Origin of the sequence: Maridesulfovibrio sp., from assembly GCF_963666665.1 — a bacterium.
Taxonomy (GTDB): Bacteria; Desulfobacterota; Desulfovibrionia; order Desulfovibrionales; family Desulfovibrionaceae; genus Maridesulfovibrio.
This window is the reverse complement of sequence record NZ_OY762999.1, coordinates 1,055,172-1,112,842: the sequence shown is the minus strand read 5'-3', so window position 1 is coordinate 1,112,842 and position 57,671 is coordinate 1,055,172. Positions and strand designations below refer to the sequence as shown.

Below are 57,671 nucleotides of genomic sequence, written 5' to 3'. Positions count from 1 at the left end.
AAATATGGACGCAAAAAACGTTAAAGAGGTTGAAGGTATCAAAGTTCAGCAAATCGGCTACAAAGGCGAAAACCACGAGGTAAAAGGCGTAACTATCCGCTGGCTCTCCAAATCCGGTCAGGATGAAAACGGACAGCCCGAATACGGCCTGCGTCACTTCACAGTTGAACCGGGCGGAGAGATTCCGGCTCACAGCCATTTCTATCTTCAGACTGTTTACGTGGAAAAAGGACAGTTCGAATGCTTCGCTTACGACCCGAAAACAGATGAAATTGTCGAAAGCAAAATCTGCGGCCCCGGAGACTTCGTATTTTCAGATTGTATGGAGCCGCACGGCATGCGCAACATCAGCGACACTGAGGAAGCTACTTTCCTCTGCTGCATCGGCTGTGTTTACGAAAAATAATCAATCATCTTCCTACAAAAACTGCAATTTTAAATAAGAAAAGGCCCGCTCAGTATCATGACGGGCCTTTTCTATTAAATGTCGGTGTTGATCCAAATTGCCGGTTTGAATCAGGAGTTAGAGTGTCAATTCTGGAAAATTGCTTGCCTTAACTATACATCACGATGCTTTTTTTGCAAACTGAATTCTGTAATTAATTATATCGTCTACGGTCAGGACGGGAATATCGTGTTTCTGTCCGAATTCCACAATCTCCGGCAGTCTAGCCATCGTTCCGTCAGGATTTGTCAGCTCACAGAGAACTCCACAGGGATTAAGACCTGCAAGACTCATCATGTCCACGGTGGCTTCAGTGTGTCCTTCTCTTTCCAGAACACCACCCGCCCGCGCACGCAGGGGGAATACATGGCCGGGCCTGTGCAAATCAGCAGGCTGGGCACCATCAGCAATAGCAGCCTTTACCGTGGTGACACGGTCAGCAGCAGAAACACCGGTGGTAACACCCTCAGCGGCTTCGATAGTTACGGTGAATCCAGTCTGATAACGGCTGGAATTAGACTCAACCATCATGGGCAAGCCAAGCTGCTGGGTCTTTTCCTCAGTCAGGCACAGGCAGACGATCCCGCTGCATTCGCGGATCATCATAGCCATCTGCTCATCACTAAGTTTTTCCGCAGAAAAGATAAGATCGCCTTCATTCTCGCGACTTTCATTATCAGTTACAAGAATTCCACGACCTTCACGCAATGCCTGAAGACCTTTCTCTACCCTCTCAACAGGGGTACCATACTGGGATAATAGATTCTGATTCATGGTAAATCTCCATATTTCAGTTACCAGAATCAGGGCGATAGAATAGACAGCTATTCACAAGGGAACAGCGCGCATGTGTAGGGAAGACCACGTGCGTTATGACTGTCTCATTCTCTTTCATCCGGACTTTAACCGTCGGCTCCGGAGTCTCACCGGATCTGCTGACCCTTTTCACCGATTGAAAAGGCGCTCGCGGGCTGTCTTTAAATCTTAAAGAATCACCGCCGGTGGGGAATTTCACCCCGCCCTGAGAATTAAGATGACTTTTTTCTACTGAGAAACCCACCTGTTAGTCAAGAGTATATGATAATTATTTACCCTACTCACTAGTTCTAAATAATACCTTACTAAACGTGTACACAAATACTATTTTAATATATTATTTATTACAATGCATCTCGCAGGTGCATTCATACAAAGCATGAAGGGGAACTATTATGAAACTAAAGAGTAAACTCACTATTTTTCAAATAGCAACAATGATTATCTCTATCGCGTCACTCTGTTCCATCTTCATCTACCAATTAAACAAGTACTCTGAGCATGAAATAAATACATACCGTGACAAAATCTTTGATCAAAAGAGAATGAAACTCACAGAGCTTGTTAATATGGCTGATAAGACAGTTACTGCGTACTTCAATAAATCAAAAAATATTGAATTACTAAAAAGAGAAAAAGCTGATTCTCTAAAAAAAAATCATCGAATCAGTTACTAGCCAATTAAAAAACTACAATGATACCCATTCAAAGAAATTCTCCAAGACCGAACTTACCGAGAAACTAAAGAATCTCATAAGATCAATCCGCTATGACAAAAACAACTATATCTGGATCAACGATATGGAAGCAAGCATGGTCATGCATCCTGTTTCCACACATCTTGATGGGAAAAACCTATCCAATATGCAGGACAGCAAAGGTAAGTATCTATTTAAGGAGATGGTAAATATTTGCCGAAAAGGCGGAGAAGGCATGGTCGACTATTGGTGGAAAAAACCGGACACCCAAAAAGACACTCAGAAAGTATCCTATGTAAAACTAATCCCTGAACTAGGCTGGGTTATTGGAACAGGAGCATGGGTTGATGACATTACAGCTGAGATGCAACGCAATGCCCTTGCCCAGCTGGCACAAATGCGCATGCAAGACGGCAACTATTTCTGGGTAAATGACCTTGATGCCAAAATGGTCATGCACCCAATAAACCCTGATCTCAACGGAAAGGATTTATCCGGCTTCAAAGACAAAAAAGGAAAAGCCCTTTTCAAAGAAATGGTCGCAGTGGCCAAGGCCAAAGGTAAAGGGACTGTAAATTACTGGTGGGGAAAACCGGACAAACCCGGAGTGTACCCCAAACTTTCTTTTGTGAAACTATTTCAACCATGGGGTTGGATCATTGGCATGGGCGTATACACTGACGACATTGATCAGGATCTGGCACTGAAAAAAGAAGAATTGCGCCAGACCATCCGCTCCATGATCTACATGGTTGTCATAGCAGCAGTCGTCATAGGCTTGCTGTTGACCGTAGCTGCCACGGCTTTTGCAAACAGGATAACCGCCTTGATAGGTGCGGAACCTGCTGAGCTTTCCGAGATCGCAGAACAAATGTCACAAGGTAATCTAAACCTCAGATTAAAGACAAACAATACCCGAGGAGCATTCAAATCCATTGTAAATATGATCTCCAAAATAAAAAAAGTTGTTAACGATGTTCAACGATCTACTGAAAATGTATCGGCAGGCAGTGAGCAGCTTTCAGCTTCGGCGCAAGCCCTGTCACAAGGGGCTGTTGAACAGACAAATGCAGTTACAGATTTAAGCTCCGCTATCGCACATATGAGCGGAAGTATTCGTGAAACAGCAGAAAACGCACGTAAAACAGAAAAGATAACCTCCATCGCCGCCAAGACAACCCGAGATGGTAGTCAGGCTGTTCAAAAGAACCTGATAGCAATGACTGACATTGCCAACAAAATCATCATAGTCGAAGAAATTGCGAGACAAACCAACCTGCTCGCCCTCAACGCTGCAATCGAAGCAGCAAGAGCAGGTGAACACGGCAAGGGATTCGCTGTTGTGGCTGCCGAAGTTCGTAAACTTGCAGAAAGAAGCAGGATTGCGGCTACGGAAATCAGCGACCTTTCTTCAAACAGCCTAAGCATAGCAAAAGAAACGGAAAACAATCTGAAAGAGCTCATGCCTGAAATCCAAAAAACGACCGAACTCATAAAGGAAATAGCCGAATCCTGCGATAAACAAGATAGTGAAATAACAAGCATCAAACAATCATCCGACCAACTTGAGATGGTGATCCAGCAAAATGCTTCATCATCAGAGCAGGTAGCGGCAACATCTGAAGAGCTTTCAGCGCAGGCCGAACAACTTCATTCAGCCATACTCTTCTTCAAACTAAATTAAAAAAGCAAAATAAAAACCCCGCTCCATTTGGAACGGGGTTTTAAATCCTCTAAGTCCGAAAGCTATTCTATTTGAAACTGTCTTCAAAAAGCTTTCCAATGGCTTTTCTACCGTTATCCTCAAGAAAGCGGGTACCGGTAGCAGTAAAGTGACGATGGGTAATTTTAGGATCAGCACAAGCAGACCATTTTTCCTTTTCCCAACAGAACCAGCAGTTTTTATCCTGCGAAAACACATGGAGAGGCTTGTTGCAGATTTTTGCGAACTCGGCACCCCAACCGGTTCCGCCTTTTACAGTACCGTCTTCAAGGATATTACCGATGATGAAAATCTCATGGCCGCTGTTAACCTGCCAGCAGATGGACTGCAGAACCTTGCGAAAAATAGGAGCGCGGGTAAAGCTGCGGTTCATCAGCTTAGAGACATAAGTCAGGCTGACATCCTTGCTTTCAAGCTCTTTTTCAGTGAGAACACGCAGACCGCGCTGACGGGCATTCTGATGACCTTCAAAACTGTAGTTAACTTCCTGCAGGCCGTACTTTTCAGCATTCACTCCGAACTCGCTTTCTGTGCCGGATGCACCGCCACTATATAAAATGAACTCTTTAGGATTACTCATTTCTTCCTCCAGTGTTGGCTTGTCTAGATTCGTGAAAAGGACTGATACATAAAAATGTTCAAGTCCACAATCAGGATTTTCGGTTGAACTACAATTTACACCTGACTTGTTGCATACGATAAAATTTAGAACTTATCTACATAAAACAATGATTTTCACGGATTAAGAAACCCTCAATTCACCCAAAAGCAATATTTTTGATTAAAAATGATGTAGAGAAATAAATTTCCTTTAATGCTATGTTCAAACAATATAATTCAGCAATCTTCAATTCAGTAAAGAAGTAAATGCATTAAATTTTAATGTATAAATACAAAATTCAATCTTGTTATAAAATTCACAGAGTCAAAATAAAGGATTATACACCTACAAAAACAAGACAAAAATACTGCTCATCACATAGTCCTGATTACATGATTTTTTATCTCAGCAACGCGGTCTGGACAAAGGATAAAAATAGTGTATTATGCATTTGTTGATTCGGGCTGGAAAATCTCAAGACGAAAGTAGCTACGGCCAAACCGTACAGGAGGTTTTTATGAATAAAAACAGTACCATAGAAGAGACTTCAGAAGCTTTGAAAAAGTTGGAAAAGAACAATCCTCACAAGTATCGTTCTGTTAGCAAGCACATTGCTGCCATGGTCAAATCTCTGGATGAACAGGAAAAAAGTAGCTCTTCCAACTCTAAAACGGAAGACGATCAGGACTAAGTCCTGCACTTCAATCTCTGACTCTATCTCACAAGTTGTCAACAAATCCGCACACACACTAACGCGTCTGACTAGTTTGAATCAAGCCAGGCGGAAATGCTGTTGACAAAATCGCCGGATAAGCAATCGATCCAATCTTGGTCTGTCCCCATTCCTTCCACACCGGAATGGGTATCATCAATCATGACAATTTGATGGGGGGCAGACTGGAATCCGGTCAACATAACCGGCAAAACACTCTTCCAGTCGTCGTTGACTCCCCTAAAGCCGATAAAAGTCGGTAGACCGTCAGCAAAAACAGACGCCAGCCTTTCTGGAAATAGGCATTCGTCAGGATGATCTATTGTCAGGATGACAAACTTAAAAAGCCCTGCAGGCAAATCCATGCGGGGCATTTTCTTTACCCCGTAACCTCTGAACCATACACCTATACGATCAGGATCAACTTTTGAATGGCTGCGCAACTCATTGAAAGCCTTATCTAAACTCACGCCATCAAGACTATCGACGCGCAGCACAACAACATCACGTCCGCAAAGATGTCTGGCTACTTCAGTAAACTGCTCACTGGGAATATCCATACCGAAACTACCAAGCACCACCGCCGGAAAAACTCCCTTTGCAGCCGGAACAAACAAATCATGTCGATTATTCTCCTTCCCGGCAGTTAAAGCATCCACTCTCCCTTTTACGGGGTATTCAGCAGCCTCGCCTTCCGGCAGCCACATAAACCTATGTATCCAATGCTCATCTCCGGGCAGAAAGACAACCGAACCTTGTACAGGTTCATCTTCATCAAATGAAGGACCGTAAGTGTATATAAAGTTCCCGTGCTCATATTTTTTAAGCTTGCGAATCAAGCCACTCTTGCGGTCATGCAGAATCAATCTTCCATGCTCCGTGCGGGCATCAATAATGACCACCTGTCGTCCGGTAGACGTTTCATAATGCCCGCGAAAATCATCCTCATCAAATGAATACGCTGCTAAGGCAGAAAGCGACCTAGCCTCAGATCCGCGCTTAAGCACCATGGTTGAGTTACCCACAGCGATACCCTTCCCCTGCCGCAGAATCACGGCATTAGGGTTATCTGAAGTTCCGGTTTCAATATGAGGATATGACTTATGCGTACTAGGAGCAGGCTCGGGCACTGACTTCGGTGCAGGCTTCGGTGTAGACTTGCTACTCGTAGGAACAGTTTTGCGCTCTGCCCGTTCAACTATTCTTTCGGAAGCACGCCTCTGCAGTCGATCAGGGCGAATGCTCTCTTTAAATTGCTTAGGCTTAGTTTTTACCTTTTCCTTAAGCACCGGCTCCACTTTCTGCGCCGGTTCATGCACTGCAACCGCCTTCTTCTCAGCAAGAGAAACAAGCTCGATGCCAAAACCATCGCTACCCTGATCGTGAGTCAACTCCACAAAATTAAACATGAAAATCACGATAAGAATATGCATAAAAATGGAAAGCAAAGCGGCAAGGTATCGCAAATCTCCTCCAGAGGCTTATAAAGCACACTATTCCTGAATAAATATTTTTTCAACCACTGAACTATTTTTTTATTTCATTACAAGGTGATAGATTCTGATTTTTTCTACAACTGAACATGTAACCAAACAATATAAAAATAATAACTTAAATTAATGATTGACACTTACAAGGATTCCACATAAATCCTTCTTCACTTGAGTCGGGATGTAGCGCAGCCTGGGAGCGCACTTGAATGGGGTTCAAGGGGTCGGAGGTTCAAATCCTCTCATCCCGACCACAAGAAGGAACCCCGAAAAGCCACTGAGAAATCAGTGGCTTTTTTCTTTTGCAAAAGCAAAAGAAAAAAGCCGTGGATTCGTCCACGGCTTTTTTGCGTTCAAATATACTGCACCACCCTACTCAGGCACATCAATCCTGCGCACGGTAATCTGATAATTTTCAGGAATACCATCTCCTGCGTGATTGAACATAGGATCAAGTACAAGATATGCCTCCTGCGCACCGTCAGCACGCTTTTTGATCATTATATCCTTTGGCTCGATCTCAACTTCAGTATGAAAAGTCACAATTCTGCGCATGGAGACAACCGCCTTCAACCCTTCAATACGTTTGCCGTCCGCCTTAACAAGAACCACATCGTCTTTAGCCATTCCGGGTAAAATCATTATATTTTCCTCATTATTTATAGATATAAAACCCGCGCTATCATAGACTTGTGGGTTGGAAAGTCAAATTGCTCTTAAGTGCAAGTAACAGCAATCCAAAAAGAATCCTTTGCCCAAAAGACTTGTTCATAATAGAATTAAATACTGCCCTTCAATCAGTCACACCACAAACAAGGAGAAAGCCATGCCCCCCAGAGCATTACTTCCTTTATTAATCCTGATCGCAACCATCTTCAGCGCCGGCTGCAGCACAGCTTATAAAGCAGCGCTGGACGAACGCAGCTTGAGCCAACAAACTTCCGATGCATCCATATCAGCCGCCATAATGAAAGCCTACCTGGACGATGATGAAGTATCAGTAATGGGCATTGAGCCCTATACCTTCGTGGGGCATGTATATCTGGTCGGTGAATATGAGAACTATGCCCAAAAATCGAAAGCCATATCTATCGCCCGAAGCACTGAAGGAGTAACAGACATTACCACCTACCTGCTTCCCAAAAAAGAAGATCCAACCTGTGGCACAACCGAAAACCTTTCCATTTTAGCCGCTGTGAAGTCAGCCTTAATCGGAGACGGAGACATCTGGTCCACAAACATTGAAGTAAAGGTCGTACAATGTCAGGTCGTACTGCTGGGACTGGTAAAGACTCAAGCCGAAATCGACAAGTCCATAGCCCACGCAAAGGCTGTGGAAGGAGTCCGCAAGGTAAAGTCATACCTGCGAATTTCAAACAAGCCGTAAAAAAGCCTACCTGCAAATCTTTCCGACACGAAAAAGCCCCTTGCAACATCGTTGCAAGGGGCTTTGTAAATTCAAGCTGGCGGAGAGGAGAGGATTTGAACCTCCGATAGCGTTAACTATACACGCTTTCCAGGCGTGCTCCTTAAGCCGGACTCGGACACCTCTCCGCTTGGGTGAAAAAGGGTTTAGCTAAATCGAACATGCTTGGCAAGCACTTTTTTCAATTATTTTGAATTAAATATAAATTTTGCTGAGTTAGGATTTTTATACTAATTTCAACTATGCACGAAAAAGCCCCTCGCAACATCGTTACAAGGGGCTTTGTAAATTCAAGCTGGCGGAGAGGAGAGGATTTGAACCTCCGTTAGTGTTACCTAAACACGCTTTCCAGGCGTGCTCCTTAAGCCGGACTCGGACACCTCTCCGCTTGGGAAGACGTGTTTATCTAAATCAAAAGTGCTTGGCAAGTACTTTTTCTAATTATTTAAAATTAAATCCTAATTTTAATCGATTATAAATAATCCAGCTTAATTCCAGACTTTTTCACAATGAAAATCCACTCTATTATTCTCTATAACAACCCCGCAAATCGACATATAAACGCCGCGCTATAGAATTATCATCTACAATAAGCTAACATACCCCAAAACCCATAGGAGTATGTAATGAAGCACACCAATAAATTTATACTTTTGTTTATCACCACCATTCTTTTCTCTGCATCCCCACTGTTCGCAACTGACATGTCACAAGGTCTTCAATGTCCACCAGGCTGGAATGACAACATAGCCGCAAGAGGCAACGATCTGATAAAACAATGCATCTCTCCCGCTCAGGATGCTGCTATCGAACTATACGCAGCCCCCGGACAGCAAGTCCCTCTAGGAGCCCTTCTTGATATCTGGGCCAGAGAAATGACCCAGCGCGGTCTCCCCTTCCAGAACAAAGTATCCGAGGTCCCCGGCCAGGTTTCTGGCTATCCAGCCGTAACCCGTACATATTCCAGCCAGACTCGTGACGGCAACCAGTTTGATTCACACATGGTCGCTTCCAGATACAATGGAATAAATTATGTTTTTCAAGGTTTTGCATTAAAAGGCCATAGTCAGGCATGGCATCAGCTCAGGAATTCCATGAACACATGGTACTATCCCGGCGCAGGCCAACAAAATCACAATCAGCAGCAAGGCGGGCTTCCTCTGGGCGCAGGAAATTCAGCAAACACCCCCTATGGAAACCAGCAGGCAAGCTCAAGCAACAATCCCTACGCAAACACACCTTACAGCACTCAGCAGCATACAACCGGAAATTCTCTCCCCACAATATCAGGAACATTCATAACAGATCAAAAAGATTACTGGGGCGGCCAGCACTACTACCGCATATACCGTTTCAATGGTGACGGCACACTTACAACCGGAACCAAGAATGCGGCAAACGGCAAAATTCAAATGGACAACAAAAGTAAACGCTACAAGATTTCAAAATCAAGCAATAATATTGTTTTAAGCAGCGGTGGTTCCTGCACAGACGGCTATGTAACCGACACCGAGAACAATCAAATAAGAAGATTTAAAAGTGGATGCTACAGCCCCGGTGGGAAAGCAATGTACTTCAAAAAAATACCGGATAATTCTTTGAGTATGGGCCAATCCGGAGCTTCTGCCAGCCCGTACCCGAAAATAGCAGGAACCTTCATCGCCGACAAAAAAGATTACTGGGGCGGCAGCTATCATTACCGCATGTACCTATTTAATGGAGATGGCACATTCATATCCGGCAATAAAAGCGCAACAACAGGAAAAGTAAAGATGCACTCACAAAAACAACGCTACCGAATATCCAAATCAGGTAAGAGCTACGTTGTTACAAGTGGCGGATCCTGTACAGAGGGATACGTAACAGATATTGACCGTAACAATATCATCCGGTTCAAAAGTGGATGTTACACGTCAGGAGGCAAGGCCATGTATTTTGATCTTGTGCAGTAAGAAACTAGGGAAGAACACGAAAAAGCCCCTTGCAACATCGTTGCAAGGGGCTTTGTAAATTCAAGCTGGCGGAGAGGAGAGGATTTGAACCTCCGTTAGTGTTACCTAAACACGCTTTCCAGGCGTGCTCCTTAAGCCGGACTCGGACACCTCTCCGCTTGGGTGAAAAAGGGTTTAGCTAAATCAGACTTGCTTGGCAAGCACTTTTTTCAACTTTTCCCAATTATTCTAACTTAAATTAAAAATGAACCTATTTAGTCAGCTTCAGACTTCCGATAAACTCATCAAGAGACTCGGCTTTTATCCTTTCCAGTACCTTGGGCAGCTCTTCAGCCACCTTGAAGGCAGTATCCGGACTGAGGAAGTTTCCGGTACCGATCTGCACAGCTCTGGCTCCAACAAGCAGGAATTCAGCAGCGTCTTCAGCAGTGGTGATACCGCCAAGTCCCATAACCGGAATTTTTACTGCATTTACTGCCTGATAGACACATCTAAGCGCTACAGGTTTCACAGCCGGACCGGACAAACCGCCGATTACGTTGGCAAGACGCGGAGTTCTGCGCTCAATATCAACAGCCATACCGGACAAGGTATTAATCAATGAAAGCGCATCAGCCCCGCCGTCTTCAGCTGCTTTAGCGCAGACAGTGATATCGGTGACATTGGGAGAAAGCTTGATGATAACCGGTTTGTTACCGGCGTTCTTCTTTACAGCCTCAGCAACCTTGGTGATCTGCTTGGGATCCTGACCGAATGCAATGCCGCCCTCTTTTACGTTGGGACAGGAAACATTGACCTCAAGGGCTGCAACACCTTCTTCTCCGGCAAGAACGCCAGCTAATTCGCCGAACTCTTGAGCATCGGTGGCGTAAAGGTTTGCCAGAACTGGCAGGGTCTTCCAAGGTAGCTTAGGCAGCTTGTTATTAATGAATTCCTCTACACCGGGATTCTGAATGCCGATGGCATTAAGCATACCGCAAGGAGTTTCCGCAATACGGGGCATAGGATTCCCTTCCCTCGGCTTGAGAGAAAGTCCTTTAACCACGATTCCGCCCAGAGATTCAAGATCGCCGAAACGCTGAAACTCGAGGCCGAAACCGAAAGTACCGGATGCGGTGAGGATGGGGTTTTTAAGCTTCAGTCCGGCAAAATCAATTGATACATCCATTTCTTAATCCTCCAGACTGAGATTATTGGCTTTGAAAACAGGACCGGTGGTACAAACCTGAGTATGGTGATCGTCGCTATCCTTACAGACACAACCGAGGCATGCACCAACACCGCAAGCCATGCGGTTTTCAAGTGAAAGTTCCGCATCTGCGCCGTATTTGTTGGCAGCGTTCCAGATGGTTTTCAGGAACGGATGAGGTCCGCAAGCCACGATAAGGCCGTCTTTCTCTGCGTATTCCTTAACCAACTCCTCCACCCTTGCGATAATGGTAGAGATATCTGCGGGCTTGGTTTCACGGATATCTTCAACATCGACCTTGCCTGCCAAACCCTTGTAAGGGTAATTTTCCAGCGGCGGACGGTGTGCGAAGAATAATTTCAGATTTTCAGGCTGCGGATGGGTATCGACATATCCGCAAAAGGGGGCTAAACCCATCCCTCCGGCGAGCATGAGTATGGGGCGGTTCTGCGGTTTACTGAAGAAGTTACCCAACGGCCCCCAGATATTTACTTCATCGCCCTCTTTAAGTTCCAGCAGACGCGCTGTTCCACGACCGACAACCTGAAAAAGGATGGTCAGACTGGTCTCATCTGCGTTACAAATGGAAAAAGGACGTCCCCAAACGAGGTCCAAAGGCCATGAAACGGGCCTGATCATGACGAACTGTCCGGCCCGCCAACCCGGCTTCCAGTCCGGATATTCGAGTTTGAGTTCGACTATTTCCTCACCGGGTGAGGATAATCCGAGGGGCTTGTTGCTAATGACTTTAACAGCCCTGCAATTGTTTGCACTCATGATTTAATCCTGTAGATTTTTGCTGACCGCACTTTGCGGCATAAGCGTGATACATTATGAATGAACATAAACCAGAAATTCTTGCTCCGGCAGGCGATAAATCCTCTTTCCTTGCAGCCATAGCCGCAGGTGCGGACGCCGTATATGCCGGACTTAAACATTTTTCCGCTCGCATGGAAGCTTATAATTTCGCTACTAGTGAGCTTGCAGCCCTTGCCGAACTGGGCCGTGAGAACGGAGTTCGCACCCACATTCCCATGAATACCCTCATCAAGCCTGATGATGTCAACTCCGCTGCACGACTTGTGGAGCGAGTCTCCCGTACGGTCAAACCGGATGCCCTGATCATTCAGGACATTGCCATGGTCGAGATCGCCCGTCAGGCCGGATTTGAAGGGGAACTGCATCTTTCCACCCTCGCCAACGTCAGCCACCCTGCGGCACTCAAGACCGCAGAAGAACTGGGCGTAGACCGCGTTGTTGTGCCCCGCGAACTGAACCTTGATGAAATCAGAATGATGGCCGATGCCTGCCCTGATTCCATGACCCTTGAGATGTTCGTCCACGGCGCTCTCTGCTATTCCGTTTCCGGACGCTGCTACTGGAGCTCCTTTTTCGGAGGCAAGAGCAGCCTGCGCGGACGTTGCGTACAGCCCTGCCGCAGACTTTACGGCGGAGCCAAACGCAAAGATGCACCCAAACGCCTTTTCTCCTGCCTCGACCTCAGCCTCGATGTGCTGACCAAGCCGACCCTTGCTATTCCCAAGGTAAGCTCATGGAAAATCGAAGGCCGTAAAAAAGGCCCCCACTACGTCTACTACACAGTAGCAGCTTACAAAATGCTGCGCGACAACCCCAATGACGCCAAGGCCAAAAAGGATGCCGTAGAACTGCTCGAACTCGCTCTGGGCAGACCGTCTTCACACTCTGTGTTCCTGCCACAGCGTCCGTATACCCCGCTTGATCCGTCCAACGAAACCGGTTCCGGTTTCCTCATCGGTCTTATCAAGCAGGAGAAAGACGGAAAGCCTTACTTTAACTGTAGACAGGAACTCCTTGCCGGAGATTTCCTGCGTATCGGTTATCAGGACCAGCCCGGGCACCAGACCATGAAGATCCGCAAATTCATCCCCAAAAGGGGCAAGGTCTCCATTCCGGTCAAAGGCAAAACACGCCTGAAATCCGGCACCCGTGTATTCCTCATTGACCGCCGCGAAGAAGGGCTGACCAAAGCTCTAAAAAAACTTGAGTCAAAACTTTCAAAGATCAAAGTTGCGGAAAACGTAGCCAGCGAGATGGTCATTGACCTGCCGCAGCCATGTCCGCATCCGGAAAGAACAGCGCGCCACACTCTGCAGCGCAATCCGCCCAAAGGAAAAACCAAATTCGGCACCGATGTCTGGCTTTCCATGAACGCCCTTAAGCGCACCCCGCGTCCGGCTGTTTCCAAAATCTGGTGGCATCTGCCCCCGGTGGTCTGGCCTAACGAGGAAAAGGAAGTCCAGAAAATTATCGACATCTGCCTGAGCGGTGGTGGACGCGATTTCGTACTCAACGCTCCCTGGCAGAAAGCCTTTTTCCCGAAAGATGCAAAAGTCCGCTTTCACGCCGGTCCCTTCTGCAACGTATCCAACCCGGTGACCATCGAAATGCTGGCCGATATGGGCTTTTCATCCGCATACGTCAGCCCGGAACTGGCCCGCGATGACTTCCTCGCCCTGCCGCAGAACAGCCCGCTTCCGCTGGGATTTGTCCTTTCCGGTATGTGGCCGCTCGGCCTTTCAAGAATCATGGCCGACGATACAGAGCTGATGAGCCCCATCTACAGCCAGAAAAAAGAAATCTGCTGGGCCCGCCAATACGGACAGACATATTGGATTTATCCCGGCTGGCCGCTCGATTTCGGAGCAGAACGCAAGGTACTGGAGAACTCCGGCTACACCATGTTCCTTAATATTGAGGAACCATGGCCCCGCGCAGTACCTGAACCGCAACGCACCAGCAATTTCAACTGGGATTTAAGTTTATTATAAGAATCCCAAAAACTTCCATTAAGCTCTACAACGGGTTCTGCACAATTGTGCGGGACCCGTTTTCTTATTTGCAGTCTTCAATCATCTTGCGCAGGTAATCTGCAGCCCTGCGTCCCTTGAGAGCAGGTCCCCAAAGCTCGGTAATCATCTTCTGATGCAACTCAAGCGCCTCGGGAGCTGATGTTAACATGCCCACGCCTAGCCGTACATTGGGAAAATGACAGAGCTTATAAGGACTTAAACAGAGAGTAGATCTTTCTGACTGGCGGAAAATCTGAAAATGCGTGCTGGGAACAGAATCAATAAGTAAACCGATCTGTACACCGATGGGCTGTTCCTCAAGGAGGTTGATTACATTTTCCACCTCGCGCCGCGCCACATCACGCCGCTTCTGCAATTCCTCTTCGGGCAGATCAAAGGTTCCTACAAACCCACTACGCAAAAACTGCTCAAGATTGGTGGCAGAGGCAAGGTTCACCATACTCGGCCTGCGCTGGTAATATCCTTTTTTGCGCTCCCGCAGCACTGATAAAATTTCAGAAACACGGCTTAATATGCCAGGATCATCCCGCAATTCTTGCGGCAAGCCTTCTTTAATGGAAATCTCAAGATATTCATCAAATTCATCTGTAGTAAGCAGATAGGAAAACAAGCCGAACATCACTGCAAGCTGCTCTGACTCAGCTTCGTTCTGGCGCATACGCTCGAAAAAGCTGATCGCTGAAGAAATATACTCTACTCCGACTCCCATCAATGACGTAAGTGAAACTCCAAGCAAGTCGGCTATAGATTCTAAAGTTTCCAGCTTAGGCGGGTCCCCTTTTTCATATCTGTACAAAGCCGCCCGGGAAATACCGATCTTAGCGGCAATTTCCTCGGTGCTGTATTTACTGCCCAGCCTGAACGCTTTCAAGCGCTGGCCTATCTCCTTGGGACTAAGTTCATTCATTCGCCCGTCTCCATGAAAGCTTAATTTCAACTGTCCAGCCTATCTTATATGTATAAATTCATTAACAGACAGTCGCTTTTGCCATTATCGTTATCAATTATGACTCAAAATCTCATTTTTGTGAATGTTTTTTTGAATTGTTTCAAAAATGAGATTTATGTTGACAAAAATCTATTTTTTGATTGAAATTCACCAAATCAAATCATAACTGCAAGCAAAAAAGAATTTCCTTTTAATTCATTTTGCTGGCTGTTAAATTTGCAATCAAAACCCGATTGCCAGTCGGGAACATACCGGAATCATTGATTTCGGTTCGACTTGATCATGTGATTCTGCCTGCCAGATTCACGCTCACACTTTCAGGAGGCTTCCAGAATGAAATTTTTCGGACGAATTGTTACAGTAGCTCTTGCTTTGTGTATGGTGATGGGTGGAGTTATTTCCGCCAACGCCGCTAAATACGAGGCACGCATCGGTCACCTTGAATCCCCCCTGCAGCCACGTCATCAGGGTCTGGAAAAAGTCGCCAAGCTCGTTAAAGAGCGCACCAACGGCGAAGTTGAATTCAAAATTTTCCCTTCTTCTCAGCTTGGCAACCAGCGCCAGATGAACGAAGGCGTACAGTTCGGAACCATTGAAGGTACTGTCTCCGCCGCAGCTTTCCTCGGCGGATTCAACCCTGCGGTTTCCATCATGGACATTCCCTTCCTGCTTCCTGTTGACCGTGTAAAAGCACAGGAACTGCGTCAGGGTAAATTCGGTAAAGCGCTGCTCAAATCCTTTGAGTCCAGAGGTTTCAAAGCAATCGCAACCTGGCCCAACGGTCGTAAGAACTTTACCTCCAACAAGCCTATCTCTACCATCGCGGACTACAAAGGCCAGTCCTTCCGCGTAATGGACTCCAAAATTCTCATCGAGCAGTTTGCAGCGATCGGCGCTTCCGCAATCGCACTACCTTTCGGTGAACTTTACACAGCTCTCCAGAACGGTGTTGTAGACGGCGAAGAAAACCCCCTCGACACCATCCAGCGTATGAAGTTCTACGAAGTACAGAAATACCTCGTGACTTCCGAGCACGGTGCAATGGAAGACTATGTTCTCTTCAACCCCTCCTACTGGGAATCCCTTCCTGAAAATTACCAGAAAATCATCGTGGATACTTTCATTGAAGTAATGCCCGGTGTTGAAGCCCACAAAGAACAGGCTCAGAAAGACGCTCTTGAAGTTATCAAGAAAGCAGGCGTTCAGGTTACTCCCCTGCAGGCTGCAGACCGCGCTGCCATGCGTGAACTCATGTACCCCAGAACCAAAGCTGCTTACCTTGCCCGCGCAGGTGCTGAAGGTGAAAACCTGATCAAGCTTTACGAAGAAGAATACGCACGTATTGTAAAATAGTAAGACGTTCATTCCGGCAGGAGAGGATGTCCTCTCCTGCCTTTTGTTAAGTATATTCATGAGATTAGAATTTGGTGAAGATTATTGCCTGAAGACTTATTAGTTTTATGGGTAGCTACACCAGGAGTTTTTAGGATGCGTAAGTTGCTTGGTTCCCTGCTGAACGGGATACGTTTAATTGAAAGAGTGCTGATCATTTCCATCAACCTGATCATGGTCGGCTTGTATACTTTTAATGTTCTGGTCAGGGAGACAATGCCTCAATACGCCAGCACTTTCGCATGGATTGATGAAGCTACACGTTTGCTCATGGTCTGGGCTGTTTTTCTCGCTCTCGGCCTCGCCCTTGAACGCGGGCGTCAGGTAGCCGTAACCACACTTTTCGAAAAAATGCCCGAACTGCCGCGCAAGGCAGTCAGCATCCTGATCAACCTGACCGGAACCGTTTTCAGCTGCTATCTGGTCTGGCTGGGTATAGCCCTTGTTAAATTCGTAATGCGCACCGGACAGCTCAGCCCCACTTTGGGACTGCCCATGTACTGGCTCTATATTGCGCCTACTGTTGGATTCGGACTGCTGGCACTGCGCTACCTGCTCGAACTCTTGAGTATTAACGATCGCCACACCCGGCCCATCACCACCCTGACCAAGTAATATAAGGTAGCAGCACATGACTCCTGTAATTATCCTCATCGCCCTTTTAATGCTCGTCTGCGGTTTTGAAATGCTGCTGGTACTCGGCGTACCCGCATTCCTGACCAAAACCTTTTTGTTCCCCCGTATTCCCGATCCGGTACTGATCCAGAAGCTGGTAGGCGGAATCAACTTTTCCACTCTTCTGGCAATTCCTTTCTTCATTTTTGCCGCAGAACTCATGGCTTCCGGACAAATTGCCAAGCGTCTCACAGATCTTATCAAATATTACACCGGACACCGTCTCGGCGGCATCGGACACACCACAATTTTCGGTTCCATGGCTTTCGGTTCCGTATCCGGATCAGCACCGGCAACCGTTGCCGCCATGGGCAAACTTATGTACCCGGAACTACGTAAGACCGGGTTCAGTGAAAAATTCAGCCTCGGCCTGATCGTCTCCAGCGCGGAAACAGCCTTGCTCATTCCGCCCAGCATTACCCTGATTATTTACGGCTGGATGACCGGAACCTCCATCACAGGATTGTTCATCGGCGGTCTCGGCGTAGGCTTGGCTCTCGGACTGGCTTTTGCTGGACTGGTGATATTTGAATCCGTGCGTAAAAGCGTTGGTCGTGGCGAAAAAGCAACGGTTCCTTTCTTTTCTGTTTTCAAATCAGCTGCTTGGGCACTGGGCCTGCCGATCATTATTCTCGGTGGTATCTACTCCGGACTGTTCACTCCGACTGAAGCCGCCGCGGTATCAGTTGTCTATGCTATTCTTATTGAAGCTTTCGTGTACAAGAACCTGTCCTTCGCCAGATTAATCAGCATCACTGAACGGGCAGCAATATCAACCACCATTATTTTCATCCTGCTGGCTATGGGCAGCGTACTTTCCTACTTTGTAACGCTGGCTCAGGTTCCGGTTCTGATCACCAATTTCCTTAATGACATTCAGGCCGGTCCGATCACTTTTCTGATGATCGTTAACGTAGCATTTTTCCTTGCCGGAATGTTCATCGATCCCAACTCAGCTTTGCTGATCCTTGTGCCTCCCCTTTATCCGGTTGCACTTTCCATGGGTATCGATCCTATCCATTTCGGTGAGATCGTCTGCCTGAACATCTGCATCGGCATGATCACCCCCCCCTTCGGGCTGGACATCTTCGTGGCTTCCTCCACTCTGGAAAAGCCTGTCATGTCCATCATCAACGGGGTATGGCCGTTCCTGTTCATTAATATTCTGGTCCTCCTTCTGGTAACCTACGTTCCCGGCGTGGCAACTTTCCTGCCCAGCCTTGTTGCTCCCTAAAAAGGTAATCTAACATGATTAACGCAATGACCAGCAATATGGGCGGAACAGGCAACAGCAACAGTCCGCATCCGATTCCGCAACACAAGGCTTCCCTTGATCATCTCACAGCAGAAGCAGAAAAGCTTTTTGATGATCTGGAAAAACTGTCCCGAGATGTGGCAGGTGTGTCCCGCCCTTCATATGGAGAAGCTGAAACACGGGCCTTTGAGCTGATTGAAAAATTCGCTCACAAAGAAGGTTTAATCACCTACCGCGACAATGCCGCAAACCTTGTTGTTGAACTTGAAAAGATCCCGGAGGACAAAGAATATATCCTTATCGGATCACACCTTGATTCAGTACCTCAAGGCGGAAACTATGACGGTGCCGCCGGAGTAATTGCTGGCCTGCTCTGCCTTGCAGAGATTAAACGCAGCGGCAAGACTCTTGAAGTTCCGGTAAAGGTTATCGCTCTGCGCGGAGAAGAGAGCGCATGGTTCGGTGCCTGCTATCTAGGTTCCAAAGCATTGCTCGGTAAGCTGGAAGAATCTGAACAGGAACTCCTCCAGCGTGATGACAGCCGTCCCTTAAAAGATCATATGATCGATTGCGGAGCTGATGTAGAACGCATTGCCAAGGGAGAAGTGCTCATCGACACTTCAAAGATCAAAGCTTTCTTTGAGCTGCATATTGAGCAGGGTCCGGTCATGATCGCCCGCAACCTTCCCGTTGCCGCAGTAACCGGAATCCGGGGCAACATCCGCCATCGCAGGATCAAATGCATAGGTGAAGCCGGTCATTCCGGAGCTGTTCCCCGCTGGCTGCGCAAGGATGCGGTATTTGCCACCGCTGAACTTATCACACGTATTGATGATCACTGGACCACCATCCTTCAGCATGGTGGTGATCTGGTGGCGACCTGCGGTATACTCTGCACCGACCAGCAGCACCATGCCATGTCGCGTATTCCCGGCGAAGTAACTTTCAGCTTTGAAGCCCGCAGCCAGTATGAGCATACCCTAGCGGCCATTGAAGCCCTGCTCCACTCCGAATGTGCTACGATCACTTATGAGCGCAGGGTTAAATTCGAATTCGACAAGCCGGTTAAAACTCCGCCTGCTGTTATTGATCAGGAAATAGTGGATCGTATAAACAATGCTTGCATTGCGGAAGGCTTACCTGTAGAAGCTATTCCCAGTGGAGCTGGGCACGATGCCTCGCTCTTCGCCAACGCGGGTGTTTCCACAGGCATGATATTCGTGCGCAACCGCAACGGCTCTCACAACCCGGAAGAGGCAATGGACATGGAAGACTTTATCCGGGGCCTTTCAGTACTGCACCGCACAATCACGGAGTTCAACTTATGAACAACGAAATAACCATCATACGACCTGATGATTGGCATCTTCACCTGCGCGAAGGTGAAATGCTTGCGGCAGTGCTTCCTTCCAGTGCAAAAATTTACGGTCGGGCCATTGTCATGCCCAACCTCATGGTTCCGGTGACCACCGCAAAACAGGCTGAAGAGTACCGTAAAAGAATAATTGATGCCCGTCCTGAAGGTTCTAATTTTGAACCGCTCATGACCTGCTACCTTACGGATTCAACTTCTGCAGAAGACATTCATACAGCATACGCAGTCAAAGCATTTCATGCGGTTAAACTTTTCCCAGCCGGTGCGACCACGAACTCCGACAATGGAGTTACAGACATTAAAAAGGTCTATCCTGTTCTGAATGCCATGCAGGAAATAGGCTTGCCCCTTTCCGTACACGGCGAAGTCACCGACTCGGAAGTGGACGTTTTTGACCGTGAAGCAGTATTTATTGAACGGGTGCTTGAACCGGTACGTAAAGATTTCCCTGAACTCAAAATAGTATTCGAACACCTGACCAGTAAGGCCGGAGTTGACTACGTTCTTAAGCAGGATGAAAACATGGTCGCGACCATTACCCCGCACCATCTGCTGCTGACCCGCAATGACCTTTTCAAAGGCGGTATGAATCCCTACATGTACTGCCTGCCCGTAGCCAAAACCTTCGAAGACCGCGAGGCTGTGCGCAGGGCCGCCGTATCCGGTGATGAAAGATTTTTCCTCGGCACTGATTCTGCCCCCCATCCTGCCCGTGCCAAAGAAAAGGCCGGAGCAGCGGCGGGCATATTCAATGCCCCCACATCAATAGGATATGTAACTCAAGTGTTTGACGAGCTGAATGCTCTGGACAAACTCGAAGGGTTTACTTCCATATACGGTGCCAGATTTTACGGTTTTTCTCCCAATGGCAGCACTGTTACTTTAGTCAAACGAGAAAACCCCGTTGAAATGGACTGGCAGATTAAAGTCGGAGGAGATATCGTAAAGATATTCAAACCCGATACTCCCTTATTTTGGGATTTGGTTGATTGATACCAGCTGAACCGTTATATTTCGGTTCAGCTTTTTTTTCGCGATACAACTAACACAAGGAGAAAAAATGGTTCCTACCAGCTTTCCTGACAAAGAAACCATCGCTGAAATCACAGCGAAAATGCTCATCGAAGTAGAAGCAGTTCACTTCCGTGCAGATGAGCCCTTCAAGTTCACCTCCGGCTGGGCCAGCCCGGTCTATATTGACTGCCGCAAGCTCATTTCCTTTCCCAGAGTCCGTAATACCCTGATGGATTTCGGAGCATCCATTATCCTGCGTGAATGCGGCTTCGAGTCCATCGACTGCGTTGCAGGTGGCGAAACTGCAGGTATCCCATTCGCCGCATGGCTCTCTGACCGCCTCATGCTGCCCATGCAGTACGTACGCAAAAAACCCAAAGGATTCGGCCGTGACGCTCAGATCGAAGGTGATTTTGCAGAAGGCTCCAAGGTCCTGCTGGTTGAAGACCTGACTACCGACGGTCGCAGCAAGATCAACTTCGCACAGGCTCTGCGCCATGCCGGAGCTGAAGTGACTCATACTTTCGTACTCTTCCACTACGGCATCTTCCCCAAGACCAAGGAAACCCTTGCTTCTGCCGGACTGGAAATGCTTTCTCTCGCAACTTGGTGGGATATCCTCAACGTTGCCAAGAAAGAAAAGTACTTCGACACCAAATCTCTGGATGAAGTGGAAAAATTCCTCAACAACCCCGTTGATTGGTCTGCCGCCCACGGTGGCATTTCCACCTACCCTGAGTAAGCCATTTGATGAAAACGGGGGATATCGTTTGATATCCCCCGTTTTTTTTAGAACCTATCCATCCCATCGTAGACATCGGCAGAAGCAAGAGCCTTTGGTTCATCCAAATCGGCTACTTCGCAATGCCCCGCTGAATCACACTTAAAATACCCCATCATCCTGCGCAGGGTCTCTGCCTGACCGGCCAGTTCCTGCGATGTTGCTGAAACCTCCTCTGCCGCAGAAGCAGAGGTCTGCGTTGCCACTTCTACCTGCGCTACGGCCGCACCAATCTGCTTAATCGACTCATCCTGTTCCGCACAGGTGGCATTAATTTCTTCTACCAAATCGGAGGTCTTGCCGATTTCCGGGACCAATTCATTAAGCATCTGTACAGCCTTATCTGCAACCCTGAGCGTACTGGTGGAAAGCTCGCTAATCTCACCGGCTGCGATTCCACTGCGCTCTGCAAGCTTGCGAACCTCTGCGGCGACAACAGCGAAGCCCTTGCCGTGCTCTCCGGCTCTTGCAGCCTCGATTGCGGCATTAAGTGCCAGTAAATTTGTCTGGCGTGCGATATCCTCAATGATGGTAATCTTCTCGGCAATATCTTTCATCGCTCCGACAGCTCCGGATACGACCTGCCCGCTTTCATCTGCTTTAGCCGCAGCTTTAGCTGCAATTTTAGACGTTTCTTGAGAATTATGGACGTTCTTTTCAATGGACATAGTAACAGAGTTGATTGAGGCGGAAAGCTCTTCCACACTTGAAGCCTGCTCGGATGACCCCTGAGACATGGATTCAGCTGTTGCAGCCAGTTCCTCACTGCCCGCCGCAATATTCGATACAGCAGAATTAACTCCGGTAACAACATCACGAAGCCTGTAGATCATATTCCCCATGGCATTTAGCATTACTCCGGTTTCATCGCGGCTGGCAGACTGCACATTCTGATTAAGATCACCATTGGCCATCCTCATGACTGTGCTCTCTGCCGTACGTAACGGGCGGGCAATAGAATTAGTAACCAGCAAGGAAATCACAATGCCTATAAATAGAGCAACACCACCGAGGCCCATTGCCGTCTTTGAAAAGATCCCGGCCTCGACTTCAAGCGCAACTGTCCGTTGCCCCATGCGCTCTTCCGCCATGGTCCTGATTTTTATCAACTCAGGTTCAATAGCATGAACTGCACCACGCATATCATTATTCTGTTCAGCTATACGGTTATTTTCATCTACAAGAGCCATAAAAGAAGCACGATATACCCCAATTCCTTGTTCAATCCCGGCCCTTACTTTCTCCGGTATAGACGAATCAACAAAAGCAGCCTTCAATTTTTCAAGGTCAGCAAGAGTTTTCTTTACATACTTTTCGCTTCCACGGAGCAAATAATCCTTCTCGTTCCTGCGCACCGAAAGAATTAAAGATTGAACCTGCGGTACAAAGACAGACTGCAAAGCCTTTTCCATATTCCCGGCAGAGGTACGCGCCTGCAGGTATAGTGAAGACTTAAGTTCAGCAGGCACCCCCTGCATAATCCTTTCCATGGCTTGAGTGTATATTCCAAGTTCCTTGAGCTGCAGCTTTTTAGCATCCTCAGCACATGGACTTTTATCCAACCCATTTTTATAGGCATTCACTGCTGCAAGAAACTGCGTATGGTATTTTGCACTCCCGGTTCTCATAAAATCTTTTTCATACCGGCGCATCTGCAACCACTGCAAATATAAATCATCTACTGCAAATTCCGGCACGCGGTTCATTATCATATGAGCAGCAGCCCGGAATTCACCCTGCAGGCCTTCTTCAGGAGTCAGCCCTTTTCGCACATAACTTTGAACGACTTCCTTGAATATCTTCAAATATTGCAATGCATCATCTTTAATTGTCGCCGCAAGGTTTCCTATCTCATTTACTCCCGTATTATGTCCGACCATGGCAACATTATCCATGGCAGCAACTATCTCTGACACACTCTTTTCAACCCGCGGAGGATATTTCATATCATTGCGCAGCATAAAATCCTTTTCAGACCTGCGGGCTTCAAGCATAGCTATTTCTGCTTTCTGGACCTGCTGAGAAATAAAAACCTCTTCACTGAGAACATCAGTATATCCATTCCCGGTTTCAGTCAGTGCGAACTGATACATTCCCAATGCAGAAGCACACAAACTGAGGACAATTAAAATATTACCTAAAAACTTGGTCTTGATTTTAAATTTATCCAGTAAGCTCATATTCCCTCCGTCCTAAAGGACTAATGCGAATTCGCTGCAACTGCATAAGTGCCGCCATTACACCTGCTAAAATTCCGTAACAAGAATGTAACACAAGAAAGTATTTTTATACTAATCAAAAAAAATCCCCCCTTATACTTTTCAGTACAGGGGGGGATTAATATCTTATTATTGAATATCAGCTAGAAAGTCTGCTTAAACAAATCCTCACTGGAACCTGAACCGCCGGAATCTCCATCCTCGCCGGAACCGGATGCGGTCCTTGTGGGCTGCGTACCTTCCTTGAACGGCAAGAAGTAGGTTTCCTTGGAATTAGGTCCGGCAAGCAGACCGGAAGCAGCATCAATTTTAGCCATTACAACACCGTCAGGCTGCGGAAAATCCTCATATGGATAATCATTTTCCACCTTCATGCGGTAAGAAACCCAAAGCGGGCTGGCAGCACGTGAACCGGTCTCCCATTTACCCATGGGAGTCAGCTGGTCAAAGCCGACAAATACACCGGTTACAAGATAGGGAGAAAATCCCATGTACCATGCATCCTGCTCATTGTTGGTTGTTCCGGTCTTACCGGCAACCGGACGGCGCAAAACTTTTGCTCTCCAGCCGGTTCCATGCTGGACAACCTCTTTCATCAGGTCACACATAATGTAGGCAGTCTGCGGGCTGATGGCATCGGTAAATTCCGGTTTGGAATCATAAAGCAATTCTCCCCATGCACTGTTCACTGAAAGAACCAAACGGGCTTTTACGCGGGAACCGCCTCTTGCGAAAGTTGAATAGGCTTCAACCATATTCAGCAGGGTTACAGAACCGGAGCCAAGTGCCACAGAAAGGTCTCTGGGAAAATCAGCTTCAAGGCCCATGTCTTTAGCGCGCTGGATAATTTTATCAATGCTCATCTTGCGGGCCAGCCTGATTGTCACAAGGTTTCTGGATTTAACCAGAGCTGTGCGCAGTAAGGTAGGTCCGTAGAATACACCTTCGAAGTTCTGCGGTTTCCAAAGCTTCCCGGCTTCCATGTCAGTGTACACGAAAGGAGCATCCATCAGGATTGAAGCTGTGGTAAAACCATTATCCATAGCTGTTGAATAAACAATAGGCTTGAAAGCAGAACCGGGCTGACGTTTAGCCTGAGTTGCACGGTTAAACTGGCTTCCCTGATTTCCGCCGAAGGCATAACCTCCGACCATTGCCAGAACATCGCCATTCTTGGGGTCCATGGAAACAAGAGCTCCCTGCACAACAGGCTTCTGCATCAGAGAAACCAGCCAACTGACATCACCCAAAGTATCGGTTTCAGGATCAACCTGATTGAAGTTGACTTCGCTGCCGTCTTTGAAAAAAGCCTTATCAAGCCTTGCCCAGACCACGTCACCCTTTTTGAGTATCTTGGTGGCATCCTTCTGGGGGCGGACATCTTCAGGAGCTTTCTTCACATCAGGAGTACGGCACCATTGCATGCTTGTAACAGGCATAGTTGCAGCGTACTTGCCGAACTTAACAGCAGCTTCCTTGTTGGAAACCTTGGTAACCAGAACCTTGACCCATTTCCCGGGACGCAGTTCCGGTTCAGGAATAATTTCAGAAGCGAGGAATCCGGCATATTCAGCAGGCTCAAGTTCCAGCAAAGGCCCTCTCCAGCCACGACGTCTAGTGGAGGATTCAAGCCCCTCCCTAACAGCTTCATCGGCTGCGTCCTGATGCTTGATATCACAAGTGGTGTAAACATTAAGACCACCTGTGTAGACAGTCTCCTCACCATATTTATCAATCAGCCAGCGACGAACTTCTTCAAGAAAATAGGGACCGTGCTTCCATGAAGGATCTTCCATGCTCTTGTAGACAAGAGGCTGCTCCACAGCCTTGTTGTACTCATCGCGGGTAATCCAATTATGCTCATACATCTGTCCAAGCACATAGAGCTGACGGGCCTTTGCCCTTTCAGGGTGACGCAGAGGATCATAACGGCTTGGAGCCTGCGGCAATCCTGCCAGCAGTGCACATTCAGCAACAGTAAGCTCAGTTACATGCTTTCCAAAATAGGTACGCGCTGCGGCTTCAACTCCGTAAGCTCCTGCTCCAAGATAAATCTGGTTCAGGTAAATGGTCAGGATTTCATCTTTTTCAAGATAATGCTCCAAACGGAAAGCGAGGATGGCTTCCTTGATCTTACGCTTGTAGCTCTTCTCAGGAGACAGGAGCAAACGCTTAATAATCTGCTGGGTAATGGTACTTCCGCCCTGAGTCTTTGCGCCGCTTTTCATGTTGGCAACAAAAGCACGGGAAATAGCGGTAAAATCAACACCGTCATGCTGATAAAAAGAAGCATCTTCGGCTGCCAGAAAAGCCTTTGGCAACAGCGGAGTCATCTCGTCCATGCGGACCAGAAAACGCTTTTCCTTATAAAAATATCCGAGAACCTTGTGGTTGCGGGAATAAACAGTGGTAACCAGAGGAGGATTATAGTCGGTAATATTTTTGAATCCGGGCAGATCGCTGGCAGCCCAGAAATAAAGTCCGGCAATGGACCCTACGCCGAGGATTCCCATCGCCAACGTCACTATCAGTAGGATTTTATATACTTTTTTCATTTGTGATTCTCATCAGTCATCTGCATGGGGAACAAAGCCCCAAGCTATTCTCAGCCTGCTATGCAATTCTCGCACTTCGGCCTGCGTAATTCCAAGAGCTTTAAAAAGCTTGCCCGGAGTCTTATTTTCATGCTGAGCGAGGCATTTTTCAACTTCAAGAAGTGTAATTCTGCCATTTTCGTTTGTCCAAAAAGGAAAAAGCCGGCAATACAAGGGCCGGACTTCTTTGGGGATAACACAGCCCTCGCTACCAAGAAACAAACATTTTCCATTGGAATCAACTTCCAACCGGTAATGCATTCCACCCGGGGGAAAAAGCTCTTTTACTCTTCTGCGTTGCCCCGGAAAAAGTCGAAGTAAATTTTCAATAAAAACAGGCGTATTTACTTGTAAAGCAAACCCACCGGAATCGGGAACGCACTCAATGATGCGTTCCCGTTCATATTCTGAGACAGGGAAGCAAACTTCCTCTGTTCCCGGAGTCAGTTCACAACATGTCGGCCCCTTGGCGGCACATCTGGCACAGACAAAAGGATCGCTCATGATAATCAAAGACTCCCGGTTCTTTTAGCCTTCATTTTCAAGGCACATTTTTCCATATCCCTTGCAGGGAGCAATGGGATAATCACCGTTGAAGCATGCAAGGCAGTATGAATCCTTGTCTTCCACTGAACTGAGCAGCCCTTCGATGGACAGGTAGTGCAGTGAATCAAGGCCGAGGAAACGTGCAATTTCCTCTTCAGTGCTGTTGGCGGCAATAAGCTCTCCTTTGGAAGAGAAATCAATACCGTAGTAGCAAGGGAAGCGGATCGGCGGGCAGCTGACCCGCATGTGAATCTCACGGGCACCGAGTTCACGCAGCTTTTTGATTCTGGTCCGGGTAGTTGTTCCGCGGACAATAGAATCTTCCACGATCATAATTTTCTTACCCTTGATCATGGATTTAACCGGGTTAAGTTTAACCCGTACGCTGAAATCGCGCATATCCTGAGAAGGCTGAATAAAAGTACGGCCTACATAATGGTTGCGAATCATCGCCAACTCAAGCGGCAGACCGGACTGCTGGGAAAAACCTACAGCAGCATAGTTACCGGAGTCAGGAAAAGGCATGACGAAATCTACATCAACCGGCTGTTCTTCTGCGAGAACTGCACCCATTTTCTTACGTCTTTCATAAACAACTTCACCGAAAACGGTAGAGTCAGGACGTGCGAAATAAATAAGCTCAAAAATACACTGACGCTTAGGAGCGCTTTCGCAATAGGTGTAGGAAGTCAGTTTGCCGCCTTCCACTACGACCATTTCACCTGCATTTAGAGGACGAATTTCCTCAGCATCAATCAGGTCAAATGCACAAGTCTCAGAAGCAAAAGTATAATTATCACCTACACGTCCGATAGCCAACGGACGGAACCCGTTGGGGTCTTTAACAGCAATAAGCTTATCATTAGCCATGATCAGCAGGGAGAATGCTCCCTTAACCTTACGGCAGGCCTCCATGACAGCGTCTTCAATTGTATTACCGTTAAGATTCTTGGCAATCAGGTGGACAAAGACCTCAGAATCCATGGTAGTCTGGAAAATTGATCCCTGTGCCTCAAGCTCATGACGCAGTTCAAGGGTGTTTACGAGGTTTCCGTTATGAGCGATCGCCAGATGCAGATCACCGAATTTAACGAGAAAAGGCTGCGCGTTCCTGATCAGAGAAGCCCCGGTAGTGGAATAACGGATATGTCCGACACCAATGTCGCCTTTAAGTTCTTTACCCAAATGACGTTCATTGAAAACATCAGCAACAAGGCCCATGCCCTTCTGCTCACGGATGCTTGTACCATCCCATGTAACTATCCCGGCAGATTCCTGTCCGCGATGCTGCATAGCGTAAAGGCCAAAGTATGTCATTCTTGCTGCTTCGGGATGTCCATAAATCCCGAACAGTCCGCAATATTCTTTTTTCATCTTTCCTGCTCTTGCAATGTAAGCTTTAAAATTACGGCTACGTTTTTTGCAAAACAATCCAATACAAACGGGAACTCCAAGGCATATAAGCCTGAGGAATCACCCTAAAAAGGAAAAGGACCGTGCGTTATGCCCGGTCCGTTTTCCTGTTTATATACTTTTTACATATCGTGATAGCGCTGTAAGCACTGCACATCAAGCCCTTTACCGCGTTGTTCCTCAATTGCCAGACTCATGGCGTGAGCACCCGCGACAGTGGTTGTATATGCCAGTCCGTAAAGCAATGTTGTCTGCCTGATCTCCTTGGAGTCAGAAACAGTCTGCTTACCGGACGGGGTGTTTATCAAAAGGTCAATGTCTCCGTTCTTGATGTAGTCAACAACGTGCGGACGACCTTCGTTAACCTTAAGAATCTTCTTAGTTGCAATTCCCTGTTCAAACAGAAAATCTGCAGTTCCGCCGGTAGCCAGTATCTTGAAACCAAGTCTTTCAAAATTTCTGGCAGTAGGCAATATCGCTTCCTTGTCCCTGTCTTTCACCGAGATGAACACGGTTCCCTCAAGGGGCAACTTTATTCCCGCACCAAGCTGAGCTTTCATAAACGCGAGGCCGGGAGTATAATCCATACCCATAACCTCACCGGTGGAGCGCATTTCAGGTCCAAGCATTACGTCTACGTTGGGGAACCTGTTAAAGGGGAAAACTGCTTCCTTGACGGAGTAGAAACCTTCTTTACGCTTGGACCAAGGATCGAGATCCTTGAGCTTTTCACCGAGCATGACTTTGGTTGCCATCTTTGCCAGCTGGATACCGGTAGCCTTACTTACGAAAGGCACGGTTCTGGAGGCGCGTGGGTTAACCTCGATGATGTAGATATCACCGTCTTTGACTGCGAACTGAATGTTCATCAAGCCGACAATCTCAAGCTCTTCAGCAAGGGCTACAGTCTGACGCTCAATTTCCTTAACGATTTCATCGCTGAGGGTGTGCGGAGGCAGAACACAGGCAGAGTCACCGGAGTGAATCCCGGCTTCCTCAATGTGCTCCATCACCCCTGCGACATAAGTCTGTTCGCCGTCAGCAAGGGCATCTACGTCAACTTCAACTGCATTCTCAAGGAACTTGTCAATGAGAATGGGGTGTTGCGGGGAAACAACCGCTGCTTCGCGGAAGTAGGAATCAAATTCCTCGTCACTGTATACGATATCCATTCCACGTCCGCCGAGGACATAGGAAGGACGAAGTACCAAAGGATAACCAAGACGCTCAGCAATGGCTTTAGCGTCATCGAGAGACATGGCGGTTCCGTTCGGCGGCTGCTTGAGATCAAGTTTCTTGAGCAGCGCCTGAAATCTTTCCCTGTCTTCGGCACGGTCAATTGCATCCGGGGAAGTACCCAGAATATTAACACCGGCCTTAAGCAGCGGAATCGCGAGGTTCAGAGGAGTCTGACCGCCGAACTGCACGATTACCCCTTCAGGTTTTTCAAACTCAATGATGTTGAGCACATCTTCATAGGTAAGCGGCTCAAAATAAAGTCTGTCGGAAGTATCATAGTCAGTGGAGACGGTCTCGGGGTTGGAGTTAACCATGATTGACTTCACGCCCATGTCTTCCAATGCGAAAGCAGAGTGACAGCAGCAATAGTCAAACTCAATTCCCTGCCCGATCCTGTTAGGTCCACCGCCAAGAATCATAACCTTGCGTTCAGGCATGGATTCTGCTTCCTGACCGGACTCATAAGTGGAGTAGAAATAAGGAGTGTAAGCCTCAAATTCCGCCGCACAAGTATCAACCAAATAATATGTGGGAACCAGACCGAGTTTTTTCCTGAAACTACGGACGTTCTCTTCAGTCTCTCTCCACATTGTTGCCAGCTGCGGATCGGAATAACCGTATTCCTTGGCTTTCTTGAACATAACCGGAACCCGCCCGTCACCGGAATAAAGTCCGGTTTCAAGGGAGAACTGGCGAAGTTCTTTTTCAAAAGTAACAAGATCTTCAAGCTGGTGCAGATACCAGGGATCAATCTTGGTGATATCGAAAATTTCCTCAAGGGTCATACCGGCGAGAAAAGCTTCACGCAGGTAGAACATACGCTTTGAATTTGGCTTACGGATCAGGCTGATCAATTTATCGCGCTCGATATCGCTGGGCTCAAAGACCTTACCGAAACCGGGCATTCCGACTTCAAGAGAGCGCAGACCTTTCTGCAGGCACTCCTTAAAAGTCCTGCCGATTGCCATGGTCTCACCGACACTCTTCATGGCGGTGGTCAGGAAATCTTCGGAACCGGGGAATTTTTCAAAGGTAAATCTGGGAATCTTGATTACGCAATAGTCAATGGTCGGCTCGAAGGAAGCCATTGTCTCGCGGGTAATATCGTTGGGAATCTCATCAAGGGTGTAACCAACCGCAAGTTTCGCTGCGATCTTGGCAATGGGGAATCCGGTTGCTTTGGAAGCAAGTGCGGAAGAACGGGATACACGCGGGTTCATTTCGATAATGGCCAGCTCTCCGTTTTCCGGGTTGATTGCAAACTGTACGTTTGAACCACCGGTCTCAACACCGATTTCACGCATAATAGCGAGAGATGCATCCCTGAGCATCTGATATTCAACATCGGTCAAAGTCTGTGCAGGAGCAACGGTGATGGAGTCCCCGGTATGCACACCCATGGGGTCGATGTTTTCAATGGAACAGATGATTACGCAGTTATCCTTACGGTCACGCATGACCTCCAACTCGTATTCCTTCCAGCCGAGGATGGATTCTTCGAGCATAACCTCGTTCTGAAGGCTGGCAGCAATACCCTTCATGGCGATCTCTTCCAGATCATCCATGTTGTAAGCAACACCGCCGCCGGTACCACCAAGGGTAAAGGCAGGACGGATGATGATGGGAAAACTGATTTCCTTACCGCAGCGGCGGACATCATCAAGGTTGCGGGCAATACGACTGGTAGGAACCTTAAGGCCGATTTTTTCCATGGCTGCACGGAAAAGCTCGCGGCTCTCGGCTTTTTCAATTACCTCAACAGAAGCACCGATCAATTCAACACCGAATTTATCAAGCACTCCCATTTCTGCAACAGCAAGCGCGGTATTAAGTGCGGTCTGTCCGCCAAGAGTAGGCAGCAGTGCATCCGGTCGTTCTTTTTCAATGATTTTGGCAATGGTGCCGGGTTCGATGGGTTCAATATATGTTCGATCCGCTAAGACGGGATCGGTCATGATGGTTGCGGGGTTAGAGTTAACGAGAATAACTTCGTACCCCTCTTCTTTAAGGGCTTTGAGAGCCTGAGTACCGGAATAGTCAAACTCGCAGGCCTGACCAATGACAATCGGCCCGGAGCCGATAAGCATAATTTTCTTGATATCAGTGCGTTTAGGCATGAACTCCATCCAATAATGGTTTTGAAATATTGGCGTTAGGACTTGTGGTGAGACAGAAAGACATAAATCATTACTCGCAGATGAGCAAGCATAGAGTTGCCCACCTTATTTATATGATAACTCTCCCGCACCATTGACAAAGCAAACAACTGACTTTAAATTTCAATTGCAATGAACGCAATGATACAAACAGCAGAAGCAAGACCGCTATCCAGCTACAAAAGCGGAATGTCGGTCAGAGTAACCGGTTTTGATGCCGGGAAGTGCTGCCGCGGCAGACTTCTTTCCATGGGCATTATCCCCGGCACAATTGTTGACATCATCAACAATAACGGCCGTATGAATATACGAGTGCGCAGCGCGCAGTATGCCATCGGTTGCGAAATGGCCCAAAAGATCATGGCAATTCCGGTCTGTGACTGCAACAAATGCAGTGCATTTTAATATACACCCTTCACGTATTTTCGCCAAACAGATCAAGAAGATTTTCCCATGAGTTCAGACGCAAAATGGCAATCCCTTGAAATTCTCGCCAGCGACGGTTCATGGTGGTCTCTCACAATTCTGGAAATGAAAAAAGTACATGACCGGATCAAGGCGACATACGGTGTCTGGTCGAGCACCGAAGATTCTATCGCGACTATGAATTCCCTTAAAAATTACAGAGACTTTGTTGAACGCACAGAAGGCCGGGTTGTAGATCTGGTCATCAATGGTGTTGATATTCCATACGACCTTCCTAAAAAGACCAAAGCTTAACTCCCACCAGCTTGTTTTATTTGCCTTCCCTCAGCTCTTCTGGCATTTTCCAGCTATGAGTAATATAAAATCCACCGAAGAAAGAATAGAAAGTCTTGAAACTGCCCTCGCGCTTCAAGATCAGACAGTTGAAGAGCTGAACAAGTTCATCATCGCCCAGCAAAAACAGATATCCGATCTTGAGAAAAAACTCCTGCTCATGGTCAGTCAGATGAAGGACCTGAAAGATGCTGTTGCCCATGCTTCACCGCAGGATGACGCACCACCGCCCCACTACGGTCAGCTTTAAAATTCCAAAATTCAGCATTCTCTAAAAACCTGCCAGCCTTGGATTCCGATATGAAAAAAATTGACGTGCTCATTAATGCTTACGGCAAGCCTTTTCAAACGGCACTTTCCCTGCTTTCACTTATGAAACACAGTGGGCATTGGATTGACCGCATCTGGTTTGTTCAGGATAGGCCGGAGGAAACTGAGGCTCTTGGAAGACAATTTATTCTGGACCTACTGGACAACATAACCCTTTACAAACCCTCTGACTGGCGCTGGATCAACCATATCGAAGAGGAATTGCTTACCGACGACGCGTACCGCCACTCAATTAGATATCAATACGGATGGGAACACACTGATAAAGATTTCGTGCTGACCGTCCACAACGATGTCTACTTCACAGCTGATCCGGTAAATCTCCTTATGGGAGTGATCGGCGACAACATAGCCGCCGGAACAATCGGTTTATGCTGCCAATGTCCGGCATTCCACCATAAATTATGTTCACCGGAAACATATCAGGATTACCGCCCTACCCTGAAGGAGTTCATAGCCATAGCCAGTGATCCCAAAGGATATATCCCCACGGATGTATCGAATTACATGGTGTGCCCGTCGCTGCGCAAAAAGCCTTGGCCTCTGCCATCATGCCGCGTCAACGAGTGGTGCGCATTAATCAATATGCAGAAGGCCCGACCGGCCACAGTTCCAATCGGTCCGGCACGACCTTTCGGAGCTCACGTATTCGAAGGAGTTAAGCGCGAATTAAAAGAGGGTGAAGAATGGCAGGAATTCCAGAATAATCTGGGAATAGTGTATGATACGGCAATGGCATGGTTTAGGGATGTTCATCATCAAGGACACACTTGCGCCCATCAGGATTTGTCAGAAATTGCACAACACTGGAGCGGACATCAGGCCCTTTTCGATACAAATCTTTATGCGGAAAACGAAAATCGCGCCAAAAAAATTCTGGAGCAGGAATTCAATCTTCAGTTTTCAAATTAACCGCTCCCCAAAACATAAAAAAAGGCAGCCCTATCAGGACTGCCTCAAAACAACTTAGCCTAACCTTGCAACATAAATCTCTACTTTCCATTATTTACAAAACCCATCACGAGTTGAAACAACTCGTTAGCTCTATTAGTACTACCCTGTGCACCTCTTTCTCGAGCCATTCGCTTATGTTTGGGCAGATTTGACCCAGCATAAATAATGAACGGAGTGTTATCATTTGAAGCCCTTAATTTATCCAGCAAAACATATCCCTCTTGAGTACCTTCTGCACGCCCCATATCAGAGATAACAACTGCAAATTTCTCCTGATCCATGATAGTTAAAGCCTCATCAGTAGACAAAGCCAACCTTATCTCAAGACCTTGAGCCTCAAAAGCCTGACGCTCATAAATATTATTTTCAGGCACATCATCAACCCAAAGAATTTTATTTTTCCATTTTTCTCTAGACTTATTCTGATAAACATTTGAAATCAGCAAATCAACTATTTCATCAATCTTATTTCCATTTAATTCCTTACCATCACCAGAGTACTTGGTTTCAGCTGCCGCTAACAAAGCGGCGGAGGAAATTTGAGTTTTCAAAAAATTTTCCTCGTCTTTGAAATCTGAAGGACCATACAATTTTCGATGATGCTTTGTGACAAGCCACATAAAACCAAAGAATACAATAACAGGAAAAATACTCATAAAATAAATCAAGGGAGTGATCTCAATATTTGAGTTGTTTCCATATCCAACAACAAGTGCTGCCAAGCCATATACGAGGACAATAAAAAGAGCTATTATACCTAACGGACTTTTAGTATAGCCTTTTGCTACAGAAGAAAATTCAATTAAGCTCACTGCACCCTCCTATACCACATTCCATTTTAAAACTCTTATCGCATAAAATAGACTAATAATTCAATAAAATCCATAAAAAAAGGCAGCCCTATCAGGACTGCCTTTTTCATTTACTAGCACAAAATAAATTTAAGAAACCTTACATCCGTTGGCAACTGGTGCGCTAACGCTCAGCAGCTGCATCTCTTCGCCGTTACGCACAGCGAGGATCATGCCCTGAGACACTTCACCGCGCAGCTTGCGAGGCTGAAGGTTCACAACCACAACAACCTGACGGCCTTCCAGTTCTTCAGGCTTGAAGAATTCAGCCAGCCCGGCCACAACCTGACGAGGCTCATCGTCACCGGTATCGATCTTGACCAGCAGCAGCTTGTCAGCATCAGGGTGTTTAGCTACGGAAAGCACGGTTCCCACACGCATATCCACTTTCTGGAAATCGGGAAACTCAATTACTCCGGGAATTTCTTCCTTGGCCTGCTTGGGTTGCTTCTTGGATTTCTTGGCTTCCTTCTCTGTGGGAGCAGGTTCTTCCTTGGGCAGTTCCACTCTCGGAAAAAGATTGGATTTCTTGGCAACTTCGGTGTCCGGATCAAGAAGACCCCAGACATCAATTTCGCCCTGCAGGTTTACCTTTTCAGGAGCAAACACGATACCCAGCTGTTCCAGCATTTTCTCACTGGCTTCAGGCATGACCGGCCAGAGATGAACTGCAATCTTACGCATGTTTTCAAGCAGGACATACATAACAGTGCCAAGGCGGGACATGTTCTCTTCTTTATAAAGAGCCCAAGGCTGAGTGGTATCAATGTATTTGTTCAAGCCGCGCACAAGTTCCCAAAGCCCTTCGAGGCCACGGGAAAATTTCGCTTCCATGAAATTATTCTGGAATTCGGCCATTGCTTTACGGCCAAGGCTCTTGATTTCGCAATCTTCTTCGCCTTCATCGCCCTGAGCCGGAACTTTGCCCTCAAAATATTTATGGGTCATAGACAGGGTACGGCTGAAAAGGTTGCCGAGGTCGTTGGCAAGATCAGCATTGAGACGGCCCACAAGAGCTTCCTCAGAAAAGCTGGAATCATTGCCGAAAACCATTTCACGCAACAGGAAGTAACGGAAAGCATTAACACCGTATTTCTCTGCCATTTCCAGCGGAGAAACAACGTTGCCCAGAGACTTGGACATCTTGGTATCTTTAATCAGCCAGTAGCCGTGTACGTTAAGATGCTGGAAAGGTTCAATTTCAGCAGCTTTCAGCATTGTAGGCCAAAAGATTGCGTGAGGTTTCAGAATATCCTTTGCAACAAGGTGGTTGGCCTTAGGCCAGAATTTCTTAAATTTCTCACCTTCAGGATATTCAAGTGCTGTAATGTAGTTAATGAGAGCATCGAACCACACGTAAGTCACAAACTTATCATCAAAGGGCAGCTCAATGCCCCACTCCAGGCGGCTCTTGGGACGGGAAATACAAAGATCTTCAAGCTCGCCGGACTTGAGAAGGCTCAACACTTCATTGCGATATCTTTCAGGGCGGATAAAATCGGGATTGGCATTGATATGCCCGATGAGCCAGTCCTGATATTTGGACATCTTGAAAAAATAGTTCTTCTCAGCAATATATTCAGGAACGGTTTCGTGCTGCGGACATTTTCCGTCAACAAGTTCCTTCTCTGTATAGAATCTTTCACATCCGAAGCAGTAATGACCGCCATATTCACCGAAATAAATATCACCTTTATCGTAAACTTTCTGCAGAACTTCCTGAACGCACTTAATATGCCTTTCCTGAGTAGTCCTGATGAAATCGTCATTATCAATCTGCAGACCGGGCCAAATTCCGCTGAACAGAGAGCTTATCTCGTCGACATATTCACGTGGTGTCTGGCCACCTTTTTCCGCAGCCTGTACAATCTTGTCACCGTGCTCGTCTGTTCCGGTGAGAAAGAAAGTTTCATCTCCCAGCAGCTTGTGAAACCTTTTCATGGAATCAGCAAGAATTGTTGTATAGGCATGGCCGAGGTGCGGCTTTGCATTAACATAATAGATGGGAGTTGTAATAAAAAACGAATCCAAAATCAGTCACTCCTGTTAAGGTGATAACAATCGGATTTAATAAAAATTATATAAAGCGGCTACTGCCGCATGAAAAATCCGAAATGAATACAGCGTAAAAAATCTTAACAGCCGGGTGAGAATACTGACATTTTCAACCGGCCGCAAGATTGCTTACTGCTAACGGGCAGAACGCATATAGCGAAGAACCCGAATATAAGCAAATATTTCTATTCTAACAATTAATTGCTTTTATTCTTCCGTTGTCCGGAAGGCTTACGTTTACGCCTGCGCCTTGAAGGACGGCGGCGTGAAGACTTATTAGGTTTGCCGGATTCATCATTTTCTCCGGACTTAGCAGGCTCTGCAGGTTGGCTATCCTGCTCCGGACTTTTCTGTTCCGGACTCTGCTGAGGACGATCCTTTTGGGAGAAACGCTTCCGGTTCTCCTGCTGCAGGGAATCATCCTTGCGGCTCTCCTGTTTTTCTTCAAGCATATCCACTGAGACTTTTGTCTCATCAGATTGTTCAGATTCAACGTTCTCGCGTACAGGCTTACGCTCCGGCCTTGGGCGCTCAGCTTTCGGTCTGTCGCTTTTTGAACGTTCAGGACGGGTACGATCAGTTCTCGAACGCTCAGGACGTTCTGGACGGGAGCGCTGAGGACTTGAACTGCCTCCATCGCGGTCTTCCCAACCATTATCTCCGTCCTCAGGACGTCCCCTGCGAGGTTCATCAGAACGAGCATCAGGCTCCCCTCTCCGATTAGATCCGGAGGGCTTAATCATATCCGGCCAATCATCCAAGGGAATTTCAATCTCATCACCCTGCTCAGGCAAAACGGTCAGGGTATTCCTGAAAAAGTTAGTCCGTGTAACCCTTACAGTACCGTGAACGGTATTGTATTTCTTCCCGGTCTTGGGACTTTTACGATGGAAATCTTCGTAGTTTTCCTGTTCAAACGATAAGCAACAGAGCAACCTGCCGCAAATACCGGAAATTTTAGTCGGGTTAAGGAAAAGATTCTGTTCCTTGGCCATGCGGATGGTTACCGGCATGAACTTACGCATAAAGCGTCTGCAGCAACAGATCTGACCGCAGTTGCCAATGGCTCCCAGCATCTGGGTTTCATGGCGTACACCAATCTGGCGCAGTTCAATACGGGTTCTGTACTCCTTAACCAAATCCTTAACGAGCTCACGAAAATCAATTCTTCCCGGAGCCGTAAAGTAGAAGATCATCTTGCTGCGATCAAAAAAGACCTCAACATCCACAAGCTTCATCTCGAGCTTCTGGCGATCAATGCAATCTTTACAAAACCTGTGTGCTGTGCGGGCAAGTTCCTTGTTTTCCACTTCAGCTTCAAGGTCTTCCTCGCCTGCAAGACGGTAGATTGTTTTAATGGAGTCCTCGGTAACATCTTCGGGCAGATCCTGTTGCACGACAAAAACCTTGCCGAGCCCCATGCCCTGCTCGGTCTTCACGATGACCGAATGTCCTTCCCGAACAACGAAAGGACCGGACGAAAAGTAATATATCTGTCCGAAATCGTTAAATTTAACGCCTAAAATCTGTGACATTGTAAAAAAACCTTATATAAAACCGCAACTCATGGCGGATAAAACTTGATATGAAGGAGCCACAATAGACCACTTCCAAAGGAACTTCAATTCTGTTTTCCATTCCTAATAGCCCTGAATAAAACAATTTTTAATATTTAGCAAAAAAAATCCGCAGCAATAGCCGCGGATTCTTACCTGATTTCAGGGCAAAAAATATAAAAACAGGACTCAATATTCATCCTGAAATTTTCTAAACCAGATTAAACTGAAAAGCCGAGATTTTTGAGCTCCTTCACAAGCTTGTTCTCTTCAATTGGCTTAACAAGATAAGAGGTGGCTCCGCCAAGGAAAAACGCATCATGGGTTTCCTTACGGTCATCAAGCATGGTTGTAACGATAACCTTAACCGCGCCATTTTCCTCGACCTTGAAATCTTTCTCAATGGACCTGATCTCACGCAAAGCCTGCTGTCCGTCCATTTCCGGCATAACAAGATCCAGACAAACCAGATCATACGCTTTTCCAGATTCAAGACCCTTCTTAAATGCAAAAACAGCCTCTTCACCGTTAACGGCGATATCGCACTGCGCATATGGCTTCATGATCTCATGCAACATATTGCGGCAATAAAAATCATCATCAACTATCAGCACCCGCATGCAGACAAACCTCCATTCATCATAGGCTTTACATATAGACTTCGGTCAATGGGTAGACATTGGCACTTTTGCACATGAAAATCAAGTTTCCAGCGCAACAATAATCAGAAAAATGCATTTTAAATCAAGGGCCAGTTATCACCTTCCCTTCACTATTCCATTCCACGGTAATCATCCCGTATGCGGAAGTCGTATACATACATACGTGTCTTTTATCCAGTTCACTTATGACTTTTTTTGCTACAAAATTAAAACGATTTAAAAAACCGCATGCAGCAATAGCCATTGCAGGGGCAACACGTTCATATAATTCAGGAGAATACGACCCGGCGCTACCATGGTGAGGAAGCAGCAGTACGCTGGAAGAAAGATCCTGCGTATGCTTTAAAACAGCCCGTATCCCCTTACGATCCAGATCTCCTGAAATGGATAACAACGGATGCCCGTTCCAGAGCAGTCTAAGATATAAAGAACGGTCGTTAGTGCTGCCCGTGAACACAGGTGAAGGATGCAACACCTCCATGATCAAGCCCGGCTCAAGAACAACCTTCTCCCCGCTTACGAGAATTTGAGGATTTAGCCCCTTTTCTGCAAATGCCGCTTCAAAACGTTCCCCTATCCACCCGCTGGGAACATCTCCATTGGAATAAAAACTGCCCACAGAAAACTTTTCCAGAAGAAAGGCCAAGCCTCCGGCATGATCCCTGTCCCCATGGGTCATGAAAATATTATCCACTCGCGGTAAATGACCGTAAGTCAACCAAGGCCCGACGATAGAACGCCCCATATCAAAGGTCCTGCCGAATCCGCCGCCACCATCAACAACAGTACGCGTTCCTTCAGGACCGGTAATCACCACACACTGGGACTGTCCGGTATCAAGAATATCCATGCGTACCCGATCCGGCCCGAATTCCCCTGAAAAGCGCACTCCAAGCAGCAGTACAACAGGTACGAGTAACAATTGTGCCTGTCTTAATTTTCCATAAACCAAGAGAAGAACAGCTCCCAGCAAGAGGTAATAAATCAGCAGCTCTTCCCAATGTGGACGGTAAAAAGCATATTCCGGCAGCAAACCTATGCTGGCGGCCTCACGCACCAGTTGCAGAAGCCAATCAAAAACCTTTGCCCCGACCACAAATAATGAATGCGAAATTTCCGGGCTGAAATATGAAAAGACGAGTCCGCCAACGCCGCAGACTGGCATAATAAATGACCCGATAATGGGCACAAAAAGTATATTGAAAAGAAAATTCGGAATGAGTACCCCGAAATTCCAGACTATGAGCGGAAGTAAGGCAATATTGGCTGACAAACTGACGTAAAAAACTGCCAGCGCGAAACGGACTGCTTTAAGCGATGGATTGTGGGCTGAAGGCATCAATCGTGCAAACACAGGATAAAGCAAGGCAATTCCGGCCACAGCCAAAACCGAAAGCTGAAATCCCAGATCAAAGACACTAAGCGGGACAAAAACCAAAATCACAACAACGGCCAGAAAAAGACCGTCCAAAAGGACTCTGCCCCGGTTGAAAAACATGAGCAGGCCCCAGAAACCGAACATACATACAGCACGCACAAGAGATGGACTGAACTGCCCCAGCCAGAGATAGAGCAAAACCGGGACAAAAGAGAACAGCACACCCAAACGCATTTTGGGAATCCGCAAATAAATACACGGATAAATCAGGCCGATCAGCCAAGCCAACCCGAATCCCATAGCCACGATAAATCCGACATGCAGACCGGATAACGCCAGGATATGCGAGACCCCGGCCCTGCGAATAAGCTCAACACTGTCGTTGGAAAGGAAAAAGCGATCTCCGGTCAGCAGAGCCGGGAAAATAGCCCCTCCGTCAGTAGGTGGAGCATTCTTCAAAATATGCTCACGCAGAGAAGTCCGCAATTTCTGCAAGCCCTGCGGTTGATAAGGCATCAAACCGCCGTCTTTGATCTCCCCTTTAGTGTAAGTCCGGTAACGAATATTCTTGGTGCGGCAATAAAAATCGTAATCCCAAAGACCGCTGTTGCGGAAGCCGTGAATAGGTTTAACCCGTGCAACAAAAGAAACCTGCTGCCCCACAAAAGGGAACTGGTCCGGCTTGTCCCATGTCCAGTTCAGATATCCGCCGAGATCGGTAACACCTGACTTGCTCTGGCAACTTACATCTTCAAGCAGTATTTTTAGACGATTTCCCGGCGCCCCCTTAATGCTCTGGATTGTACCGCTAAGCTGCACCTTTTCACGGGCAGCCATCCACTCCGGCATAGGTCCGGGACCGGGAGGAAGGACAGAATTGCCATACCAATGCCCAAGACCGAACAGCATGAGCATCAAAAAAGCAGCACTTTTTTCAGGCCGAAAGAAAAAAACAAGAAAGAGATAGACCAGCAAAGCGGTCATGGAAGGCAGCAACCATTGAATGGAAAGGATGCCGAAGACAAATGCAGGGACAATAACCTGCCATAAAAACAGGCCCGGAATTCCGGGCCTGCTCTTTTCAATCAAATCATCCGCAACCTGTTTCATGAAGCGGCAGGTCAACTACTCTTGCTCGCGCCAAACCCTCGCGCCTACTGCTGAAAGCTTGTCTTCAAGCTTCTCATACCCTCTGTCGAGATGGTAGATACGCTGAACATCAGTTCGCCCATGAGCGGCTAAGCCTGCAACAACAAGGGAAGCACTGGCCCGCAGATCGGAAGCCATAACCGGGGCTCCGGTCATCTTCTCGACTCCGCGAATCATGGCAGTACGGCCCTTAAGCTTGATATTAGCGCCCATACGCACAAGTTCCTGCACATGCATGAAACGGTTCTCGAAAATCTTTTCTTCGATTGTTCCGGCACCGTTGGACAGACACATCAGGGTCATGAGCTGAGCCTGCATGTCAGTGGGGAATCCGGGATAAGGCTGAGTGGTGATATCAACACCGGAAATAAGACCGTTAGCACGACGTACGCGGACACCGCCTTCCTCTTCCTCGAGAGAAACGCCCATCTTGCGCAGCTTGTAAACAACAGACTCAAGTTCATGAAATGGGCAATCCTGAATAAGCAACTCACCGTCAGTCATTGCCGCAGCAACCATGTAGGTTCCGGCTTCAATGCGGTCAGGCATGATTTTGTAGTCACACCCTTTAAGCGATGGAACACCCTGAATAGTAATGATGCTTGTTCCATGACCGGAAATCTTTGCGCCGCAAGCAATAAGGAACTTGGCAAGGTCGACAACTTCAGGTTCACGGGCAGCGTTTTCAATTATGGTTTCCCCTTCAGCAATTGAAGCAGCCATGAGCACGTTCTCGGTACCGCCCACAGTGGGGAAATCAAAATGGATATGCGCACCTTTAAGTTTGTCGCATTTACCATGGATGTAACCGGAATCAAGATCAAATGTAGCACCCATCTGCTCAAATGCGGTCAGATGCAGATCCACAGGACGTGCGCCGATGGCACAACCGCCGGGAAGAGCAACCTTGGCTTCGCCTTTCAGGGCCAGCAAGGGACCAAGACAGAGAACGGAAGCACGCATGGTCTTAACCAGATCATACGGGGCTTCTATTTTAAGATCCTTAACCTCGCTGCATACAGTATTACCATCAAAAGATGTTTCACAGCCGAGAATATCGAGCAGCTTAAGAGTAGTATGAATATCCCTCAAACGAGGAACATTGCTCAGGCAAACCGGACCTTCCGGCAAAATGCAAGCCAGCAGAATGGGCAGGGCTGCGTTTTTAGAACCACTGACCCTGATTGGGCCGTTAAGAGAGACTCCACCTTCAATGACTAATTTATCCATCTAAAAATCCTTATATTTATCAGGTAATAAGCTACCACAGTTAACAACTCAAAATCGACATTGCGGCAGCCTGATGAAAAGACGTTGCCTTTCCGCGACCCCTGATTGCTTTCAGTATCAAAAGAACAAATTGTTTGTGGCACAAAATGGGTCTTTAGTGAAGACCGTGCGCAGCCTATTTTTCTATTAAGATCAAAACACAGCTTTATAAACAAGTTAATCATCTCTTTCACTTGCAGGATTTGATGATTACAAAAAAAATGATCTTTTTTTCAAAAACTTCTTGACCATCACACCCAGCTTAGTTAAACACCTCCTCACAGACGCGGTGGGTGTAGCTCAGTTGGTAGAGCACTTGGTTGTGGCCCAAGTGGCCGGGGGTTCAAGTCCCCTCACTCACCCCATTTGACATCTCTAGGGATCAGGAATCCCTGACCCCTTTTTTAAGGTGGGTGTAGCTCAGTTGGTAGAGCACTTGGTTGTGGCCCAAGTGGCCGGGGGTTCAAGTCCCCTCACTCACCCCATATTTTCAGGACCGGATTTATCCGGTCCTTTTTTTTGGTCTGCTGATCCACACGATCCCCGGCAATACTTGGGAATAAAAGCACAAAGTTTTATTTCAAAACCCCATTGACATGAAATTTATGCGGCATTATCAGGGTCTTTTTTCCGCGCGAGTTCCAGCCTCTGGCCAATTCATTTCAAAAAAAAGATGACCACCGACTGAGCCCCACGGAGACACCACCAGAACAAGGAGGTTTCTCAATGGACACTTACGTCTGTTCAAAACTAAACCGTTTCATCCCGACCAGCTTCAAATTCATTAAATCAGGCTGCTCTCCGACCACATTAAGACAAGATATTGCAGCCGGAATTACCGTCGGTATTGTTGCCCTGCCGCTGGCCATGGCCTTTGCCATTGCTTCCGGAGCAAGCCCTGCAACAGGGCTTTTCACTGCCATCATCGCCGGATTCATTATTTCAGCCTTTGGCGGAACACGCTTTCAAATCGGCGGACCTACCGGAGCGTTTGTCATTATCATCTCCGGAATTATTGCCCGCCACGGTTATGACGGACTCATTCTTGCCACCCTCATGGCCGGAATACTTCTTTTGATAATGGGCTGCCTTGGGCTGGGTAAGCTACTGCAATACATCCCCTATCCGGTAACCACCGGATTTACTTCCGGCATCGGTATCCTGATCTTTTCCACCCAGATCAAGGATTTCCTCGGTCTGCAAATTGATCAAATGCCTGCAGACTTCCTGCCCCGCCTTAAGGCATGTGCCGTAGCACTTCCAAGCACAGACCCAACAACTCTCGGCTTGGGCATGCTGACCGTAGTTTCAATGCTGCTGGTCAGAAGATTTATCCCCCGCATCCCTGCTCCTTTTGTGGGAATTGCATTGGCAAGCGTAGTAACATGGATTATGGGGCTGCATACAGAAACCATCGGCAGCAGATTCGGCGGAATTCCCACCATTCTGCCTGACGCTGTTTCGTTTTCCGGCCTTGATCTGATGCAGCTGAAAACCCTGATACCGGAAGCTTTCACTATCGCCATCCTTGCCGGAATCGAATCCCTGCTGAGCGCCACAGTTGCGGACGGAATGAGTGGTGACCGCCACAACTCATCCAATGAACTCGTTGCTCAAGGATTGGCGAACATCGGTTCAGCCCTTTTCGGAGGACTGCCTGCAACCGGAGCTATCGCCCGTACTGCAACCAATATCCGCGCCGGGGCGCATTCCCCAGTGGCAGGCATGGTCCACGCCCTGACATTAATCATGTTTATCAAAGTATGCGCTCCGCTGGCCTCCATGATTCCCCTTGCCAGCCTTGCCGGGGTCCTCATTCTGGTTGCATGGGACATGAGTGAAGTGCACCGCATCAAGCGTCTGCTTTTCGCTCCCAAATCGGACTCCCTGGTAATGCTCATAGCCCTGCTGCTGACTGTATTCGTAGACCTGACCGTAGCGGTAGAAGTTGGTGTGGTTATGGCTGCAATGCTCTTCATGAAGCGTATGAGCCAATTGACCGACGTGCACAGCCTCGACACCGGACTTCCCGAAGAAGAGATTATTGACCGCAAGAACGGACATGAAAAAGTCGTGGTTTATGAAATCAACGGTCCCATGTTCTTCGGAATGGCCCAAAGGTTTGTCGATGTTATGAGCTTCACCCGCAAAAAACCGGAAGTGATAGTTTTCTGCATGCGCCTCGTTCCGACCATGGACGCCACAGGCATCGAAGCCCTTGAAACCGTAATTCGCAGGGCTAATGCTCAAAACGTAAAGATTCTTCTTTCCGGGGTGAATCCACGAATCCGAAAAATCATGGCTCGGCTGGGAACAGATAAACTTGTAGGGGCTGAAAATATCTTCCCAGATTTCTCAGCTGCAGTCGCAAAAACGATTCTCCATGTGGACAAAGAATCAGGCCTGCCCCGCTGTACTTCACCAAAACAATTAACCGCAACCACAGCTTAAATAGAAAAGTCCGGGGCCAATACGGTTCCGGACTTTTTCGCTTTATTCCACAATTTCAAAATCAATCCCCTTCCTGAATTCCTGCCCGCTGATCATGTCATGCAGAAAGACAATATATCGATATTTACCAGCCGGAAGTCTGCCCAGATTAAAATCATTAGTCATGTAGATATCAAGGATTGGCTTACCTGTATTGTAATGCATGCTTAAAAGCTTTTCGCGCTCAAAAAGGACTTCCCCGGTTGCTGTTTCCAGCTTTACATCCTGAGTAAGATAAAACTCATACCGTCCCTGCTGCATTGACGTGAACCAGTTAATAGGCTCGTAGTATAATAGTAAACTTGTACCTCGTTGAACCTTATTTTCCGGAAGCGGGTAATAAGAAGAGTAACTAAGAACCTTCTTGCACAGGAGAAATACCTGCGCACCGAGCTTCCCTTTATTCTGCTTTTCGATGATTTCATTTTTCAATTTCAGGATATCTTCCGCATCTCCTGAACGAGCGGGAGAAACAAAAATCATACTAAGAAAAAATACACAAAGAATTGCTACCAACAACGGATAAAACTTCCTAACCATCCCCATGCTCCTCAGTTTGAAATTGATTCTTCACAAACCAAACCGACTATAACATCCTGAGACAATCACAGCTATAAAAAGACGCAAAAAAAAAGCCCGGACTCTCTCGAATCCGGGCTTCAAATTTTAACTAACTCTGCTTACGCAACCTTCGCTTATCACCAACTCGAATGGTGACCTTTTCTTTATCCATGTATTCAAGCAATGGAATGGAAAACTTACGAGACAGACCAACCAAGGTCTTAAAATCCTGCGGGCCAAGCTCTTCATTTTCAGCAAAATATCCCTCAAGAGTCTTCTGCAAGCCGTCCACTGCGGACTTGGCGAAATACATATCATCCTTGATCCTGACCAGTAGCCCTTCATCCTGCAAGAGTCTATAGACAGGGGCGGCCTCTTTAAATACCAGATCTAGCGGATCGAGCACATCTTTCAAGTTCGGCGGAGTCAATCCGCCCTTTTCGTAATTATCCATCAAGGTATCGCGCAGCTTCTGCTGATCCGAAGCAAGGGAGACCTTATGCCCAGGCAAGTGCAAAATCTCCTGAACAGCCACGATATCATTTTTCTTGAGCAGACGTTCAATAATTGTATGAAACAATTTATCCGGCAATCCTTTGCCGTAAGTTGAACCGATTTCACCGCGCGATACGCCCTGTTTCATAGGTTCATTCTTATGAAATTCCGCAAGGTGAGCCAACAATCCCTGCTCCAGATTCTCATAATGAGTGCCGGAAACATAGCTGCGGGTTTCCTTGTCATATAAGAAAACTTTCTGCTGACCGCCCATGGTCTGGAGCATTTTTTCCAGCTGCTTGGAGGCAACATTACTCAGAATTGAAAGTTCCTGAAAAGTAAGTCCGGCCCTGCCGGCCAGATCAAGCTGAGTAAGGACCAGATCTTCCGGTTCGGCAGCTATGAGTGATTCAAGACGCTTCACATCATCTGAAAAACGTTTCACCTTACGGCCCAAGGGATTAATGATGCTCCCCCCGGCAATTGTGCGCAGGGGAGAAAAAGACCGCAACACCACGCGATCACCATAGACCCCGGTCATAGGCTTATCAAAACGAATCTGGCATACGGCCTGCTCGCCCTTTTCAAGCTTCTCGCGATCAAGGAAGTAAACTTTAGCCATAACTTCCTTGGACCCATGGTGAAAATGGACTTCCTTACGATGTTTCAAACTTTTCGGGGAAGAAGGTAAACAGGTCAGCTCCACGTCCCAGACCTTGGACGGGAAAAGAGTGCCCGGACGCCCCAGCACTTCACCGCGTTCAATATCATCTACTTCCAGACCGTGCAGGTTAATGGCTGTCCTGCGTCCTGCAGGGGCTGTCTCAACAGAGGAACCATGCGATTGCAGGCTGCGCACCTTTGTCTCGGTCATTTTGGGATAAAGAACAACGTCATCACCAACGGAGAGCTGACCGGAAATTAAAGTTCCAGTTACAACCGTACCGTGCCCTTTCATGGTGAACACACGGTCCACAGGCAGACGAGCCAGATCAGTCCTGCGTTTCGGAGAAAAACCTTTCATGAAAATCGCAATCTCCGCACGCAATTCATCCAAACCCTGACCGGTATGCGAAGAAACAGCATGGATCGGTGCGTCAGTCAGAAAACTCGGCGCAAGGAATTCACGCACGTCTTCCTGAACCATCTCCATCCAGTCTTCATCAACCATGTCCGCCTTGGTCAGGACCACGAAGCCCTTTTCAATGCCCAACAAGGTGCAGATTTCCAGATGTTCACGAGTCTGGGGCATTACGCCCTCATCAGCGGCAATGACCAGCAGCACGAAATCAATACCTGCTGCCCCGGCAACCATGTTCTTCACAAATTTCTCATGCCCCGGAACATCAATGATACTCAGATGTTCATCACCGCCAAGATCAAGGCTGGCAAAGCCTAATTCAATAGTGATGCCGCGTTTCTTTTCCTCGGCCAGACGGTCACAGTCCGTTCCGGTCAAAGCCTTAATCAAGCTGGTCTTACCATGGTCAATATGACCAGCGGTACCCATAACAACAGGCATTAGTGCTCCTTTTGCCTCCGGCGGCCAGAGGGGAAAAACTTTTGCAAAAGTTTTTCCCCTCCGGACTCCCCTTTTCAAAACCTTTTATCGAGCTTCGCGTCGTAGCCCGTTAATTTTTATTTAATTCTTCAAGAAAGTCCTAAATGCCAGTTCAGTAGCGTACAGGTCAGCCTTACTGGTCAACTCGAACGGGCTGTGCATGGAGAGCACCGGAGGTCCGAAATCGATAACGTCCATGCCGTAGAGAGCGAGGAATTTAGCGACTGTTCCACCACCGCCAAGATCGACCTTGCCAAGCTCGGCCATCTGCCACGGTGCTCCGGCATCACTCAGGATATTACGCAGCCATGCCACAAACTCAGGGTGAGCATCGTTAGCACCGACCTTACCGCGATGTCCGGTGAATTTGCAGAAGCAGGGACCGTAACCAAGATAGGCGGAGTTGAGCTTCTCGTGCACATCCTGATAGTCGGGGTCGATTGCAGCATGCACGTCTGTGGAAAGAGCCTTACCAGCCATCATAACCCGGGACATCTTAGCGTTGGGTTCCCATGCATCAATCAGGTCTTCAAGGCAGTATTCGAAGAAGAGAGACTTCGCACCGGTAGAACCTTCTGAACCGACCTCTTCTTTGTCGTAGAAAAGTACTATCTGGGCATGTTCAGGCTCAGGAGCATTGAGAAATGCTTCCAGAGAGAGAAATACGCATGAACGGTCATCCTGTCCGTAACCGCCCACAATTGACTTATCCAGACCGACGTAACGAGCAGGACCAGCGGGAACAATATGCATTTCCGCGCTGAACAGATCTTCTTCAACGATGTCGTACTTCTCGTTAAGCAGCTCAAGCACCTTGCGTTTTACAGAAGGAGTATCGTTGCCGTCTGCCTCATCTTGTTCACCTTTGGAGAAAGAAAGGGAATGCCCCATAAGAATATTCAGTTTTTCGGCTTCAAAAGCATCGGTAACCTTCTTCTCCACCTGCTTATAAGCAAGGTGAGGAAGCAGATCCAGAATGGAAAGAACCGGATCATTAGGATCTTCACCTATAACAACGTCAACCTTGGTTCCGTCAGCTTTAACTACCACACCATGCATGGCCAAAGGTCTTGCCAGCCACTGATATTTGCGAATGCCCCCATAGTAGTGTGTCTTAGCCATGGACATACCAAGATCTTCGTACAGAGGATGCTGCTTCAGGTCGAGACGCGGCGTATCGGCATGAGCACCAACCAGACGAAACCCCTGAGAGAGCGGCTTTTTACCCTTGCGGGCAATAAAAATTGTTTTATCCCGGAAAGAACGGAAGCACTGATCGGCTCCGAGGTAATCTTCAAAACCTGCTTCTATCAGTTTTTCTTCGACGTATTTGATAGTTTCGCGTTCGGTTTTGCAGCGGGTCAGGAAGTCAATGTAACGGGCTGCAAGATCATCCATACCCTGCTGATGTTCTTCGTCTTTAAAGATTTCCCAGCAGCTTTTCGGTTCATGTTCAAGTTGTTTATTCATGTGCGATTATCCTTTTAAAATCTGCGAAATTGCTTCAGCGCAGAGTCTGTATTCTTCGCGGCTCAGTGTTCTTGGGTCGAGACAGAATGCGTCTTCTTCAATTCGTCCTATCAACGGCGGTTCAGTTGAAAGAAGTCCTTCTTTTAACTCTTCAACAGTCACTTTAGCGCTAGGAACAACGCTAACCAGAAAAGTTTTCAAATCCTGCTCCGGGAATGCCCCGCCACCTACGCGGGAAACACCCGCACGTACGCCGATCTCAGCAGTCTCACCCAATTCACGCCGCAAAGTGCGTGCAAGAGCTTGAGCCTGCTTTTTTAGATTCTCAGGTTTCTCGGTAATCATACGTACAGTGGGAACTTCGCGCTTGGCTGTCTCAGGATCAAGATAAAGCCGCAGAGTTGCTTCAAGGGCAGCAAGAGTCATTTTATCAATGCGAACCGCACGGTTGAGCGGATTTTTCTTGATCGCATCGATATATTTCTTTTTACCGACAATTATCCCGGCCTGCGGTCCACCGAGAACTTTGTCACCGGAAAATGAAACTACGTCCACATCTTCGGCCACAACTTCCTGCACAGTGGGTTCGCGCATCAGGCCGAGACCGGAAAAATTAGTCAGGTTACCGCTGCCGAGGTCTTCATAAACCGGAAGGTCATGCTTGCGGCCCAGTTCAGCCAGTTCACCGCCGGAAACTTCCTTGGTGAAACCGATAACCCGGAAATTGGAGGTATGCACCTTCATCAGCAGCGCAGTTTCCTCATTGATGGCATTTTCGTAATCACGCAGATGGGTGCGGTTAGTAGCACCGACTTCGCGCAGAAAAGCACCGCTCTTGGTCATAACATCCGGAATACGGAAAGAGCCTCCTATCTCAACCAATTGCCCGCGGGAGACAATTGCCTCACGACCTTTGGCAAGGGTTTCGAGGGTAATAAGTACCGCCGAGGCGTTATTGTTGACTACCAGAGCAGCCTCTGCCCCGGTAATTTCGCAGATCAGCTTTTCCACATGACTGTAACGGCTGCCCCGCTCTCCAGTCTTGAGGTCGAATTCAAGGTTGGAATAGCAGGCGCACGCTTCGGTCACAGCTTTAACAGCGGACTGTGCCAGCAGGGAACGTCCAAGGTTGGTGTGCACCACCACCCCGGTTCCGTTAAGCACACGCCGAAAATGCGGTTTTGCTCCAGCCCGCACATGGCAGGTTAAGCGCGGAAAAAGAACATCCGGGGAAAGCTGTTTTTCCTCAGTGATAACACCACCCTTGATTTCCTCACGGCAGACATCAAGAAAGCCGTTAACCAGATCACGGGAAAGGGTCCTCGGCAATCCATCAATTACACCCTCTTCTTCAAGACGAGTCAGTACAGAATCAACAGACGGAAGATATTTAAAAAGATTGGACAATTTTTTCTCCGTAACGTTCATCCAATTAAAAAATCATTTTTCCAGAAATTCTGGGTATCTTGTATAAAAAGCTGCCAGCAAATACAAGGACCCGCAGATTAGAACTGTTTTCTCACCGGAATTAAGCATTGAGATGGCATCGTCAATAGTTTTGGCAGGTTTTGCTCGTTCTCCGAGGACCGCAGCCAAATCTTTATATGGATATGCCCGTTCATTACCTTCAATTCCGCTGGCGATAATCAGGCCGTCGGTCAAACGGAAAAGGGTTTCCTTCACCGGAGCAAGATCCTTATCCTTCATACAGGCGAAAATGATGGCGTCCGGTTTAATTCCAGTACGTGCCAGCTCGGCTTCAAGTGCCGCAAATGCATGAGAGTTGTGCGCTCCATCAAGAATGTAAGTCCTGTCCGACGTTATAATCTGTAACCTTCCGGCAATGAATGCCTTTTCCACCCCGCTGCGGACCTTCTCTGCGTCAAACTCAACATCTGATTTACCGCAGAACAAACGCCACGCACAAGCCGCTAGCCCGGCATTTTGTTTCTGGTGCTCCCCGGCAAGAGACGGATTAAGGCCCGCAACAATCTCCTGATCTTTTATATGATAAAGTTCACAACCTAATTCCTTAGCACGTGACTCAAGCACCGCCTTAGCTTCGGAAACCTGCACGGCAGTAATGGCGGTTCCGTTCTCACGCATGGCATCAGCCTTATCTGCTGCAATCAGATCAATAGTCGATCCGAGCACCTTCTCATGGTCCAGACCAATAGGGGTAAATACGGTCAAATCTGGATCAACCGTATTGGTGGCGTCATAACGACCGCCAAGCCCGGCTTCCATAACCGCCAGATCAACGCCATTATTTTTGAACGCCACCAGCGCCATGCAGGTTAACAACTCAAAGTAAGTCAAACCTGCATCAGGGGCGATGTCCATAACCTGATTAGCCAGTTCGCACCACTCTTCCTCAGAAAGCATGAAACCGTTAATAGTGATACGTTCCCGAGGGGTAACAAAATGAGGCGAGGTAAAAGTCCCGACCTTAAGCCCGTATTCAAATCCAATAGAGGTAAGGTATGATGTAGTTGAGCCTTTACCGTTGGTTCCGACAATATGGATCACAGGAAAGCTGGACTTTCCACCCCAGTTACGGACAAACTCTTCCATTCTGCCGAGGCTCAAATCCATATGAAAAAGGCCAAGGTTATCCAGATAACCACTGAATTCTACAAAATTTTTAAATTTCAAAACTTTTTTCCATTTTTTGCTTGACCGCCAAGTGCGGTTTGTATAAATAAGCATCTCTCGCGGGGCAGTAGCTCAGTTGGATAGAGCAACGGCCTTCTAAGCCGTTGGCCGAGGGTTCGAATCCTTCCTGCCCCGCCACTTAGAAATCACAGGGTTACAAACGAAAGTTTGTAACCCTTTTTCTTTTAGATGATGAAAGTCCATTGAAAAAGCCCTCGTTAGTTTGAGGGCTGGAAATACACTTCTACTTGGCAGAGTTCAAGGGTAAAACTTTCCATAAAGTAAGAATTATACTATTTAAATGATTTTTTTGTGCAATCCATATGTAGGCGTGACAAATGACAAAAAGAGATCTTACTTGCCATCATGCGATGGCAAGACTGATAAAGATAAGCTCTCGAGCTGGAGCTCTCAAAAATCTAAATAAAATTCATGACGACTTGATTCTATTCGATAACTATACCTTAAGACTCAGCCCTTTCTTTTTTCTCAACAACAGTCGTATTTTAACCTTTACCTTCGGAAATCTTGCTATTTGTGCTATTTCCTTCGATATGCACTAGGTCGTCGCCTTCCTGCATCTTGAGGACTGTATTGATAAGATTTCCAGCAAGCTTGAAATAGTCGTTGCCTTTGCCCATCTCAATAAGGCTGTTCAAAACATCACCAGTCAAGATTATCCGGTCACTACCTGAACCCGATTCAATTGAGCTGTCATGCACTGAAGCACCTGAGATGCTGTTATCACCGTCTCCCATGTCAACTGAGGAGTGATAATGCAATCGCTCAAAAGAAAGAGAATCATTTCCTTCACCGGACTTAACAGATGTTTCATATGCATTAGAAAAGCTAATGGAATCGTCACCAGAACCGGTATTTATTGAGCTTGCATAGGTTTGCTTACCACCATCGACGCTATCGTTACCTGACCCGGTGTTAATAGTGCTGTAAATAAAGCCCATTTCAACTGAAACTGAATCATCACCAGAACCGGTGTTGATTGTGCTGTGACCGGTATTTTTAGCAGTAATGCTGTCATCGCCAACTTCTGTGTTAACAACAGAAGCACTAATACCTGAGGTTAAATTTAGTCGGTCATCACCAGATCCGGTATTAACTGTAGAGTCAATTATTCCCTCACCTCTTATTGAGTCATCTCCGGAACCCGTATCAACGACACTTTGACCAATTCCACCATGCATACTGTCATCTCCACTACCAGTGGACACAATACTTTTAACAACAATGGCTTCAATTACATCGTCACCTTCTGCGGTATCAAGAGCCCCGCCGTAAAAGGAGTTACCACGGATAATATCATTCCCACGCCCTGTATTGACGGAAGATTTATAATAACCATCATTTGCAGTGATAACATCATCGCCATTACCAGTATCAATATCTGAAAAGTCTACACCTCCACCCAGCTTCACAACATCATTTCCTTCTCCAGTCTCCAACTTTGAATCCATGATATGAGTCTTAGCCTGCACAACATCATTACCAGCACCAGTGTTGATATCCACATCACGTATGGCCCCCTGAGCCTGTACAGTGTCGTTGCCATCTCCGGTATCTATATTCCTGACACTGCCAAACTCACCTTTAGAAAGAATCACAGTATCATCACCATCACCGGTATCAATAGAAGAACCGCCGTTTTTTATATCCCGCTGGTTGACATTTTTATCTCCGGAAAGGTCTACAATGGTATCATCACCGGCGCCGCCTTTCATGTTCTTGCCTTCGTATCCAACTATGTAATCATCTCCGGAGGTTTCGGCCCCCTCAACATAATCCTGAACATTCAGCGAACCGTCCTCGTTTTCGTTGAAAATAGTGTCGCGCTGCATGATAAAACTGAATTCCAGCTCCCCGCCGGGCTTATACACATTAGCTCTGTAGCCATACAGGCTCTCATTGGTTTTCTCGCGTTCTTCAGGAGCGGTATTAATGCGATCAATGACCAGTGTGCGTCCGGATTTCATGGTCGCGGAAGCCATTGTCACTGCTTCGGAATTCTCAGGGACTTCTGCGGCAACCTTATATTGTCCATCTGCTAGATCCACGGGTTCTTCCTTATGTCTAGCAAGTTCCTGTGCCGTACTGGAGAAGGATATCTTGTCTCCACTAGCTGCTGGGCCTTGAGATTTTGCTTGATTATCATCAACTGGCACAACTGATTGCACTTTTTGGTTTTCTGCAGCCTGCTGCTCAAGCAAAATATTCTGATTTTCAATAATTCCGTACTGATCTGAAATAGGGGAAGGCATAGCGAACTCCAGTTAGTATACTTCGCAAAATACAAACTATTAAAAAGATAAAAACGTACACTTGTTATATCGACTATCTATATAAAACCTTTAGATAGATTAAGTGTCTTTTCACAGAGATACCAGCTTTCAGTCTTTCATGAATACATGCCGGGATACTTTACTGAAATAAGAGCCACAGAACTACGATTATGCCAGTAACTACTGACTTGCTACCCTGGTTGGAATTATCTACTTCACAATCTGCGTTTTAAAGCCCTTCCTAGCCCTGCTCTTCCATACGTTTCAACTTCTCACGCAGGGTTTTACGATTTATACCCAGTATCTCGGCAGCACGAGTCTTATTATTATCAGTCATAATCAGCACATTTTTAATATGCTCCTGTTCCACTTCAGCCAGAGAACGGTCTACACGTTCTTCCATCGGCAAACTGAAACGCATGTTAGGCGGCAAATCCGTAACTTCAATCGGATCGTGATCCACAATAACCACCATCCTTTGAATCAGGTTTTCCAATTCACGCACGTTTCCCGGCCACGAATAATTGCGCAAAGCAGTCAGGGCATCGTCTGTAATACTCGGAGTGGGACATTGCATGGTTTTGGAAAATTTCACCAAGAAATTACTGATCAAAATCAGAATATCATCACCACGCTCGGCAAGAGACGGCACAGGGATATCCACCACGTGCAACCGGTAATAAAGGTCCTCACGGAACGACCCATCCTCAACAAGCCGTTTCAGATCCTTGTGCGTAGCGGCTAAGATACGGGTATCCACGGTATGCACAACACTCGAACCAACCTTGCAGTATTCCTTGGATTGCAGAATACGTAATAGCTTGGCCTGCATGTTGGGACTTGCATCGCCTATCTCATCAAGAAAAACAGTACCACCGTTAGCTATTTCAAAAAAACCGGCTCTGGCCTCTTTAGCCCCGGTAAAGGCTCCTTTGACGTGACCGAAAAGTTCACTCTCCACCAACGAATCGGGTATCGCCGCACAGTTAACCGGAACAAAAGGAGCAGCTCTACGGTCACTGTGATAGTGCACAGCTCTGGCTACCAATTCCTTACCGGTACCGGATTCACCTGAAATAAGTACGTTGGCGTTGGTTGCGGCAGCTTTGCCGATACGCCGGAAAACACGCAGCATCCCGGGCGAATTTCCGACAATACCATAAGTTTCGTCCGGGACCTCGACCGCATTGAGTGCCCGCCTGCGTTGAACACGTTCAACTATGCGCTCCATTGCACTCTGCAACTCTTCGGAAGTGAACGGTTTGGGAAGATACTCTCCCGCACCGTCCTTGATAGCCTCCACCGCACCGGAAATTGACGGATATCCGGTTATCATCATCAATTCCACATCACGATGATTCTCACGCACGTGCCTGATCAAGTCCAAGCCGGTGGCCTGCGGCATCCGAAAATCAGTTATAACTATATCGATTTCATATTCTTCAAGCAGAGACAGAGCCTCATCCACACGCAAACAAGTTAGAACATCGTAACCTTGAGATTCGAGATTACGCTTTAATACTTCCAATGTACTCTTACTGTCGTCTACCGCGAGAATCCTAATCTTTTCGCTCATCTTCCATCCGTGCGGCTATTCAACCGACTGGTTATTTTGCAAACAGGGGATAGCTATCTCAAAACGGGTTCCCTGACCATAATCACTGTGAACCTGAATCAATCCTTTATGGGCTTTTACAATTCCCAAAACAACGGAAAGGCCCAACCCGGTCCCCTTATCCACGTCCTTGGTGGTAAAAAACGGATTAAAAATCTGCTTTAAATCATCAGCATGAATCCCCGGACCATTATCATCTACAATGATATACACATCATCACCATCACTGAGAGTCTTTATGGTCAGTACCCCTCCATCATCCATGGCCTGAATGGCATTGGCAGCCAAATTAACGATGACCTGTTTAATATGTCTGGGGTCTGCAGAAACCAGAGGAAGTTTTTCATCAAACTCACAACGGGTCTCAATATTGCCGCGCTTGGCTGCAGTTTCAGTTATACGCAAGGCATCGCGGATAGTCTGATTTAAATTTGTCGGAATAAATTGAGGCGGCAACTGCCTGCTGAAAAACATAATCTTCTTTATGATTTCACGCGCATGCAACGAAGAATCAACAATATTATCGAGATCCATGCGCACCTGCTCCGGCAGTTCAGGAGTTTGCAGTGCAAGTTGTGCATAGCCAAGGATATTAGCCAGCGGTTCATTGATTTCATGCGCCACCCCGGCAGAAAATTGTCCGATTTTGGCCAACCTATCCGCTTGCCGCAACTGCTGTTCAAGCTCCTGCCGTGCAGTTTTGATCTCTTTTTTACCTACAATAAGGCCGATCTGCTGCGCTGTTGTGACTAACAATTCATTTTCATCGTCAAGGAAAACGGATTCCCCTTTTCTCTTAGGACCTGCATACTCTACGGATACAGTGACAGAACCGCGTATGTCCGCTCCGGACTCAATCGGCTCAACTAAAACATTCTCCGTCTTATGATACCCTTCTGTTTCCCAACAGAGATTGCCTATACGCAGCCGGACGTGAGTCTTATCCGGATTTTGAAATCCTGACGGAAGCATATTTACTATTTTTCTGAGAGTCTCTTTTAGATCCAGATCACCGTCAGCACCGAGCTTACTGATCTCGTATAGACAGTTGAGTTCCTTATTGCGTTCAATCAGGTTGAACCGTTCCCGGAGCAGACCATTCTGGCGGCGCATATGTTCGGTAACGTTCTGCCCGACACAAAGAATGCTGATAGTACTGGAATCTGAGTCCGTTAAGGCTTTCAAATTCCAATCGATATAAATTTTATCTCCACCTCTGGACCTGATGCTGCCGGATATTCTGGAAATATCTTTTTTTCCGGCCTTATCTAGCACCTCTTTGCGTGAATCAGCACGTTGTTCCGCAGGTATAAAGGTCTCAAACCAATCCTTTCCGGCCAACTCCTGCATGGAATAACCGGACAACGATTCAAGCATGGAGTTGCCGTGAATAATAACACCGTCCAAATCAAGGGTGACCACAATGCCATGGCTCAATTGCATTATAGTGTCATAATATTCCTGAAGATTCATAATAAAAACCTCATGTTCAAGAATACGGCAAAGTTATAAGTGAGTAAAGCAGGAACGGACGATCCGGCAAGGAAGGAAGCCGGACCGCCCGCCACATGTCTGAGAAAATCTTACAGATTTTCTAATGCCCGAGATTCAGTCCCCATCCTTCGAACACAAACAGGATGGCGAATCCATACCACAAAGTATAAACCACATAAAAGATCAGGGAGAAGATAACCAGTCCGAGTTCATCAGTAATGTTGAGCGGCTCAATCTCGTAATAGTTGTATGCGGTTTCAACTGCCTTCTTCATTACGGTAGATGTTACCTTGGCTACTTTAAATTCTTCCTGACCGTTCAAAGCCTTTTCCATCAGTCCTAAGGAAGTCCACCAGTTAAAAGTGGTCCTTCGTGCCTCTATGCCGTACTTGCTTTCAATAGCTTCTGCATTGTTATGGTACATGAGATCAGCGTCATCAAGGCTGGCATTAAGTATATCTGCCACTGAACCGCTGACTTCAAGAGCTTTTCCGTTTAAGCTTACCTTTACCCCGGCTTTTTCAAACAACTTGGCAGACTGTTCAGCCTGTACACCGGTAG

44 protein-coding genes, 7 tRNA genes and 1 riboswitch (1 of these 52 only partly in view) are annotated in these 57,671 nt (G+C 47.1%); of the genes, 21 read left to right on the top strand and 30 right to left on the bottom strand.

The genetic code is table 11. The features are described from left to right. The first annotated feature begins 4 nt into the window (after window positions 1-4). Window positions 5-406: a cupin domain-containing protein gene (locus ACKU40_RS05010; RefSeq protein ID WP_320175422.1), complete on the top strand. Its 402-nt coding sequence runs from the start codon at window positions 5-7 to the stop codon at window positions 404-406. A 159-nt stretch (window positions 407-565) separates the two neighbouring features. On the opposite strand, the gene ribB is transcribed toward ACKU40_RS05010, so the two are convergent. After that, window positions 566-1,219: a 3,4-dihydroxy-2-butanone-4-phosphate synthase gene (gene ribB, locus ACKU40_RS05005; RefSeq protein ID WP_320175421.1), complete on the bottom strand. Its 654-nt coding sequence runs from the start codon at window positions 1,217-1,219 to the stop codon at window positions 566-568. A gap of 105 nt (window positions 1,220-1,324) precedes the next feature. After that, a riboswitch (FMN riboswitch) is annotated at window positions 1,325-1,478 on the bottom strand. A 440-nt stretch (window positions 1,479-1,918) separates the two neighbouring features. On the opposite strand from ribB, the gene ACKU40_RS05000 reads away from it, so the two are divergent. Continuing rightward, window positions 1,919-3,643: a methyl-accepting chemotaxis protein gene (locus ACKU40_RS05000; protein WP_320176362.1), complete on the top strand. Its 1,725-nt coding sequence runs from the start codon at window positions 1,919-1,921 to the stop codon at window positions 3,641-3,643. Window positions 3,644-3,710: 67 nt separating this feature from the next. On the opposite strand, the gene ACKU40_RS04995 is transcribed toward ACKU40_RS05000, so the two are convergent. Then, the gene (locus tag ACKU40_RS04995) at window positions 3,711-4,262 is read right to left on the bottom strand and encodes a hypothetical protein (RefSeq protein ID WP_320175420.1); all 552 of its coding nucleotides are present in this window, start codon (window positions 4,260-4,262) and stop codon (window positions 3,711-3,713) included. A gap of 538 nt (window positions 4,263-4,800) precedes the next feature. Here ACKU40_RS04995 and ACKU40_RS04990 point away from each other — a divergent pair. Beyond that, on the top strand, window positions 4,801-4,974 hold the full coding sequence (locus ACKU40_RS04990) for a hypothetical protein (RefSeq protein ID WP_320175419.1): 174 nt from the start codon (window positions 4,801-4,803) through the stop codon (window positions 4,972-4,974). Between the two features lie 71 nt (window positions 4,975-5,045). Here ACKU40_RS04990 and ACKU40_RS04985 read toward each other — a convergent pair whose 3' ends face one another. Next, window positions 5,046-6,461 carry a hypothetical protein gene (locus ACKU40_RS04985; RefSeq protein ID WP_320175418.1) on the bottom strand — a complete coding sequence of 472 codons (1,416 nt, stop codon included), beginning with the start codon at window positions 6,459-6,461 and terminating at the stop codon, window positions 5,046-5,048. Between the two features lie 201 nt (window positions 6,462-6,662). Between ACKU40_RS04985 and ACKU40_RS04980 the strand changes: the two genes are divergently transcribed. After that, window positions 6,663-6,739: transfer RNA gene (locus tag ACKU40_RS04980), tRNA-Pro, on the top strand. A 118-nt stretch (window positions 6,740-6,857) separates the two neighbouring features. Here ACKU40_RS04980 and ACKU40_RS04975 read toward each other — a convergent pair. Then, window positions 6,858-7,127 carry a hypothetical protein gene (locus tag ACKU40_RS04975; RefSeq protein ID WP_320175417.1) on the bottom strand — a complete coding sequence of 90 codons (270 nt, stop codon included), beginning with the start codon at window positions 7,125-7,127 and terminating at the stop codon, window positions 6,858-6,860. A 184-nt stretch (window positions 7,128-7,311) separates the two neighbouring features. Here ACKU40_RS04975 and ACKU40_RS04970 point away from each other — a divergent pair, with 184 nt between their 5' ends. Next, complete coding sequence (locus ACKU40_RS04970) at window positions 7,312-7,872, top strand: BON domain-containing protein (protein WP_320175416.1); 561 nt, start codon at window positions 7,312-7,314, stop codon at window positions 7,870-7,872. Window positions 7,873-7,949: 77 nt separating this feature from the next. Here the strand turns inward: ACKU40_RS04970 and ACKU40_RS04965 are convergent. Both ACKU40_RS04965 and ACKU40_RS04960 read right to left on the bottom strand, forming a co-directional pair. Beyond that, window positions 7,950-8,039: transfer RNA gene (locus tag ACKU40_RS04965), tRNA-Ser, on the bottom strand. A gap of 168 nt (window positions 8,040-8,207) precedes the next feature. Next, window positions 8,208-8,297, bottom strand: a tRNA-Ser gene (locus ACKU40_RS04960). Window positions 8,298-8,537: 240 nt separating this feature from the next. Here ACKU40_RS04960 and ACKU40_RS04955 point away from each other — a divergent pair. After that, window positions 8,538-9,863 carry a hypothetical protein gene (locus ACKU40_RS04955; RefSeq protein ID WP_320175415.1) on the top strand — a complete coding sequence of 442 codons (1,326 nt, stop codon included), beginning with the start codon at window positions 8,538-8,540 and terminating at the stop codon, window positions 9,861-9,863. A gap of 66 nt (window positions 9,864-9,929) precedes the next feature. On the opposite strand, the gene ACKU40_RS04950 is transcribed toward ACKU40_RS04955, so the two are convergent. The 3 genes from ACKU40_RS04950 to ACKU40_RS04940 all read right to left on the bottom strand — a co-directional run bounded on the left by ACKU40_RS04950 (window position 9,930) and on the right by ACKU40_RS04940 (window position 11,829). Continuing rightward, window positions 9,930-10,019, bottom strand: a tRNA-Ser gene (locus ACKU40_RS04950). A 94-nt stretch (window positions 10,020-10,113) separates the two neighbouring features. Further along, on the bottom strand, window positions 10,114-11,031 hold the full coding sequence (locus ACKU40_RS04945) for a dihydroorotate dehydrogenase (protein WP_320175414.1): 918 nt from the start codon (window positions 11,029-11,031) through the stop codon (window positions 10,114-10,116). A 3-nt stretch (window positions 11,032-11,034) separates the two neighbouring features. Further along, window positions 11,035-11,829 (bottom strand): dihydroorotate dehydrogenase electron transfer subunit, encoded by a 795-nt coding sequence (locus ACKU40_RS04940; RefSeq protein WP_320175413.1) that lies wholly within the window; start codon window positions 11,827-11,829, stop codon window positions 11,035-11,037. 56 nt (window positions 11,830-11,885) lie between these two features. On the opposite strand from ACKU40_RS04940, the gene ACKU40_RS04935 reads away from it, so the two are divergent. Continuing rightward, the gene (locus tag ACKU40_RS04935) at window positions 11,886-13,862 is read left to right on the top strand and encodes a U32 family peptidase (RefSeq protein ID WP_320175412.1); all 1,977 of its coding nucleotides are present in this window, start codon (window positions 11,886-11,888) and stop codon (window positions 13,860-13,862) included. A 64-nt stretch (window positions 13,863-13,926) separates the two neighbouring features. On the opposite strand, the gene ACKU40_RS04930 is transcribed toward ACKU40_RS04935, so the two are convergent. Continuing rightward, the gene (locus ACKU40_RS04930; RefSeq protein WP_320175411.1) at window positions 13,927-14,811 is read right to left on the bottom strand and encodes a helix-turn-helix transcriptional regulator; all 885 of its coding nucleotides are present in this window, start codon (window positions 14,809-14,811) and stop codon (window positions 13,927-13,929) included. A 375-nt stretch (window positions 14,812-15,186) separates the two neighbouring features. Between ACKU40_RS04930 and ACKU40_RS04925 the strand changes: the two genes are divergently transcribed. The 6 genes from ACKU40_RS04925 (at window position 15,187) to ACKU40_RS04900 (ending at window position 21,306) form a co-directional block, all read left to right on the top strand. Beyond that, window positions 15,187-16,206, top strand: coding sequence for a TRAP transporter substrate-binding protein (locus ACKU40_RS04925; protein ID WP_320175410.1), 1,020 nt, complete (start codon window positions 15,187-15,189; stop codon window positions 16,204-16,206). 135 nt (window positions 16,207-16,341) lie between these two features. Next, the gene (locus ACKU40_RS04920) at window positions 16,342-16,860 is read left to right on the top strand and encodes a TRAP transporter small permease (RefSeq protein ID WP_320175409.1); all 519 of its coding nucleotides are present in this window, start codon (window positions 16,342-16,344) and stop codon (window positions 16,858-16,860) included. Between the two features lie 16 nt (window positions 16,861-16,876). Then, window positions 16,877-18,154 carry a TRAP transporter large permease gene (locus ACKU40_RS04915; RefSeq protein WP_320175408.1) on the top strand — a complete coding sequence of 426 codons (1,278 nt, stop codon included), beginning with the start codon at window positions 16,877-16,879 and terminating at the stop codon, window positions 18,152-18,154. Window positions 18,155-18,168: 14 nt separating this feature from the next. After that, the gene (locus ACKU40_RS04910) at window positions 18,169-19,503 is read left to right on the top strand and encodes a Zn-dependent hydrolase (protein WP_320175407.1); all 1,335 of its coding nucleotides are present in this window, start codon (window positions 18,169-18,171) and stop codon (window positions 19,501-19,503) included. Continuing rightward, entirely contained in the window at window positions 19,500-20,543 is a 1,044-nt protein-coding gene (gene pyrC, locus ACKU40_RS04905) for a dihydroorotase (protein ID WP_320175406.1), read from the top strand. Before ACKU40_RS04910 ends, pyrC begins: the two co-directional genes overlap by 4 nt. Window positions 20,544-20,610: 67 nt before the next feature. After that, complete coding sequence (locus ACKU40_RS04900) at window positions 20,611-21,306, top strand: orotate phosphoribosyltransferase (RefSeq protein ID WP_320175405.1); 696 nt, start codon at window positions 20,611-20,613, stop codon at window positions 21,304-21,306. A gap of 47 nt (window positions 21,307-21,353) precedes the next feature. Here ACKU40_RS04900 and ACKU40_RS04895 read toward each other — a convergent pair whose 3' ends face one another. From ACKU40_RS04895 to carB, 5 genes are all read right to left on the bottom strand, one after another. Beyond that, on the bottom strand, window positions 21,354-23,525 hold the full coding sequence (locus ACKU40_RS04895; protein ID WP_320175404.1) for a methyl-accepting chemotaxis protein: 2,172 nt from the start codon (window positions 23,523-23,525) through the stop codon (window positions 21,354-21,356). A gap of 182 nt (window positions 23,526-23,707) precedes the next feature. After that, window positions 23,708-26,119 (bottom strand): PBP1A family penicillin-binding protein, encoded by a 2,412-nt coding sequence (locus tag ACKU40_RS04890; RefSeq protein WP_320175403.1) that lies wholly within the window; start codon window positions 26,117-26,119, stop codon window positions 23,708-23,710. Between the two features lie 12 nt (window positions 26,120-26,131). Continuing rightward, entirely contained in the window at window positions 26,132-26,662 is a 531-nt protein-coding gene (locus tag ACKU40_RS04885; protein WP_320175402.1) for a zinc/iron-chelating domain-containing protein, read from the bottom strand. 24 nt (window positions 26,663-26,686) lie between these two features. Continuing rightward, a complete protein-coding gene (gene purF, locus ACKU40_RS04880; protein WP_320175401.1) occupies window positions 26,687-28,078 on the bottom strand; it encodes an amidophosphoribosyltransferase in 1,392 nt (463 codons plus the stop codon). 161 nt (window positions 28,079-28,239) lie between these two features. Beyond that, window positions 28,240-31,473, bottom strand: coding sequence for a carbamoyl-phosphate synthase large subunit (carB, locus tag ACKU40_RS04875; RefSeq protein WP_320175400.1), 3,234 nt, complete (start codon window positions 31,471-31,473; stop codon window positions 28,240-28,242). Window positions 31,474-31,653: 180 nt separating this feature from the next. On the opposite strand from carB, the gene ACKU40_RS04870 reads away from it, so the two are divergent. Genes ACKU40_RS04870 through ACKU40_RS04855 form a run of 4 tightly spaced genes read left to right on the top strand, consistent with a single transcriptional unit; the run spans window position 31,654 to window position 33,513 of the window. Further along, complete coding sequence (locus ACKU40_RS04870; RefSeq protein ID WP_320175399.1) at window positions 31,654-31,917, top strand: FeoA family protein; 264 nt, start codon at window positions 31,654-31,656, stop codon at window positions 31,915-31,917. 48 nt (window positions 31,918-31,965) lie between these two features. Further along, window positions 31,966-32,232, top strand: coding sequence for a hypothetical protein (locus ACKU40_RS04865; RefSeq protein ID WP_320175398.1), 267 nt, complete (start codon window positions 31,966-31,968; stop codon window positions 32,230-32,232). Window positions 32,233-32,287: 55 nt separating this feature from the next. After that, entirely contained in the window at window positions 32,288-32,521 is a 234-nt protein-coding gene (locus ACKU40_RS04860) for a SlyX family protein (protein ID WP_320175397.1), read from the top strand. Window positions 32,522-32,571: 50 nt separating this feature from the next. After that, on the top strand, window positions 32,572-33,513 hold the full coding sequence (locus tag ACKU40_RS04855; RefSeq protein ID WP_320175396.1) for a hypothetical protein: 942 nt from the start codon (window positions 32,572-32,574) through the stop codon (window positions 33,511-33,513). A gap of 80 nt (window positions 33,514-33,593) precedes the next feature. On the opposite strand, the gene ACKU40_RS04850 is transcribed toward ACKU40_RS04855, so the two are convergent. From ACKU40_RS04850 to murA, 6 genes are all read right to left on the bottom strand, one after another. Further along, window positions 33,594-34,367 carry a response regulator gene (locus ACKU40_RS04850; protein WP_320175395.1) on the bottom strand — a complete coding sequence of 258 codons (774 nt, stop codon included), beginning with the start codon at window positions 34,365-34,367 and terminating at the stop codon, window positions 33,594-33,596. Between the two features lie 129 nt (window positions 34,368-34,496). After that, the gene (metG, locus tag ACKU40_RS04845; RefSeq protein WP_320175394.1) at window positions 34,497-36,437 is read right to left on the bottom strand and encodes a methionine--tRNA ligase; all 1,941 of its coding nucleotides are present in this window, start codon (window positions 36,435-36,437) and stop codon (window positions 34,497-34,499) included. 221 nt (window positions 36,438-36,658) lie between these two features. Next, a complete protein-coding gene (gene ricT / locus ACKU40_RS04840) occupies window positions 36,659-37,996 on the bottom strand; it encodes a regulatory iron-sulfur-containing complex subunit RicT (RefSeq protein WP_320175393.1) in 1,338 nt (445 codons plus the stop codon). Between the two features lie 242 nt (window positions 37,997-38,238). After that, the gene (locus tag ACKU40_RS04835) at window positions 38,239-38,637 is read right to left on the bottom strand and encodes a response regulator (protein WP_320175392.1); all 399 of its coding nucleotides are present in this window, start codon (window positions 38,635-38,637) and stop codon (window positions 38,239-38,241) included. Window positions 38,638-38,761: 124 nt separating this feature from the next. Next, window positions 38,762-41,167, bottom strand: a complete 2,406-nt coding sequence (locus ACKU40_RS04830; protein ID WP_320175391.1) for a DNA internalization-related competence protein ComEC/Rec2 — start codon at window positions 41,165-41,167, stop codon at window positions 38,762-38,764. A gap of 15 nt (window positions 41,168-41,182) precedes the next feature. Further along, the gene (gene murA, locus ACKU40_RS04825) at window positions 41,183-42,436 is read right to left on the bottom strand and encodes a UDP-N-acetylglucosamine 1-carboxyvinyltransferase (RefSeq protein WP_320175390.1); all 1,254 of its coding nucleotides are present in this window, start codon (window positions 42,434-42,436) and stop codon (window positions 41,183-41,185) included. A 328-nt stretch (window positions 42,437-42,764) separates the two neighbouring features. On the opposite strand from murA, the gene ACKU40_RS04820 reads away from it, so the two are divergent. The 3 genes from ACKU40_RS04820 to ACKU40_RS04810 all read left to right on the top strand — a co-directional run bounded on the left by ACKU40_RS04820 (window position 42,765) and on the right by ACKU40_RS04810 (window position 44,926). After that, window positions 42,765-42,840, top strand: a tRNA-His gene (locus ACKU40_RS04820). Window positions 42,841-42,884: 44 nt separating this feature from the next. Continuing rightward, window positions 42,885-42,960, top strand: a tRNA-His gene (locus tag ACKU40_RS04815). 241 nt (window positions 42,961-43,201) lie between these two features. Next, on the top strand, window positions 43,202-44,926 hold the full coding sequence (locus ACKU40_RS04810) for a SulP family inorganic anion transporter (protein WP_320175389.1): 1,725 nt from the start codon (window positions 43,202-43,204) through the stop codon (window positions 44,924-44,926). Between the two features lie 42 nt (window positions 44,927-44,968). On the opposite strand, the gene ACKU40_RS04805 is transcribed toward ACKU40_RS04810, so the two are convergent. From ACKU40_RS04805 to ACKU40_RS04785, 5 genes are all read right to left on the bottom strand, one after another. Continuing rightward, on the bottom strand, window positions 44,969-45,505 hold the full coding sequence (locus ACKU40_RS04805; RefSeq protein ID WP_320175388.1) for a hypothetical protein: 537 nt from the start codon (window positions 45,503-45,505) through the stop codon (window positions 44,969-44,971). A 130-nt stretch (window positions 45,506-45,635) separates the two neighbouring features. Next, entirely contained in the window at window positions 45,636-47,543 is a 1,908-nt protein-coding gene (gene selB, locus ACKU40_RS04800) for a selenocysteine-specific translation elongation factor (protein WP_320175387.1), read from the bottom strand. A 120-nt stretch (window positions 47,544-47,663) separates the two neighbouring features. Beyond that, on the bottom strand, window positions 47,664-49,052 hold the full coding sequence (locus tag ACKU40_RS04795) for an aminopeptidase (RefSeq protein ID WP_320175386.1): 1,389 nt from the start codon (window positions 49,050-49,052) through the stop codon (window positions 47,664-47,666). Between the two features lie 6 nt (window positions 49,053-49,058). Then, window positions 49,059-50,459, bottom strand: coding sequence for an L-seryl-tRNA(Sec) selenium transferase (selA, locus tag ACKU40_RS04790; RefSeq protein ID WP_320175385.1), 1,401 nt, complete (start codon window positions 50,457-50,459; stop codon window positions 49,059-49,061). A 33-nt stretch (window positions 50,460-50,492) separates the two neighbouring features. Then, window positions 50,493-51,707, bottom strand: coding sequence for a glutamate ligase domain-containing protein (locus ACKU40_RS04785; protein WP_320175384.1), 1,215 nt, complete (start codon window positions 51,705-51,707; stop codon window positions 50,493-50,495). 61 nt (window positions 51,708-51,768) lie between these two features. Here ACKU40_RS04785 and ACKU40_RS04780 point away from each other — a divergent pair. Beyond that, a tRNA-Arg gene (locus ACKU40_RS04780) sits at window positions 51,769-51,845 on the top strand. 368 nt (window positions 51,846-52,213) lie between these two features. Here ACKU40_RS04780 and ACKU40_RS04775 read toward each other — a convergent pair. From ACKU40_RS04775 to ACKU40_RS04760, 4 genes are all read right to left on the bottom strand, one after another. Then, the gene (locus ACKU40_RS04775) at window positions 52,214-53,980 is read right to left on the bottom strand and encodes a calcium-binding protein (RefSeq protein WP_320175383.1); all 1,767 of its coding nucleotides are present in this window, start codon (window positions 53,978-53,980) and stop codon (window positions 52,214-52,216) included. Window positions 53,981-54,242: 262 nt separating this feature from the next. Then, the gene (locus ACKU40_RS04770) at window positions 54,243-55,577 is read right to left on the bottom strand and encodes a sigma-54 dependent transcriptional regulator (RefSeq protein ID WP_320175382.1); all 1,335 of its coding nucleotides are present in this window, start codon (window positions 55,575-55,577) and stop codon (window positions 54,243-54,245) included. Between the two features lie 15 nt (window positions 55,578-55,592). After that, a complete protein-coding gene (locus ACKU40_RS04765) occupies window positions 55,593-57,089 on the bottom strand; it encodes an ATP-binding protein (protein ID WP_320175381.1) in 1,497 nt (498 codons plus the stop codon). Window positions 57,090-57,210: 121 nt separating this feature from the next. Continuing rightward, window positions 57,211-57,671, bottom strand: partial view of a hypothetical protein gene (locus ACKU40_RS04760; protein ID WP_320175380.1) — the 3' portion only. 229 nt of this gene lie beyond the right edge of the window; only the last 461 of its 690 coding nucleotides appear in the window; its start codon lies beyond the right edge, outside the window — the gene reads right to left on this strand; its stop codon occupies window positions 57,211-57,213.

Excerpts from the sequence above, each read along its gene's own strand:
- ACKU40_RS05010 (WP_320175422.1), top strand. The coding sequence starts at position 5 with ATGGACGCAAAAAACGTTAAAGAGGTTGAAGGTATCAAAGTTCAGCAA.
- ribB (WP_320175421.1), bottom strand. The coding sequence starts at position 1,219 with ATGAATCAGAATCTATTATCCCAGTATGGTACCCCTGTTGAGAGGGTA.
- ACKU40_RS04995 (WP_320175420.1), bottom strand. The coding sequence starts at position 4,262 with ATGAGTAATCCTAAAGAGTTCATTTTATATAGTGGCGGTGCATCCGGC.
- ACKU40_RS04990 (WP_320175419.1), top strand. The coding sequence starts at position 4,801 with ATGAATAAAAACAGTACCATAGAAGAGACTTCAGAAGCTTTGAAAAAG.
- ACKU40_RS04975 (WP_320175417.1), bottom strand. The coding sequence starts at position 7,127 with ATGATTTTACCCGGAATGGCTAAAGACGATGTGGTTCTTGTTAAGGCG.
- ACKU40_RS04970 (WP_320175416.1), top strand. The coding sequence starts at position 7,312 with ATGCCCCCCAGAGCATTACTTCCTTTATTAATCCTGATCGCAACCATC.
- ACKU40_RS04955 (WP_320175415.1), top strand. The coding sequence starts at position 8,538 with ATGAAGCACACCAATAAATTTATACTTTTGTTTATCACCACCATTCTT.
- ACKU40_RS04945 (WP_320175414.1), bottom strand. The coding sequence starts at position 11,031 with ATGGATGTATCAATTGATTTTGCCGGACTGAAGCTTAAAAACCCCATC.
- ACKU40_RS04940 (WP_320175413.1), bottom strand. The coding sequence starts at position 11,829 with ATGAGTGCAAACAATTGCAGGGCTGTTAAAGTCATTAGCAACAAGCCC.
- ACKU40_RS04935 (WP_320175412.1), top strand. The coding sequence starts at position 11,886 with ATGAATGAACATAAACCAGAAATTCTTGCTCCGGCAGGCGATAAATCC.
- ACKU40_RS04930 (WP_320175411.1), bottom strand. The coding sequence starts at position 14,811 with ATGAATGAACTTAGTCCCAAGGAGATAGGCCAGCGCTTGAAAGCGTTC.
- ACKU40_RS04925 (WP_320175410.1), top strand. The coding sequence starts at position 15,187 with ATGAAATTTTTCGGACGAATTGTTACAGTAGCTCTTGCTTTGTGTATG.
- ACKU40_RS04920 (WP_320175409.1), top strand. The coding sequence starts at position 16,342 with ATGCGTAAGTTGCTTGGTTCCCTGCTGAACGGGATACGTTTAATTGAA.
- ACKU40_RS04915 (WP_320175408.1), top strand. The coding sequence starts at position 16,877 with ATGACTCCTGTAATTATCCTCATCGCCCTTTTAATGCTCGTCTGCGGT.
- ACKU40_RS04910 (WP_320175407.1), top strand. The coding sequence starts at position 18,169 with ATGATTAACGCAATGACCAGCAATATGGGCGGAACAGGCAACAGCAAC.
- pyrC (WP_320175406.1), top strand. The coding sequence starts at position 19,500 with ATGAACAACGAAATAACCATCATACGACCTGATGATTGGCATCTTCAC.
- ACKU40_RS04900 (WP_320175405.1), top strand. The coding sequence starts at position 20,611 with ATGGTTCCTACCAGCTTTCCTGACAAAGAAACCATCGCTGAAATCACA.
- ACKU40_RS04895 (WP_320175404.1), bottom strand. The coding sequence starts at position 23,525 with ATGAGCTTACTGGATAAATTTAAAATCAAGACCAAGTTTTTAGGTAAT.
- ACKU40_RS04890 (WP_320175403.1), bottom strand. The coding sequence starts at position 26,119 with ATGAAAAAAGTATATAAAATCCTACTGATAGTGACGTTGGCGATGGGA.
- ACKU40_RS04885 (WP_320175402.1), bottom strand. The coding sequence starts at position 26,662 with ATGAGCGATCCTTTTGTCTGTGCCAGATGTGCCGCCAAGGGGCCGACA.
- purF (WP_320175401.1), bottom strand. The coding sequence starts at position 28,078 with ATGAAAAAAGAATATTGCGGACTGTTCGGGATTTATGGACATCCCGAA.
- carB (WP_320175400.1), bottom strand. The coding sequence starts at position 31,473 with ATGCCTAAACGCACTGATATCAAGAAAATTATGCTTATCGGCTCCGGG.
- ACKU40_RS04870 (WP_320175399.1), top strand. The coding sequence starts at position 31,654 with ATGATACAAACAGCAGAAGCAAGACCGCTATCCAGCTACAAAAGCGGA.
- ACKU40_RS04865 (WP_320175398.1), top strand. The coding sequence starts at position 31,966 with ATGAGTTCAGACGCAAAATGGCAATCCCTTGAAATTCTCGCCAGCGAC.
- ACKU40_RS04860 (WP_320175397.1), top strand. The coding sequence starts at position 32,288 with ATGAGTAATATAAAATCCACCGAAGAAAGAATAGAAAGTCTTGAAACT.
- ACKU40_RS04855 (WP_320175396.1), top strand. The coding sequence starts at position 32,572 with ATGAAAAAAATTGACGTGCTCATTAATGCTTACGGCAAGCCTTTTCAA.
- ricT (WP_320175393.1), bottom strand. The coding sequence starts at position 37,996 with ATGTCACAGATTTTAGGCGTTAAATTTAACGATTTCGGACAGATATAT.
- ACKU40_RS04835 (WP_320175392.1), bottom strand. The coding sequence starts at position 38,637 with ATGCGGGTGCTGATAGTTGATGATGATTTTTATTGCCGCAATATGTTG.
- ACKU40_RS04830 (WP_320175391.1), bottom strand. The coding sequence starts at position 41,167 with ATGAAACAGGTTGCGGATGATTTGATTGAAAAGAGCAGGCCCGGAATT.
- murA (WP_320175390.1), bottom strand. The coding sequence starts at position 42,436 with ATGGATAAATTAGTCATTGAAGGTGGAGTCTCTCTTAACGGCCCAATC.
- ACKU40_RS04810 (WP_320175389.1), top strand. The coding sequence starts at position 43,202 with ATGGACACTTACGTCTGTTCAAAACTAAACCGTTTCATCCCGACCAGC.
- ACKU40_RS04805 (WP_320175388.1), bottom strand. The coding sequence starts at position 45,505 with ATGGTTAGGAAGTTTTATCCGTTGTTGGTAGCAATTCTTTGTGTATTT.
- selB (WP_320175387.1), bottom strand. The coding sequence starts at position 47,543 with ATGCCTGTTGTTATGGGTACCGCTGGTCATATTGACCATGGTAAGACC.
- ACKU40_RS04795 (WP_320175386.1), bottom strand. The coding sequence starts at position 49,052 with ATGAATAAACAACTTGAACATGAACCGAAAAGCTGCTGGGAAATCTTT.
- ACKU40_RS04775 (WP_320175383.1), bottom strand. The coding sequence starts at position 53,980 with ATGCCTTCCCCTATTTCAGATCAGTACGGAATTATTGAAAATCAGAAT.
- ACKU40_RS04770 (WP_320175382.1), bottom strand. The coding sequence starts at position 55,577 with ATGAGCGAAAAGATTAGGATTCTCGCGGTAGACGACAGTAAGAGTACA.
- ACKU40_RS04765 (WP_320175381.1), bottom strand. The coding sequence starts at position 57,089 with ATGAATCTTCAGGAATATTATGACACTATAATGCAATTGAGCCATGGC.